Genomic DNA, 47,874 nt, shown 5'->3' with positions numbered 1-47,874 from the left:
TCATAGGCAATACCATCTTCTCGCTGCCCTATGTGGTGATCACTGTGATGGCGGTGCTGCGCAACTACGACGAGCGGCTCGACCAAGCCGCCTGGACGCTAGGGGCGACCCGCGGTGTTGCCTTCCGGCGCATCACGCTGCCCATTCTCAAGGCGGGGATGGTGACGGCTTTCCTTTTCGCCTTCGTCAAGGCGATGGATGAGCTGGCGATTGCACTCTTCGTCGCCGATGCGGGAACGCCGCTACTGCCGAAGCAGCTCTGGCAGGAAATGAGCTACAAGATCGATCCATCGCTCGCAGCGGTCTCGACTCTCATCCTGGTGATCGTCGGTCTGTCCATCGCCGTCGTTCAGATCCTGAACAGCTTTGGCGCCAAAAGGGGCTAAGCCAAGCGATGTCAACTCAAACAAGATAGTCGAGCGGCAGACAGAGCCTTTGGGAGTCCCGGGGGACGGGCCGATCGGCACTGAGTTCGGGATTGATCCCATCGGGCCAGCAAGGCTTTCGGGCCAAATCCGTGGATACGGACCGTTTGTCGTCAACTTTCGTTCGGTCACCTTCGACCCCGTTCGGCCGGACATTCATGAAGAAGGGGGCATCGGTCCCGGAGCGTTTGCCGGTCCAGTATTTGGAAAACGCTGGCGGTTACAGTCGGGAGCTGACGGTCGCGGTTTGGCGGGGGCCCGTACGTAGAGGCGGAAAGAATTGGCGTTGTACGCGAAGGCTCAAATTCAATTCAGATATGAATGCAGGACGGAGTTGTCGATGGCTGACAAGACACGGTTGATGCTCGAGGGCGGTGACCCCGCCGTGGATACCAGGGCATTTCGACGTGCACTTGGAAATTTTCCAACGGGGGTAACTATAGTAACCACAGCTGGGGTGGGCGCCCCCGCCGGAGTTACAGTTAATTCCTTCGCTTCTGTATCCCTCAATCCGCCTCTGGTACTTTGGTCGATCGCGCATACCTCGCGCAGCCATGCGGCGTTCTGGCAGTGCGAGAATTTCGCGATACACATTCTCGCCGAGGATCAGGTGGGCTTCTCGGACATTTTCGCCAGCGCCAGTGACGACAAGTTTAGCCTGGTGGATTGGCATATTGGCCGTACGGGATCGCCCTTGATCGACGATGCGCTGACCTATTTGGATTGCGTCTGCGAGGCTCGGTACGAGGGCGGCGACCACACCATCATGATCGGCCGCGTCGTCGACTTCGGGCGCTCGGAGGGAAGCCCGCTGGCTTTTTCGCAAGGGCGATACGGGATTACCTTGGACCATCCGGAAGTGGCGGGGAATGCGCGAGACCAAAGGCGTGAAGAGCGTGGTCTCGACGAATTGCCGTTCCTGAGCTTGATTGCGAAGCCCCACTATAAGGAGGACGCCGATTTGGAGCAGCGGCGCTCGGCGGCGGGCTACACCGCGCTAGGAAGCAAGGTGCTCGCCGGCCTCTATCAGTCGGCCCCTCTGACGGCGGACCAACTCGCCAGGGGCATGTATCTCGACCGCCGCGAAGTCGAAGACTCCTTGAACGTGTTCTTGGCTGACGGCCACGTTGCACTGTTTGATGGTAACCGTTTCGCGCTGACGGAATCCGGAAAACGGCGGCGCCGTTAGATGATTGAATACCTGTCGCGCTACCAGGGTGAACTGGCGGATATCGATCCCGCCGATCTCACCGTTGCCACGCGCGTTCTGAAAGGGTTTCTCGCCGGCCCTGATCAGCAATGCGGTGGGTTGCGTATCGCGCATCATGCACTGGCGTGGGCACTACTTTCATTTCATGACACGGACTTTACACATGACCGATGAGCGGACAGCTCGAGAGACTATGTTCTATGACGTTGTCATCGTTGGTGGCGGGCCCGGCGGGCTCGCCACCGCGATCAGGCTCAAGCAGAAATCACCCGACCAGTCGGTGGCACTCGTCGAAAAGGGTGGCGAGATCGGCGCCCATATCCTGTCAGGTGCCGTGATCGATCCGGCTGGGCTCGACCAGCTGCTGCCGGACTGGCGGAGCGACGGCAGTCCACTGGTCACCCCGGTGACCAAGGACATCTTTCGCCTGCTAACTGGCAAGGGCAGCCTTGGCCTGCCGACGCCGATTATGCCTCGCCTGATGTCCAACCACGGCAACTATGTAGGATCGCTTGGCGCTCTTTGTCGCTGGCTGGCGGGCAAGGCGGAAGCGCTGGGTGTCGAAATCTATCCGGGCTTTGCGGCGACAGAGGCGCTTTACGACGTGAACGGTCAGGTCATCGGCGTAGCGACGGGCGATGTCGGCATTGAAAAGAACGGCCTGCCGGGCTCCGGCTTTCAGCCAGGTGTGGAACTGCACGCCCGCTACACGGTGCTGGCCGAGGGTGTGCGGGGCTCGATCTCCAAGCAGGTGATTCGCCGCTTCGACCTGGCAGCCGGTCGCGATCCGCAAAAATACGGTATTGGGCTCAAGGAGCTTTGGGAAATCGATCCGGCCAAGCACGAGCCGGGGCGCATCGAGCACTCTTTCGGCTGGCCGCTGGACTGGAGGACCGGCGGCGGTTCGTTTCTCTATCATTTCGAGAACAATCAAGTGGCCGTGGGCTTCGTGGTCCACCTGAACTACAAAAATCCGTACTTGTCGCCGTTCCAAGAGTTCCAGCGTTTCAAGACCCATCCCTCGGTTAGGGCCACCCTGAAAGGTGGGCGGCGCATTTCGTATGGCGCGCGCGCCATTTCCGAGGGTGGTTGGCAATCGGTCCCCAAACTCAGCTTTCCCGGCGGTATCTTGGTGGGTGATGCGGCCGGCTTCGTCAATGTGCCGCGCATCAAGGGCAGCCACAACGCGGTGCAGTCCGGCATCCTGGCCGCCGACGCGCTCGTGAAGGCCTTGGCCAGTGACAACGCCCCGGCCAGCCTCGATAGCTACGACTCAGCGTGGCGGGGCAGCGCCATCGGCCGCGACCTGAAACCGGTGCGCAATGTCAAACCGCTGTGGTCGCGCTTCGGGCTGGTCGGCATCGCCATGGGCGGCTTTGACATGTGGTGCCAGCAGTTGTTTGGCGTTTCTCCGTTCGGGACCCTAGCGCATGGCAAGGCCGATCATGAATCGATGGAGCCGGCAGCACAGCACCAGCCCATCTCTTATCCAAAGCCCGACGGAAAGCTGACGTTTGACCGTCTGTCATCCATATTTGTGTCGAACACCAACCACGAGGAGAATCAGCCACCACATCTGCATGTCAACGACCCCGCACTGCAGCGGCAGAGCGAGTATGGCGTTTATGCTGGGCCGTCGCAGCACTATTGCCCGGCTGGCGTCTATGAATGGGTCGCCGACGGCTCCGATGTTCGGCTGCAGATCAACGCGCAGAACTGCGTGCACTGCAAGACATGCGACATCAAGGATCCCAACCAGAACATTGATTGGGTTCCGCCCGAAGGCGGCGGCGGCCCCAACTATGCCGCGATGTAGCCGCTAGCCGTTCACGAGGACCGGTGGTCGCTTTCGCGGGCGGCCGCCTGCGCTCTCCGGGCAACCTCGCGCATTCAGGTACGGACCTAGTGCGCTGCTTCCAGGCCAGACATTGCTTGAATGTCATCTCCTGCGCCAGATTGAGTTCCGTTTCATGTACTCAGCGCCAGCGGTGGGCGGGGCAGCAGGCGGTTGCTCTCCTCGATGAAGTCGTATCGGGATGCTACCTAGCTATCCCATATCTTTTGATGTTAATCAGAACTCGGCGACCTTGCCCCAGGCCGCGGTTTTCAACCGCGCGGGCCGGAAATGCGCCGGGTCGACGATCGGTGGCTTTCCTGTGATGATGTCGGCGATTAGGTGCCCTGCGCCAGGTCCGATCGCAAAGCCATGGCCGCTGAACCCGGCCGCAAGGATGAAACCGGGAATGCTTTCTATCTCGCCAATGACGGGGATGCCGTCCGGTGTGCTGTCGATATACCCAGCCCAGGCGTCTGAAATCGGCAGGTTTCGAACCTCTGGAATCAGCTCACACGCGCGCTGATATGTGAGGCGAATCTGCGCCATGTCGGGCCGCGGATCGAGAATGCGATTACGCTCCATTGGAGTGATGGCGTCTAGCGACCACTTTTCCAGGCTTTCATGACCTTGCCGCCACCCGTCCACCCCCCCTGGAGAGAGGCTGCGCCAGCGGCGAGCGAACATGGGCAGGAACTCCCGCCCGAACCGAACTTGCTGTGGCGTGGGGTCGACACGCGCCCGGCCGCTGATTGCCAGCGTATAATGGCCATTGCCGCGCCGTGTAATTGAAACATCAGGCGCGGCAAGGGCGACAGGCAGTTCTGATGTGCCCGGAGCGACCGTCAGGATAGACGAGCGTATGGAGGCCTGGGGGAACCGGATGCCGAGCTGATGGCAAAAGGAGGAAGCCCATGCGCCGCCTGCCATGACCACAGTCCTGGTGGCGATCATACCTTTTTCGGTAACCACCCCGCTGACCCGTCCAGCGCTCAGCTCAATGCCGCGAGCAGCGCAGAACTGATGCACAGAGCCGCCCGCCGCCATGATGCCACGAGCGGCAACCGGCACCGCACGTGAGGGATCCGCCGTTCCGTCACTTGGCGAGAAGACTCCACCCTTCCATTTGCGGCCGGTCGGCTTGCCCCGTTCGCTGGCCTCCTGACCGCTCAGCATGTGTGTCGTGACCCCGGCGGTTCGCGCGAAGTCACGCCACTTTGCCCATCCGGCCAATTGGGTCTCGTCCTGAGAAAGGTAAAGCAACCCACAGCGTCGGAAGCCTGTGTCTTCACCGGTTTCCTTTGCGACGTTTTCCCACAGCTCGAGGCTCTTGGTGGCCATCGGCAGTTCGCGTTCGTCGCGGTTCTGCTGACGGCACCAACCCCAGTTCCTGCTCGACTGTTCGGCGGCGACGCGTCCCTTTTCGAGTAGGGCAACCCGAATGCCCCGGCGGGCCAGGTAATAGGCGGTGAATACGCCCACCACGCCGCCGCCGATGACGACGACGTCCGCCTCTCGAGGCAGATCGGCGCTGGACTCGATATGTAGCAGGGGCGCGGGCATGGGAACTCCTTTGTTCTACTTATTCTAGCGCAGCCACTCGACAACGTGCTGCGGCCGATTGCTGTCGAGCGGAATATCCTGCTGTTAGTTTGTGTCGGAGCGGCAGAATTCGCGGGTTCTGGATGCCTTACATTCCGTAGGCTTCGCTGCGGGCGGACCCCGCTACCGTCGGCCGTGCCGCGGACGAAATCGCTGTCTAATCCTCCGGACTTGGCACTTCATGCAGCCCAGCGGCACACTTTGGCGACGCCACGGCGGCGCTGGCGGGGGTGGCACTGCTCATATTCGAGGCGTCTACCTGCGGAGGAAAGGTGCCATGGCGACGATGATCGGTTCGCGCTTTCGAGAGGGCCTAGACGGCCAAATGCCGTGAGGTCCGCGCGGGCGCATGCAGTGCTAGACGCCGACGGCGCTGCCGGTCAAATACGCCAAGAAAATCCACGAGGCCGTCGGCGAGGGCTACCGCGCCGTCGGTTAGAGGGCCTCGATCAACTGGTAGGGGTGCCTGCAAGGCCCCGCTGGCGGCTGGCGGCGGAACCGCTGCCGGGGCTGCCTGAGCCCGGTCGGCTCCGCTAGCCTTTGGCGCGGATCAGCGCGTCGGCCATGAACAGGTCCTGCAGCGAAATCCCTGAACTGTCGAACACGGTGATTTCGGACTCGCTGCGACGCCCCGGTGCGCGTCCCTCAATGACGTCGCCTATGGGCGTTACCGTGAGAGTGCCTGCGTCGATCGCTGTGCGCGCATGCTGGAAATCACCGATCTGGATGGACTGGGAGAGCAGGTCGCAGAACAGGCTCGCCCTGGGATAGAGGTCCGTGGGGAGTTCATGCTTGCCGGGCGCATCGGACCCCATGCTCACGACATGCGTGCCCGCTCCAACCCAGGCGGGCTCGAAAAGCGGTTCGCGCGATGGCGTTGCCGTCACCACGATATCGGCGGCCCGCACGGCCTCTTCAGCGGAAGCAATCCGTGCGTCGAGACCGCTCTGGCGGATCTGCGCAACAAAGGCATCGCGCCGCTCTGAGGGGCGGGAGACGACCAGCACCTCCTCGATTGGACGGACCCTCGCCAAGGCCGCAACTTCATAGCTGGCCTGATTGCCCGCTCCGAAGATGGCCAGCACCCTCGCGTCCCTTCGCGCGAGCAGGTCGGTCGCGACGGCATCGGCCGCCGCGGTCCTGAAGGCATTGACCTTGCCCGCTTCGATGACGGCGCGGAGGCGCCCCGTACGCTGGTCGAGCAGCATGATGGTGGAATTGTGCCGCGGCAGACCGATCGCCGGGTTGCCGGACCAGAACGAGCCGACTTTGACGCCGGTCAGTTCGGCCGACCAGCCCGACTTCACGGAAAACGTATTGGTTGGCTCCTTGGAGCGTCCGAGAACGGCGGGAAAGACGCCGCTCAGGTCGGATGCTGCGGCCACGAGAGCCTGCCGCACCGCCTCGAACGCCAGCTCATGCGTCACCAATGCGGCAGATTCGTCTTCGCTGACATAGATCATCGGTTTCTCCGGTTGTGCCTGAAACGCCACCAGCAACGATTTGGGGCCTGGGAATATCTCTAACGGGACCTTCACCGCGCATTGTGCTGACTGAGGGACAAAAACGAATGATCCGGCCTACTTGGCGAGTGGAAACGGCAGGGTTGTTTGCTTTGGGGTGGCACCTCAGTTCGACTTCAACGGAAACCGGAAGTCACGCCATCCGTCTTTGACGCCGGCGCTGTTGGGGCACAGACCTTTTGGGCGACACGACATCGCTTCCAGGCCCCGGGTTCCGCTGGGGTAGGGGCAGGTAGCTGCGTTGCGCCCCAGGAAGTGGGGTGAGAGGGGCTCATCCCACTCCGGGTATTTCGGCAGGTTGGGGGCCGAGGCCGTGTGAGAACTCGCGGCAGCGTCTGTCCTGAGCGTGATCCCATGGCATCAGGGGGACCGTTTCATCCCCTTAACGCTTGAAGGATTGGAACGACGCCGGCAACGGCGATGGCGCGCTTGATGTTGTAGGCCAGGATTGCCAGGCTGGCTTCGGTGGCGACGTTCCTGAGCCCCCGCGTTCGGAAGTGGGTGGCACCCATCCAGCCCTTGATGGTGCCGAAGACGTGCTCGACAGTACAGCGGCGGACCGCCATCGCCTCGGGCATCGCTTCGAACCGATGCTCCATCTTATCAAGAACCGCCTCATGCTCCCATCGCCGGATGCGCTTTTCCTTGCCGGCCGTGCATAGAGGACGCGATGCGCAGGCATCGCATGCCTTCTGGCTATAATAGACGTTGATGAGCTTGCCGCCCTCGACCGTGGCATGGCGCTTCTAGAGATGCTGGCCGGCGGGGCACCGATAGGTGTCGGTCGCGGGCTCATGCACGAACATGGCCTTGCCCCAAAAGCCGCGCGCCTGCGCCGGTGAGGTATTGGGCTTGGGCACCATCGGGATGATGCCAGCTTCGGTGCAGGAGCGGATCTGCTCGCCCTCATAGTATCCTCGATCGGCAAGGGCGATCATCCCGGCCGCGCCGGTCTCGGCCTGTGCAGCCTTGGCCATCTCCAGCAGGTGCGAGCGGTCATGGCCCCGGTTCGTCACCGCATTGGCGACAACGATGTGGTGCTTGGTATCGACCGCCGCCTGCACGTTGTAGCCGACCACGCCGCGATGGTCGCTGCCGGTTGCCATGGCGCGGGCATCCGGGTCGGTGAGCGAGATCTGCTCGTCGGGAGCCGCTTGCAGCTGCCGACCAATCTCCTCGAGCTCGCCGAGACGCCCGCGCAGCGATGCCAGTCGCTCGGTCAGGTGCGCGATCCAGGGCGTAGCCGGGCCGGCTTCGGCGCCGTCGGCCTCATCGAGCTCGGCGAGGTAGCGCGCGATGCTCTCTTCGACATGGGCTTTGCGCCGTGCCAGCTTGCCCTTGGTGTAGTTCTTCTCGTGCGTGTTCACCGCGCGCAAGCGTGACCCGTCGATCGCAACCATGCCGCCACCGACCAGGCCAAGGGCACGACAGACGCCAACGAAGCGCTGGCACGCGATCTGGATCGCGCCGGCATTGTCACGGCGGAAGTCGGCGATGGTCTTGAAGTCTGGCACCAGCTTGCCGGTCAACCACATCAGCTCGATATTGCGGCCAGCCTCCCGCTCCAGCTTCCGGCTTGAGGTCAGCTGGTGCAGGTATCCATAGATGTAGAGCTTGAGCATCGTGCCCGGCGCGTAGCCGGGTCTGCCGGTCGACGCCGGCTGGACACGCCCGAAGCCGAGCACGGCCAGATCGAGTTCGTCGACAAAGGCGTCGATGATGCGAACCGGGTTGTCAGCATCCACATAATCTTCGAGATACGCCGGCAGAAAGCTCACCTGGTGACGGTCAGAACCTTCAACGAAACCACCCATATAGCACCTCCGAAGCAGTGCCAGATCATAGCATGATCAGGGGTTTTCACACAGACTCGGGCCGATAGCGGTCCGGCGGCTTTTGGCGGCCCGAAGCCGCATGCGGACGTGGCTGCGCGGCATCCAAGACGCGGTGGCTATGTCGCGAGAAGTCTTCTGGCCCTGTGAGACGTTCACGGCAGCGGAGATCCGACAGTCTCTTTGCCCGCGGCGCCCCCAGGTTCGATCACCTGTAAGTCGAGATCCAAGCGATCAACTCTGCAGCGCTGGGCACGCCGACCAGGCGCATCATGCGCAGGCGGTGGCCCTCCGGTGCGTTTGCTGAGGCCAATTTCGGCGTCAATGACGGCATTGGTCTTGCTTCGCGCGACCAGCGTCTAGATTTGCCGTCGCCGCCCGGTCACCCTCCACCGCGTGCCGCAGCTAGGAGCGAAGGAACCGGCTGCGGCGGAACGCAAGACTCCACCAATGGACCTGAAACTTCAGCTTTGAAAAAATGGTCGATAACGGTATCAGATCACCTAAATTAGCGGCAGTCGGCGTCGCAAAAGATCCGGCTGCCCGGGCCATCGACTTAATGGTCTGGCGGGTTAGTCGGTAGGAGAAGAGCATGGACGACAACGCGCTCGATCTCGAGCCGCTGCACAAGAACCACGGCGTCTATTTCGTGCCGGGCTTGCATCGCGGACTGCTCACTCTGGAGATGATTGCCGCCGCTCAGAAGCCCATGAATGTGACCGAGATTGCGGCAGAGCTTGGCGTGACCCGGTCTTCTGCTTTCCGGCTGGTCTATACGCTTCACCACATGGGATTTCTGGATGAGGTCCCCCAGACCAAGCAGTATGCCCTTGGTCCGCGCGTGCTCAACATAGGGTTTGCGTTCCTCGCGTCGCAGGACATCATCGAAGTTGCCAGGCCGGAACTCGAGGCCTTGCGCGATGCGACATCCGTCACGGCTCACCTGGCTATTCGCGACGACAAGAGCGTTCTTTACCTCAGCTGTATCCAGACGCGCTCAGGTTTCCTCAGCAACATGAATGTTGGGTCGCGGGTGCCCGCCTACGCGGCGCCAATGGGGTGGTACTTGCTTTCTGACTTAGGGGGCCGGGAACTGAACAGGCTGTTTGGGCCCGGTCCATTCAAGCAGTTCACCGAAAAAACGCCTACCACCCCGGCTCAGCTTGCGAGCAAGGTTGCGGAGGTTTCTGGCCTGCCATGCGTCGTGAGCCGAGGCATACTGGAGGCTGGGGGATCGTCCATTGCTGCGCCAGTTTTTGACAATACGGGTGCAGTTGTCGCGGCAATCGACATCTCCGGGCCTGACTCGGCGTTTGACATGAATGAACTCGAAACGCGGTACGCCCAGGAAGTAGTGAGGGCTGCCGGCCGGATTTCGGCGCGTCTGGGCTTTGTCGGTGCTGAGGCCACCAGCGCCGATTAGATGTCGGCAAGCCGGACGAGACCAGTCGAATAGCGCTTCCAGTTCAGCACGTAACGTGTCGCTGCACCGCGTAGAGCCACTGCTCGCTCTGCCAAAACCTGCCCCACGACCTTGCCCGGCACGCCCATCACGATCGAATTGTCGGGGATAATCTTGCCTTCGGGCACCAGTGCCTGCGCACCGATGATGCAGCTTTTCCCGATAACGGCATCGTTGAGGACGATTGCGCCCATTCCGACCAGGGTTCCGGCGCCGATGGAACAACCATGAAGTATTGCACGGTGTCCGACCGTGACGTCCTCGCCGATCTGGAGGGGGGAGCCGATGTCGGTATGGAGGATGCAACCGTCCTGAATGTTACTCCTCGCGCCGACGGAAATCCGCTCGTTGTCTCCGCGCAGGACGGCATTGAACCAGATACTTACATCGACGCCCAATAGTACATCACCGAGAACGACAGCGCTTGGGGCGATCCATGAGGTCTGTGCGCCGGCCGTTGTCGGCTGCCGGTCTTCGATTGAGAATAACACCTGCGCTCTCCCTAAAATCGACCGCAGTCGACTTTCAATTTCTCTCCGGTGGTGGCGGAAGACAGGTTGGTAGCGAAGAACAGGGCCGCCCTGCCCACCTCGAAGGGATCGACCCAACGCTTGAGGGCCGAAGGCTCCGTGTAGTTCTCCCGAACGATGTCATCGACCGAACGGTTTTCCCTTTCGGCACGCCGCGCCAGGATTTGGTCCATATTCTCCCCCGACACGGCACCCGGTAGCAGCGCGTTTACCCGCACTCCATAGGGCCCGAGCTCGCGTGCCGCGGCTTCGGTCATGCCGATAATTGCGAATTTGGTCGCGGAGTATGCCGTCCTCATCGGGTAGCCTTGGATGCCCATCAGCGACGACATGTTGACGATCGAGCCGCTTCTCTGCTCCCGCATGATGCGCGCCGCGGCCTGCAGGCAATGGAGCGCCCCAAACAGGTTGATCTCGACGCAATCGCGCCAAGCCGCAAGGTCGACTTCAGCAACCGGAGCTATAGGGCCGGGCACCCCTGCATTGTTAATCAACACATCGACGGTCCCGACGATCGACCGCGCCCGCGCGAATAGGTTCGCCACCTGATCGGGGTCACGCACGTCGCAGACAACAGCAGTCCCTCCGATGCGCTCGGCGACTGATGCAAGCTTGTCCATGCCGCGTCCGGCGACCACGACATGGGCACCGGCTTCCGCGAGAACCACGGCGCAGGCCTCACCGATGCCGCTGCCGCCGCCCGTTACGATTGCAGTCTTTCCTGCCAGGGATCCGATGTGTTCATTGGCCAAGGCCACTTACTCCAGGTTGAAAATGCGCCCGGGATCAAACAAGGGCAGCTCGAGCGTGCGCCCCAGGATGAAATCCCCCATGAGTTTTGAAATGTAGGGCCCGATCGTATAGCCGCCGCGGACGCAGCCCAGGATGAACACACCATCCAGGCCTGGCGCTTTGCCCGCCAGAGGATAGAAATCAGGGACATTGGCTTCAAAGCCAGTCCACGACCGAACGATGCGCCAGTTGCGCAGCGCCGGTACCGCGAAGCTTGCCAATTGAAGATTGGTAAGAAGTGTTTCCGGGGAAACCACTCCGCGACCGTCCTCGGGAGCTCCTGTCCCCTGCCACCCACCCCCGATCAGCATCGTGCCATTGGCCTTCTGCTTGAGGGTAAGGAGGCCAGTGGCGTGTCCGATGACCGACGGCGTCAAACGAGGACCGGGCTCCGTCACCGAAACGGTGTTGACGCGTGCCCGCACCGGCAGGTCAAGGCCGAGCATTGCTGCCGCCTGTCGCAACCAACCGCCCGCCGCCAGCAGGACGCGCGGCGCGGTAACTTTCCTACCGCCGCAATGAATGGCATAGCCCGGCCCGAGGGCTTCGATCCGGTCCACCGGCGATTTTTCCTGGTATTCGATACCCGCATCCGCCAGGCGCCGGCGGTAATACTGGCCGGTCAAAGAGGAGTTGGCATATCCGTCCTGGGCGCAATAACTTGCCGCCACCACGTTCGTGGACAGTTCAGGTTCCCGCCTGGCCAGTTCGTCCCGGCTCACGAAGGTGATCGGCGCCCCGGCCTGCCGCTTCAGCTCCATGCGGTCATGGAGCAGTTCTGCCTCGCGGGCATTGAAGGCAAGGGTATATCCACCCGTTTTATGGAAGCCGACCGCCGCACCCATCGCCTCCCATTCATGATGGCCGCGCAAAGCGTATTGCATGAGTTTCACGCGCTTAATCTGCAGCGACAGCGTGCCGGCGTTGACCCCCGAAGCGCCCTGGCCGAGATCATCCTTCTCGATAACGAGAGGTTTCATACCCCCCTCAGCCAGGCGCAAGGCAGCGCCGCATCCCATTATGCCGCCACCGACGATCACGATATCGTAGTCGAACGGGCTCATAGCGGCGCCAATCCAGGAATGGGAAGCGCCTCGTAGTCAATCGGCGAGGCCAGGTCACAGATGGCCACGGGCCTCAGGGGTGAGCGGGCCGTTGGTAGCCCCACCTCTTCCATGGTCTGGCCGGTATTCAGGCTGATCAACCGAGCTACCGTGTCGCGGCAGAAGCGTCCGCCGCATGGGCCCATCCCGGCCCGCGTCCCGGATTTGATTGCGTTGGGTGAGGTGGCCCCGCTGCGGATTTCCTGCTCGAGGTCGCCGCGCGAGATGGCCTCACAGCGACAAACGATCGTTTCACTGGTCACGTTGTCGACGAGACCGGGGCGCATGTCCATGAGGCGTGCCGCCGCCGCGCCGAACTTTCGCGCCTTTATCAGGGTTGCCGTCACGGCTTGTTGCTCTGGCGTATTCGACCGACCGGTCATTTGGGCGGCGACCGACAATCCTGTTAGTTTACCTTGCTGCTCGGCAGCCGCAGCGCCGAAGATGCCCGTCGCGTCGCCACAAATCCACAGGTTGGCAACTGACGTCTTTCCCGCATGGTCCGTCTCGGGCACCCAACCGCCAAGCTCCGGAGCAAATCGATGGCTGGCCCCCGCCAGGCGGCTGGCTTCGACGGCAGGCATGAGACCATGCCCTATGGCGACGCTATCGGCCGATACGACCGAGCTCGGGGCTTCCTTGCGGAGACGCCATTGGCTGTCCACCGGTCGCACGACGGCGCTCGTCACATGGTCTTGGCCATCAATCGAATCGACGCCGTGCTGCCAGAAGATCGGCACACCGGCGCTTTGCAGCTTCATTATCCAGGAGACACCCTGCGCCAGCAGATCGGTACGGCTCACCAGGTTTGGCAGCTGCCTCACCCAATCCTGCCGCGAGTTGAGCGTCACCACGGCAGCAGGACGGCCGCCTAGCCGCATAATCTCGGCCGCCACAAAAAACACCAGTGGGCCACAGCCGGCGACGATCGTCCTGTCGCCGGGTAACATGACTTCCTGCTTGATCAATGCCGTAGCGGCCGCAAGCCCGATGACACCAGGCAATGTCCAGCCGTGGACGGGAACGACGCGTTCCTGTGCGCCAGTCGCGAGGACTAAGCTTGGTGCGAACACAACCCTCGGACCCTGCGGCGTAACAACATCCAGGCGCCATGCGCCTTCCCGGCTTGCAGTAAGCTGCCAGCCACGAGACGCGTACCATGCCGCCACGCTGGAGTTCCCCAACAACCCCCGCAAAGCATCTCCAGCCTTGCCTTCAGGCGTCGGCGGCGCCTTGACTATGGCGCTCGATTTCGCCCGCCACACCTGTCCACCGGCCTTATGCTGTTCTTCGACAACGAGCGTCTTGAGACCAGCGTGCCCAGTCTCGAGCGCAGCATTTGCCCCGGCTGGGCCTGCTCCAAGAACGACGACGTCGAAAGTCTCAGACATTGCTGGCTCGATTTCTCAGAGAATGGACATGCATGCCATCAACTGCTGGCGTCCGACACGCTTCCACCCGTCGGCCGTCGATCTCGACAACGCATTCCTGGCAAATGCCCATGAAGCAGAATGCTCCCCTGGCAGTGCCGTCGAAAGCGTTGTGCCGCAGTACACTCGTGCCTTGGGCACCAAGGGCCGCGGCTATGCTCTCGCCACGGTGGCAGGTGACACTTGCATCGTCGAAAGTGAAGGCAACTGTCTCCGTCCGCGAGACGGCCAATGGGCGAACGAGGGAGCTCACTGAATCCGCCGGATCCCGAGGGCGTCGAAGGTCGCCCTTATCTTGTCCACCTCGGCGGGCGAACAGGCGGCAACCGGCTCGCGCGGAACGCCTGCCGGCAGGCCGATGAGATTGAGACCGGCCTTGAACGCGGCGGGCCAGGTGGATGTACCCATCAACAGTTCATAGAGGACCGTAATCCTGTGGTGCAGGGCCGCCGTTTCGGGCGATGGCGCCTGTTTCCCAAGCGACATTATCCGGGCGGTGTCCTCGCCAAGAAACTCCGGCCCGGTAGCGATGAAACCGCTGGCCCCCAGTGCGACACCGGGCAGAATGTAGTGTCCCGGGCCAACCATGATGGATATCCGGTCACGGAAGCGGTGAAGCAGGTGGGTGTGATGAAAGAAGTCGCGTTCTGACTCCTTGATCCCGATGATCGGGGCGACGTCGAGAATTGCGCCGATGTCATCCACGCTCATGCCCAGCCCCGCCCGGCGCGGCGAGTTGTAGGCGACGATCGGCACGTCCGTGCCTTTTCCCAATGCCTCAAAGCGTGCCAGCAATTCGTCGCGGGTTGCCTTGAGCACATAAGTCTGTGGCATGGCCAATAGCGCGGAAGCGCCGTTTTCCTGGGCGGCACTGGCGTAGGCAAGGCTGGCTTTCAACGTCGGAGCCGAGCACCCCGTGATGACATGCGCCCGGCCAGCGAGACGGTCGACCGCAAGGCGGGTCAACCGTCCGCGCTCCTGGGGTGACAGCGTCCAGCTCTCGCCGTTGTCGCCGGCGACGCAAATGGCTCTCGCTCCCAGATTCAGCAGAAAGTCGACGATGGCGACGAAGCCGTCCTCCATGATTTCGCCGTTCTGGCTGAATGGCGTGACAATGGCCGGCACGAACCCCGTCAAGTCTGTCTTTTGCATCGCTAGCTTTCCTGGAAGGATGAGATGTCGGCGCGGTAGATCGAGGCGGTTTGAGCCTCGACAATGTAAAGAGTGCCCGCGTCTCCGCCCCGCCCGAACACCACACTGGTGGTCCAGCGCCCCTCGGGGAGCCTGATCTGGGCGACGAGGTCACCAACGGCGGAGGCAAGATAGGCCCGGCCGGCTTGGGCCTGCGCTATGGCCAGCAGCCCGGTAGTGGAAACGGCAAGCCCGTCTGGTCCGAGGCCACCAGAAAGCTGGATAAAGGTGCCGCTCATCGGGCGACCAGAGGGCGGCAGTGTCGCAGACAGTCGCAGTATCTGATTGGATCGCGTCGCCGCCACATAGATGAAGGCCCCGTCCGCCGACGCGGCGATCCCGTTTGGGTATGGCACTGTGTCGAGAACGAGCCTGATCTGCCCCGCGGCGCTGCGGTGGAAAACACGCCCGCTTGGATCCGAGAGGCTCGTCCTGCCGGAATCGGTAAACCACAGATCGCCTGACGGCAGCACGGTCAGATCGGAAAGGCCAAGGAAGGCAACGTCATCGCAGTTGTCAGCAACGACCTCGACGCGGGGACCGTCTGAAGCAAAACTCAACAGCCCGAGCTTATAGTCGACCAGCATGTACCCGCGCGGACCTAGGCTCTTTATGGAGTGCGGCTCACCCTCATACTGGTGTGCCAGAGTCCAATCGCCGCTCTTGTCGACTTTGAAAATCCGTCCATACGGCACATCGACCAACCAGAGGGCGCCATCGTCGTCGAGACAGGGGCCCTCGAGAAATGAGTGCAGCCTCATTCCGGGGCGGGTCATCCTAACCCAGTCATTAGGTTCCCCCCGCCAGTGCAGCGCCTCCGGCAAACGGCCATAGAGTTCTGCTTCGATGACAGGCAGTCCCGGCATCATTGCACGATCTCCCGGCGTCTGAGGTCGGCGATCGTTCTCGCGTCCATCCCGAGCTCGCCCAGTACCGCGTCTGTATGTTCGCCAACGCGCGGTGCGGCCGTCACGATGGAGGGGCCATCTTCGGAGAACCGAAACGCGCCGACCGGCAAGGGGTAGCGGTGTTGCCCCGGATGTCGAGAGGGTTCCGGCGCAAAGAAGCCGCGGGCCTCCAGTTGGGGATCTGCGACGGCTTCGCGCAGCGTGCGTACACGTTCTGCCGGAAGGCCGGCGTCACGCAAAAGGCCCTCCCAATGGGACGCTGTTTCGCGCTCGAAAATTGCGGTCAGTGCTTCCTTGGCGCGAGACGCCTTGCGCCAGAGTGCCGGCCAGTCAGCCGTCTGAGCGAAATCCTGGGCGTCGTAACCCAACTGGGCCAGCAGGTTCCAAAGCCGTTGGTTTTGCGAAGGCGTAAAAGCGCCCAACATCAGGGTCCCATCTGCGGTGGCGTAAGCCGAAATGCCCGGCTCCTTTGTCCGTGTGAATTGCCTTGGCCGTTTTTCGGCGGCGACTTCTGGCGCCATCAGCATCAGGGCCGTCTCGTACATCGAGCAGGTGATATGCGTACCATGCCCCTCGCGTTCACGCCGAAAAAGGGCCGCGCTGACGGCGAAGGCCGCGCTGTATCCGGCAGAGTAGTCGATGAACGAAAGTCCGGGCTTGTGCCCACCCGACTGCGCAATGACGCCCGATGCGGCCTGGATGGTGTTGTCGTAGGCATTTACTTCGGCGCGGATGCCGACGTCACCGAAGCCGGTGATGGAGCAGTAGACCAGGCCGGGGTTCGCCACCTTGAGGTCATCATAGCCGAGGCCAAGGGCAGCGAGCGCGCCGGTCCGGTAGTTTTCGACCAGCACGTCCGCCGTCGCGACCAGCGCCGAGAAAATTTCGCGACCCGCTTGTGATTTCAGATTGATCGCCACCGCCCGCTTGTTGGTGCCCTGCACCTGATAGTTCAAGCCAAGGCCCGACGCGTTGTCATCCTTGTCCGGGCCGCGGCCGCGAGCGCAGTCGGGCTGAGCCGGGTCCTCAACCTTTATGACGTCCGCACCAAGTAGAGCGAACTGCCACGAGCAGAATGGACCGGCGAGGACATGGGTCAGGTCCAGCACTCTGACACCGGAAAAAGGCTGGCTCATTTCCGCTCCCCAGAAGATGCCGTCTTGTTTAGCAGGTAACCTTTGTGTTTATATATCAAACATCGAAGATAGCGCAATCCCGATTTGGAGCAGCGAAAATGAGTGCGGTACTGCATAGAAACCTCAAAAAAACCCTGCCTACGGCGGTCGAGGGATCGGCAGGGTACATTGTGGACGACTCGGGGCGCAAATATCTGGACGCCTGCGGCGGCGCTGCAGTGTCGACTTTGGGGCATAGCAACGGTCGTGTCATCGCTGCCATCAAAGACCAGCTCGACAAGATTTCCTATGCGCATACCGGCACGTTCACCAACGAACCGTCGGAGCGCCTGGCCGCGGAGTTGGTCGCGCGGGCGCCTCGTGGTTTTGGTGACGGCCGGGCGATGTTTCTGGGCTCCGGCTCGGAGGCCATGGAAGCGGCGCTGAAACTGGCGCGGCAGTACCATGTTGAAAATGGCCAGCCCGAGCGCAGTCGCATCATTGCTAGGGACATGGCCTATCATGGCAATACCCTGGCCGCCCTGTCCGTGGGTGGTCATCGCCAGCGTCGGGAACCCTACACGCCCCTTCTGCTTGACGTCGGCCGGGTACCGGCATGCTACGAATATCGACTGCGCAAGGACGGGGAGTCGCAGGAGGAATTTGGATTGCGATCGGCCAATGCACTTGAGGCGGAGATTCTGCGCCTCGGCGCCGATACGGTCGCGGCCTTCGTGGTGGAGCCCGTCTCAGGCGCAACGCTGGGAACGGTGCCCCCCGTGCCCGGCTATTTCTCCCGCATAAGGGAAATCTGCGACCGTTATGGCGTATTGCTCATCGCGGACGAAGTGATGTGCGGGTCGGGGCGAACTGGGACTTTCTTCTACCTTGAGCAGGAAGGCATCAGCCCGGACATCATCACCATCGCAAAAGGCCTGGGCGCGGGCTTCCAGCCCATAGCCGCGACACTAGCTAGCGAAAAAGTGGTGAACGTCATGCTGGCCGGGAGCGGAACGCTTTGGAACGGTCACACCTATATGAGCCACGCCGTGGCATGCGCAGGCGCGCTCGCGGTGCTGCGGGAGTTGGATGAGCGCGATCTGCTTGCCAACGTCACCCGGCAGGGTGCCAAGCTTGGCGCCAAGCTGCGCGAACGGTTCGGTCAACACGCCAACGTTGGGGACATCAGGGGCGTCGGGCTGTTCTGGTCGATTGAGCTTGTCGCCGATCGCGACACCAAAGCCCCCTTTTCGACCTCCGCGGGCCTCGCAGGGCGCATAAAGAGCAGTGCCCAGGAGCTGGGCCTGCTGCTCTATCCGGCAGCTGGCTGCGTGGACGGGGAGCAGGGCGATCACGTCCTGATCGCGCCCACCTTTGACGTCAGCGACAGTGAACTGGACTTCATCGTTGATCGGCTGGACGCCGCCCTGCGGTCCTGTCTGCCACAAGCTCTTGCGGCATAGGTGGCACCGTGGTGAAAAAGACCATCATCACCTGCGCCGTGACCGGCAACCTGACCAGTCGGGAGCAGCATCCGGGCCTGCCAATAACGCCCCAGCAGATTGCCGAGGCCGCACTTGCCGCGGCACAGGCCGGCGCCGCCGTCGTCCACCTTCACGTCCGTGACCCAGAAACGGGTCGTGGTTCGATGGATTTTGCGCTCTACCAGGAACTGGTCGACCGCATCCGCAATGAAAATACCGACGTCATCCTGAACCTGACCACGGGGGAGGGCGGCCGGTTTGTGCCTTCCGACGACACTCCGAGGATCGCCGCCGCTGGTTCCACCTTATGCGCCCCAGAACTGCGGGTTGCGCATGTGGAGTCGCTGCGGCCCGAAGTCTGCACGCTCGACTTCAATACCATGTGGTCGGGGCAAGCCGCGGTGATCAACTCGCCGCGCAATGTGCGCATCATGGCCGAACGCATCTATGCCGCCGGCGTGCGTCCTGAGGTCGAGATCTTCGACTCGGGCGACCTCCATATGGCCACGCACTTCTTGGAGCAGGGTATCCTCAGGGCCCCCCTCATGGCACAAATCGTACTGGGCGTGCGTTACGGTGCCGTAGCCAATCCCGCGACGCTGGCATACCTGGTGTCGCAACTGCCACCGGGTACGGAATGGGCGGCGTTCGGCATCGGCCGGCACGAATTTCCCATGCTCGCGCAGTCGTTTCTACTCGGTGGGCACGTTAGGGTCGGCATGGAAGACAACCTATACATCCGCAAGGGCGAGTTGTGCCGCGACAATGCCCAGCTGGTGGAAAAGGCGATTGCGATCATCGACCATCTGGGCGGGCAGATTGCAACGCCGGGCGAGGCACGTGCGATACTCGGGCTTGGCACAGCCGATGCGCAGGCAACCATCGGAGAGGGATCATGAATAGCATCACGCCGAATAAACGGCCGGCCACAAACGAGGACACCTGCGGCCCGTACTTTCCGGATCCGTTCTGCGACGCCGATCGCATGGACCTCGTTGAAGTCCATCCAGGCCTTGTCGCGACGGCCCGTGGAACGCCCATAGTGATCGAGGGGCGACTGATCGACATCGATGGCAACCTCGGGAACGGCGCGGTACTCGAGTTCTGGCAACCAAACGATCGAGGCATCTATCGCACGCCCGCGCATGCCGACCATCCCGATATCGATCCCTGGTTCGATGGTTATGCCCGATGCCGCAGTAAGGACGGCAAATTTTCGCTGCGGACTATCAAGCCAGGCGCTTTGGCAGATCGCGCTCCCAACGTGACGCTGACCATTTTTTCCGACGGCATTTCCCGCCTTGTCACCCAGATTTTTCTGGAGGGTGAGGCCGCCAACGCCAGCGATCCCCTGTTGACCTCATTGCCAGAACCATTGCGGTCTCGGCTCATAGCGAAAAGCACTGGCGCCAATGACCGGGGCGAGCAGGTGTTCTCGATTGATGTTGTCATGGCTGGCAACAACGAGACCCCATTCTTCGACGACCTTGAAAGCTGAGGGCATTGTAATGACTGGTTTAGGACGACTGCTGTCAATCGGACCAACCGACAATACCTCCCGTGAGCGCACACCGCGGCAACCGCTGCAGCTCATCCCGGAAGGTGCTCGCGAATCCTTCGTGCCGTATTCCCGGGTCCAGCCGGCCCTGCTGTCTGCAGAAGCTGATATGACCCGATTGGCGGCAGATCTGCCACGCGCCGCTGGCGAGGCCATAGAAGTTTCCGGGCAATTGACCGACGAGTTCGGCCGACCCCTGCGTGGCGTGCTGCTGGAAATCTGGAACGCCAACACCTTTGGCCGCTATACCCACAAAGAGGACGCATCGGGTCTGCCGCTCGATCCCAATTTTCTTGGCCTGGGGCGGGTGCTGACCGATCAGGACGGCAAATACCGCTTCCTGACAATCCGCCCTGGCGCATATCTGGCCCGGCCGGATATCGGCCGCTGGAGACCCAAGCATATCCACATGTCGGTGCGCGGCGGCAGCTCACGACTGGTCACGCAGATGTATTTTGCAAACGACCCCCATAATGACGGTGACCCGATGCGGATCCTCATGGGCGATGCATTCAAGCATAACGTAGCGGGCGAATATGACGCTGGTCAGCCCGATCTCGCGGCCGGGTATCGCTTCGACATCGTCGTCGGTGGCCGAAACGCGACCTTCTTCGAGAACGACCTCTGATTGCTGGGTGTGGCGGTCGCATAATTCCTGAACCTCGGCCTGATCGGGCCTGAAGGAGGCTGTCGGTGCCCATCCTCGATGCCATGACCAGCAGGGTTTCGCACGTGGTCGTTGTCGGCTCCGGTGGGGCGGCCCTGATGACGGCGCTTGTCGCCGCCAGCAGCGGGCTTCGCGTTCATGTTCTGGAGAGAACCCAGCTCTTGGGCGGCACAACCGCGATTTCCGGCGGTGGAATGTGGATTCCCGCGCATCCGCTGATGGACAAGGACTGCATGTCAGATGCCATGGATTACCTGCGCAGGCTTACGCTCGGCAGGGTCGATGAGCAGCTGCTGGCGAGTTTCGTCGATACCGGGCCCGAAATGGTGCAGTTCCTGCTTGATTGCACCCGATTAGAGCTGTTTCGGGTCGAACGGCCCGACTACCACCCATCGTGGCAAGGCGCGCGGGAGGGTCGCTCTATCGAGCCGCTTCCCTTCGAAACCTCTGCGCTCGGCGAGCATCTGAGACAACTTCGCTACTCGACTACGCGCGGCCCGGTGACCTCCAAGGAAAGTCGAACCGGCGTCGATGTGCTGGAGGTGGAAGCGCGTCTCCAGCGCGGCGTTCGCACTCAGGGTGCCGCATTGGTCGCCGGCCTGGTGGAGGCCTGCCTCGACCACAAAGTCCACTTCGCTTTAGGCGTGCGCATCACCGAACTCACCCTGTCAAACGGGCGCTGCACGGGTGTGGCGTCAGATGACGGTCGTCAGTTCGGCGCTACCAAGGCCGTGGTCATCGCCAGTGGCGGTTTCGAGTGGAACGCGGCTCTGGTCCAGGCTCATCTGCCCGCTGCCGAGATCTTTCCCACCACGCCGCCGGGTAACGAAGGCGATGGGCTCCTTATGGGCATCAGGGCCGGGGCTGCCGTAGACAATATGTCGGAAGCCTGGTGGACCGCTGCCGTGCAGATACCCGGCCAGGAATACGATGGCATGGTATTCACCCGGAACATCGTGCGCGAACTGGCGCTTCCCGGGTCAATTCTGGTCAATGCGGAGGCCCGGCGCTTCGTGAACGAAGCCAGCTCCTACAATGATCTCGGCAAGGCAATGCTGAACTTCGACGTAGCGAGCTGGTCGTATCCAAATCTGGCGCCGTGGCTGATCGTCGATGAGCGTTTCCGGCGACGCTATCCCATTTCGGGTTCGCCAATCACTGAAAATCCGCCGCCATGGATGGCATCGTCCGACACCATTTCTGGCCTCGCAGAAGCCATCGGGCTCGAGGGGGCTCAACTTGCGGCCACAGTCGACAACTTCAACCGCATGGCCAGCGTGGGTCGCGATGACGATTTCGGCCGCGGCGGTGACGTACATGGACTGTACTATGGTGACCCCGCCGCGCAGACGCTGAATCCCTGCCTGGGTGCGTTGCTTATGCCGCCGTTCCACGCCATTCGCATCGTTGCTGGTAGCAACGGCACCAAGGGCGGCCTTGTCACCGATCGCGACGGGCGCGTGATGAGCGGCGCCGAGCAATCTATCGCCGGTCTTTATGCATGCGGCAACGTCGCTGCGAGCATTATGGGCCCTGGCTACCCTGGGCATGGGGGATCGCTTGGCCCGATTTTGACCGCCGCCTACAGATGCGGACGAGCCATCGCTTCCTCCGCGGAGGACTAGAGCCGTTCAGGCGGTCAGCGCCCCATCGACGGTGAGCTGCGCGCCATTGACGTAGCTGGCGTCGTCGCTGGCCAGAAATGCGAGACACTTTGCCACTTCATCATAGCGTCCAAGGCGCCCCATGGGCACGAGTGCGGCGGCTTTTGCGGAACGTTTGGCGACATCGTCAGCACTCATTCGCGTCCGGCGATCGGCCATAACAGTTTCGAGGACACCCGGGCAAAGCGCGTTGCAGCGGATCCCCTGGCCGGCAAAATCCCGCGCCGTTGTTCGGCTGAGCATGATTATGGCAGCCTTGGAGACAGCGTAAGCGGCTTCCGCGGTGGAGGCTCGTTGGCCAGCGATCGAGGCCGTGTTGACGATTACGCCGCCACCTTGCTTGACCATGAGAGGAATGACCGAGTGGCTGAACAGGTAGGCGGATTTCAGGTTGACGTCGATGGTAGACGCCCACTGCGCTGCGTCGGTATCGACGACAGTGCCGGTCGGGTTGATGCCCGCATTGTTGATAAGGATATCAATTCGACCCGTCGGCCTCATGGCGGCGGCCACGGCGGCGTCCACGGTGTCCTGATGCGATGCATCACCAACGATACCCTGGGCTTGGCATCCACTGGCCGACAGTGACGCGACAAGGCTTTGCAGCGCCTCTGCCGCTCGATCGACAAGAAAAAGACGTGCGCCTTCGGACGCCAAAAGTTCGCTGGTGGCGCGCCCCAGACCCGTGGCGGCGCCGGTCAGCAATACGATCTTGTCGTGAAATCTCATTCATCGCCCCTGTGGGATAGATGGCCGGACGCCCTCAGAACGCACTCCGCCCTTGCACAAACAGATCGCATATGATTTCATATATTACAAGCCAATGCGTTTTGGCGGTGTTGATGAGGTCCCTCATGGGCGCACTGGATTTTACCCTCGTCTTCGCGGCATGGCCCAAGCTGCTGGCCGGCCTCGGCTATGACTTCTACTTCGCCACGTTTGGATTCATCTGCGGCTGCGCCATCGGGTTCGTTTGCTATCTGGCATCTGCAAGCCCCTGGCGTGCCGTACGCTGGCTTGCCTATGTCTACGTCCAGATCGTGCGCGGGATGCCGATGTACCTGTTGCTGCTCTGGCTGTATTTTGGGCTTGCGTCCAAGTTCGGCCTGGCGCTGTCAGGGCAACAGGCGATCATCACCGCGATTGCCATCATGAGCTCGGCATTCTGCGCCGAAGTGTTCAGAAGTGGCTATGGTGCCCTGGACTTAGGCCAAGCTGAAGCCGGCAAGGCGCTGGGCATGACGGGCTTTGCGATCAACCGGCACATCCTACTTCCGCAGGTCATCCGTACGACCATTCCGCCCCTGCTGAACATTTTTGTCATCTGCTTCAAGGCCGCAACCTATGCCGCCGTCGTCGCGGTTCCGGAACTGGTTTTCCAGGCGCAGGACCTGAGCCTCAACCACTATCGACCGTTCGAGGCATACATCACCGTAGGGGTCATGCTGATCGCCACTGTCGTTACCTTGTCACTGCTGACCGCGGCCGTCGAACGCCGCCTGGCGATACCATGAGGCTGGATCGATGAATTCCTGGGAATCCGTACTGCCCTTCATCCCGGCAATGCTGGCCGGCCTGCGATACACGTTTCTCATTTCGGTCGTGTCGCTGCTGGGCGCGATGATCATCGGGCTTGGTGTCGTGCAGCTATGGCGCAGCGAATCCGCCTTACTGCGGGCAGTCGGTTTCGCGTACGTGCAGGTCTTCCGTTCGCTCTCACCCTATGTCTACATCTTGCTGGTGTTCTTTGCGATTTCCGGGCTGACCGGCTGGAATATGGACGCCGTCACCGCGGCAATCATTTCGCTGACCCTCCTGAACAGCGCCTATGTCGCGGAAATCTATCGGGGGGCGCTGCTTTCAGTCGACAAGGGCCAGTGGGAAGCAGCGGCATCCATCGGCATGGGCAGCTTCAAGACCAATTATGTGATCATCTGGCCGCAGGCATTGCGTGTGGCGATGCCGTCACTGCTCAACCAGTTCATCGTCATACTCAAGGACTCTTCGATCGTTGGTATCATTGGCGTCAAGGATATCCTCTATGTAGCCAATGCCCAGGCGGCCATCACCTACAAGCAGTTCGAGTATCTGACTGTGGTCGCCTTGATTTTCATCACCATCGTTTTCGTCCTTTCGAGATTGTCTCTGCTCCTGGAGCGCAGGCTCAACCGGGGACAGTAGGTGTCGAGACGCGAATGTTGCGATGTGACACACATTTGCGTATCCCGCCGCATATCCCGCTCATAGAAATGCCATGACAGTGACCCAGCCAGTCAGTACCGCTCCCAGTCCAAGCAAACAGCAACGGGCATACGAGTACATCAAGTTACGGATCGACCAGGGACTGTTTGCGCCCCGACAGCGACTGGTTCTGGATTCCCTGGCACGCGATCTAGAGATGAGCCAGGTCCCTGTGCGCGAGGCTGTTCGGCGTCTTGAGGCCGAGGGCCTCGTGACTTTCAGTACTAACTCCGGCGCCGAAGTGGCCGCGGCGGATCCCGCCTTATGGTCCCATTTGATGGAGCTGCTGGCACTGTTGGAGGGGTATGTTACCGGCGCCGCCGCCGTGAATATCCAGGCCGAAGATATCGCTAGGCTTCGTCAGATCAACCACGAGATGGAAGATGCCTTAGTGAAGCTCGACTTTGCCCGTTGGACTTCCGGCAACGACGCGTTCCACAGCACGATCAATGCCCGGTGCGGTAACCAGATCCTAGCCGATCAGATCGTCGAGATCCGCAAACGGCTGGCGACCATCAGCCGCTTTGTATTCCCCAGGACCGCTGCCGCCATCCTGCATACACTTGGGCCCGAAAGCGGTCGTGCGGCGCTTGAAAGCCATCAGTGGATCATCGAGGCGTTCGAGCAGGGGCGCTCGGCCAACGAGATAGAACTCCATTCGCGCCACCACATCGTGAAGCTGGCTCGTGACACCTTGAAATCGATCTCCGGGAACTAGAAAACCGGCTGTCGGCCTCCGACAAGCTCAGTTGACTTTCGTTAATATACGGAACATAGTTTGATATGCAAACGCACGCGGCGTAGCTTTCGGGTCAGGGGTGGGCTTGTGAACCAAGCGAAATCCGGAAGCAGGCCGACGTGGATCGCATATGATTTAGTATATGACTTCGGAATTCCTGATGGGAGAAAGTGAATGACGGACAATCACGCAGATAAACAGGCCACTACGCGTCGCAACGTTTTGACTGGAGGGCTGCTTGCTGGAGGAGCAGCGGCGCTCTTGATGGGCGCAGCCACCACGCCATCGGTCGCGCAGGCCGCCGAGGGTGAATCGATCCTGGACAAGGCCGTCCGCACCAAGAAGCTGATGGTGGGCGCCAGCCTCAAGTACCCGCCCAACATGTTCCTGAACGCCGACGGCAAGCCCGACGGTTACGAGATCGAGGTCATGCGTCGCATGCTCGGCGACATCACCCCGGATCTTGAAGTCGAATTCGTCGACATGGACTTCGGCCAGATGTTTCCCGCAGTGGAGACGGGTCGCGTCGATCTCATGACCATGGGAACCATCCTCCCGTCGCGGGCGCTGCGGGGCTGGTTTGCCGGATGCGCCGGCGCGTTCCAGCCGGTCTATGTCGTGTCCAAGGGCGGCACGGCAGCAGTGACCCAGGAACAGATGAATACCCCTGAGTTCAAGTTCGCCACGCTGCAGGGCAGTTCCCAGGAAGCCAAGATCAAGTCGCTCTATCCGAATGCGCAACTGGCCGTGTTTCCGGACCAGGCGGCGGCCCTCGGAGAAGTCATGACTGGCCGCGCGAACGCGACGCTTCAGTCACTGTTCACGATCGTCAACTCCAAGAAGCAGGGGGTCGACATCGCCTTGCTTAACGATGCACCGGCCTACGTCGATCACAACACCTATTTCCTGCCTGCTGGTGACATCAAACTGTACCACTATGTAACCACCTGGCTGCTGCACAACGCTGCGGGTGGAGAGTTGAACTCGCTCTTCCGCAAGCATATCGGTGCGGACGCAATTGCGGCGGGCCTTCCCTACATGGCTGTTGGCCCCGGCGGCGCGCCGATCACCTACACGGCCTAATCTCTTGAGGCCCGGTTCCGCACGGTCCCGGGCCTCGCACAAACGCCGATCGAAAGGTTTGCATCGTGGACACACCCGGCCCCATCGTCTCGCTCAAGTCAGTGAGCAAAGTTTTCCCCTCCCGCGGTGTGGCTGTCCATAAGGGATTGGACAACGTTTCGCTCAAGGTTGAGAAGGGTGAAGTCGTCGTTCTGCTTGGTCCCAGCGGATCGGGCAAGAGTACGCTGCTGCGCTGCGTGAATCTCCTCAACATTCCGAACGAAGGCACCGTTCAGGTCGGCAATGTCACCTGGCAGGCCAGTGCCGGCAGAAATGGGGATCGTCCCCAGGCGCGTACGCTACTGTCCCTGCGGCGGCAGGTCGGGATGGTCTTCCAGCACTTCAATCTTTTCCCCCATCTAACCGCGCGCGAAAACGTCATGTGCGGGTTGGTCCATAGCCAGGGCATGGCTAAGGACCAGGCGGGCGCGATAGCGGAAGCAGAGCTCGCCCGAGTGGGTCTCGCAGACAAAGTTGACAACTATCCCAGCCAATTGTCGGGCGGGCAGAAACAACGCGTCGCCATTGCTCGAGCCATCGCGACAAAGCCGATTGCAATGCTGTTCGATGAGCCGACTTCGGCTCTCGACCCCGAGTTGCGCGGCAGCGTGCTTTCGGTGATGCAGGATCTTGCCGCCGAAGGTATGACGATGATCGTCGTGACTCATGAACTGGGCTTCGCCCGCTCGGTGGGTAATCGCATCATCTTCATGGACCAGGGGCGGGCCATCGAGGATGGCGACGCCCGGGAATTCCTCGACAATCCCAAGACTGATCGCGCCCGCAAATTTCTCTCGGAAATTAACTAGCATCACGAAGACCAACGCGGTGTCGCGTTACCGGACCCGTGTGCCAGTTGCCGGTTCCCGCCACTGCTGTCGAATGCGAGCCGCGCGAGTGTTCCCACCCGTAGTCATCACCATTATGACGACCTAATTCGCACGGCAGCTTTCGGGAGCGTGCGAACGCGGCGTCAACGGCCGAAATGGGGCGCGAAGCGGACCATTGGCTCCCCTCAGATGCCTCTCGTCACGCTGCTTCCCAAACCCGATTGAGGATTCTCGCCGCGATTGCAGCTTTATCCTGAGGCAAGAAGCGCCCGTAGTGCTTGGCGACCATGTCCGGCGTGTCTTGGATTGCGTAGCTGGCCTGTTCATATGAACCGGTCTGCTTTAGGATGTGGGTCGCCAGTACATCGCGAACATTGTGCGGGCCATGCGGCAGCAAGCCCCGAATAGCGCCGCGCCGAGTGTAGGGATTGAAGATGCCATAGCGCTGGATAGTCAAGCGCCAGGCTTCGTAGAACGTGTTCTGGTTATAGGCCGCATCGGCGCTCGTCCGCTTGACCGACTTCACGAAGAACGTGCCGGGATCAACGGCCTCGCCGAGCAGGCGGGCCCGGTGCCGGTCGAGGTACGCCTCTATCATGTCGTAGAGCCCGGCCAGGTCAGGCAGCACCAGCCGGAAAGGCTTCGACCCGAAGAAGGAGGAGGTCGAGTTCTTGAAGGCGACAGCCGGAATCAAGACTTCCCAACCTTGCTCGCGATCGCTCCACCGCAGCTCGCCGCGCTTTTTCTCCTCGAGGTGACGCTCCGACGTCGGCATCCGTCCACGCGGACATACCAGGAGTTCCCGCAGGTTACGCTGACGCAGCCCGAGATGCATGCCGAGGCGAAGCAGCAGAAACGACCTGACGGCCTCTGCGGCCGCACGCGGAAAGCGACGCTCGTCCGGCATCAGGCGCACGATCTCCTCGGTGATCTTTCGGTATTCTCCCACCGGGCTATCGGACTCAAGCACCGGCAGAATTGGCTCGAAGGGGTCGCGGTGGATGCGCGCTACGCGCTGGATTTCCTTGATCCGGTGCCGGGCATGCTTGTGGAAATTCTCGCAGGCAGCGTCCCAGTCCTGTCGGACAACCTCGATGTCATGGTCGGATATCAAGCCCGGGATAGGTTTGAGGCGATCGGCCAGAGCCGGCGTCTGCCGTATCCATCCCGTGTCAGCTCGGGTCATGCCCAGGACCACGCTGAGCATGTCCACTTCCCATTTGGTGTAGAATCCCCGCCGGCGCTCGCGCCTTGCAGGTACCAGTCCCATACGGCTGGGAACACTAACATGGCAAAGCACAAGCTATCCAACGGTACGCCGCAGCCCTTGACCGTGCTTCGGGGATCGGAGGCTAACGAACCGAACATAAGGCTGAGGTGCTCGACCTTCTGCGACGCCGTCTCCTCGTTCCAGACGCCGTTACGCTGGAAACCAAACGCGGTCAGGGTCGCCGTCTTGAAGCGCAGGAGCTCGTGCATTTCCTGATCGAGCGCCGCCGGCGCATCTACTACCGCAGACACTAGTTCGGCATCGAGGTCGTTATGGTTGATATCCAGATTGTCGTTGGCGATGACCGCCTTGCGCTTACGCCCGAGAAAGGCGGAAAATCGCACGGCATATTTCTGCTTCATGGCCTCGGCCTGGTAGCGGCGGTAATCCGTCGATCCGGTGATGATGACGCGGCGCACCCAGGTCAGGATTTCTTCTTGCTCCCCTTTCGATCGGCTGAGGAAGTCGTCGGGTAGGTGCCACGCCAAGCGCCGCCGCTCATGTGCGGAAATTCCCTCGAGACCATGGCCGTATGTCGCCCGGCCTCGGTTCGGCATCTTTGATTTGAAGTAGCCCACGGGGAGTCTATAGCGGCGTTCGATCTTTGCCAGGACGGCTAGGCTCTGAACCGTGCGCGGCATCAACTGGCCAGTGCACCACTTCATCAGGGTTCGCTGGTCGCTAGCGTTGCCGTTGCTGTGCAAAGCCAGGAACAGATGCCGGACCGTGTCGCCGTGGCGCTGCATGTGCAGGATCAGGGCCTCGGACAGGGTCTCCGGCTCCTCCCATTCGGTCCACAGCGGCTCCGGGAATTCAACAATGACCTTCGGCTTCGGGCCTCGCTTCCTTGGCGCCGGCTTAGCTCCGGCGGCTAAGGGCAGGGCGCGCCGTCCCGATCGCGCTTTGGAGGTCTCTGCCCTCAGGATATCTTCCGGTGGTGTCCGAAGAGGCGGAGCGACGTCCTGCATAGCGATGGCACGCGATAAGGCATCAAAGACCGGCTGGAGCTGATGACGGGCAGCCTGGAGCCTTTCTTTCCCAACTCCGGCAGCGATGGCCACCTGCGCCCAGTCGATCCATCGGCCGCGATAGGGCGGGAAGGCGAGTAGCTCTAGGAGATCGGTGAGGTACCGGCACACCGCTACCCGTTCGCTTTCCTCGAGGACTTTCGCCAGGCGAAGGCGGCAGAAATCGGAGATCATCCTCGGGGTCAGGGCGGCTTTAGGCATTGGCATACGGCGTCCAAGATTTCGGGCGCGCACGCAATTGGCCGAGTCGACTTAAAAGAAACTTAAGCGACCGGGTACAGGCGTTCTGTAGCTACTGGTGACCTTCCTACGTTTCACTGGAAGTGCAGTCGGGGAGGCCGACGGTTGAAAAGGAGCGGCAAATCAGTCGGCAGGGAGGGGGCTGTGTCCATGGTTTCAGCAATGCGCCCATATCGGTTAGGCAGCCTGCTTGAACGTCTTCCGTGTGAGCAGCCTTCTAAGATATGCGTCCCATTTTTTCATGGCTGCCCTTTTCTCAGGCATATAGTTCCAGCGGTCATAGCTCTTCGAGCTGACGTCCTGCAGGGCATGGTTCTGCAGGCGATCGCGGATTTCCTTGGAGAGGCCGGCTTTGCCGGCCAAGGTTTTGAACGTCCTGCGGAGGTCGCGGTTGGTTGCGTAGGGAATGACGCCCCGGTCCCGCTGTCGCCAGACGAAGCTGTAAAGCGAGCCGTGGCCGACCGGCCTTGATGGATCGTGCGCCGATGGGAAATACCAGCCGTATTCGTTCGGCGTGATGGACCCGATGAGTTCGGCTGCCAATGATGGCACCGGCACAGCGTGCGGCTGATCGTTCTTGGTTCTCGACCAATCGATTATCTTTTCTGCCGCATCCCATTGATCGACATGGAGACGCGCGATCTCGTCAACACGCTGGCCGGTCAGCATGATGAGCTGGATCGCACGAGGGTAGGAGGGGTGTACCGGAACGTCGGGGCAGCCGAGCCACCAATAGAGACGGGAGAATTCGGTCTCGTCCAGCCATCGCGTGCCCCGCACCTTCGGCTCGGTCGGGATGGCCGATGCTGGATTGAACGGTATGCGGAACCGGCGCGGCGATGAGTTCCGATAGTCGTGTTCCGATTTCATGCCCCAGCTATAGGCGGCGTGGACATAACTTCTAACGTGGTCTGCCATGGAGCGGGCACCGCGCTCATAGATCGGACGGATCAACTCAACAATCTCTTCTGGGTCGATTTCACGGGCAAGGCGATGGCGGCCGAGGGTGTTGGCGATCTTGTTCAGACCCTTTTCTGTCTCCTTCCAGGAAGGTTTGCCCGCGGTCTTTAGGGCAGCCACATAGCCCCCGAATAGGTCCTCGACAGTTCCGGCGCGGGCGTCGGTCGCGATCTTGATGCTTCGGCCCTTCTGGATGACCTTGGCGAAGTCGCGCACGAATATCTCGCGCGCGGCGGCCAGAGACATTGATGGGTAGGAACCGATCTTCTTTTTGACGCGCTTCCCATCACGCCACTGTTGCGCCATCCAATCGGCGGTCACGCGCGTGGGCATAGGTTTCAGGACCAGGATGAGCCGGCCGGTGCCGTGCCCGTCGCCATCAACCAGCGTTTCCTGTTTGCCGCTTTGCTCGATTCGCTTGATCGCGGCGCGTATCTCTCCATCGGAGATTATCGGCATGGTGTTCTCCCCTGAGTTGAGAGTGGGCTTTGCCGACGGATGAGAAGTGGGGTTCAAACCCACCAAGAAAACAGGGTCGGCAGTTGGGGTCTGTTGGGGTTTTGATCCCCCGAAAGACACCCAGAATCTGCCACACCATCCGGGACTACGACAAGTCAAAAAATACAGCCGAATCAGTGTGATACAGCGTGATCCTGCGTGATAGAAATAGGCGTTTTGGGATGGTTGTGCACCAAAATCAAGGCCGTAGCTGACAGTTCCAGCGAGCGCTTGATCACTTCGCGCGGATAGACCGGCGTGTGGTCCACCGTGCCGGTCTGCTGCACCTCGTCGGCGATGAGCCGGTTCTTCTTGTCGAGGAACAGGATGCGGAATTGCTCGATCGACTGGAATGCCATCTGGCTGCGGCAATAGTCGATCAGTTGCGACCAGGATGACAATATCGGCTGCTCGGCGTCGATCCGATCGCGTCCGAAACGGGCCGCCACGGCCTGGATCACCTTGATATGCGCAATGCTGGTGTCGCCCAGTCCCTTGATCTTGGCGAGGCGCGCCTCGCTGGCGTTGAACACGCCTGAAAACGAGCCGAACTCGCGCAGCAGCGTCTTGGCGAGGCCCTTGGTATCCTTGCGCGGAATGACCAGCTGCAAAGCCAGTTCGAGCAGTTCGTAATCCTCCAGCGCGTCGCCGCCGACCTTGAGAAAGCGCTCGCGTACGCGCTGGCGGTGGCCGGCATGGTCGTCAATATCGGCCTCGGGAGCCGGGAAGGGGGCCTCGGCGAGTTCGTCGGGCCGCTCGCTCATCATGCCGCCCGCGCGGCCATGGGGTTGAACAGGCCCGCCGGCGACAGGGTGAAGATCTCGCAGCCGGTTTCGGTGATGCCGATCGAGTGCTCGCATTGCGCCGAGAGCGTGCGGTCGCGGGTCACGGCCGTCCAGCCGTCGGAGAGGATTTTCACATGCGGCCGGCCCAGATTGATCATCGGCTCGATGGTGAAGATCATGCCCGGCTTGAGCGGTACGCCCGTGCCCGGGGTGCCGAAATGCATGATGTTGGGTTCGTCGTGGAAGAGCTTGCCCAGCCCGTGGCCGACGAAATCGCGCACCACGCTCATGCGCTCGGCTTCGGCCACCGCCTGGATGGCGGCGCCGATATCGCCGGTGGTGTTGCCCGGCTTGGCCGCCGCAATGCCGGCGTCGAGGCCGGCATAGGTGATCTCGATCAGCCGCTCGGCCTTGCGCGAAATTTCGCCCACCGGGTACATGCGGCTCGAATCGCCATGCCAGCCATCCACCACCAGCGTCAGGTCGATATTGACGATATCGCCCTCGCGCAAAGGCCGTTCGTCGGGAATGCCGTGGCAGACCACGTGGTTGATCGAGGTGCAGAGCGAGTGGCGATAGCCCTTGTAGAAAATCGTCGCCGGCACGGCGCCGTTGTCGCGGGCGAATTCATAGGCGATCTGGTCGATCTTGGCGGTGGGCACGCCCGGCTCGACGAACTCGGTCAGAATATCGAGCGCCTGCGCCGTCAGCGCCCCGGCCTTGCGCATGCCCTCGAAGCCCTCGCTGCCATGCAGCGGAATGACGCCGGGGGTGCGGCGGGCTTTGGCGGGGGCGTCGACGAAGGTGATCATAAGGGACTCCGGGGAAGTTCCCTCAAATTAGTCGCTCGGCCCGCATATTGGAAGGGCAGTGCCCTTGCTTGACGGCGATATCGCCCGGGTTCATTGCTGACGGACGCAAGCCACGGAATCCATTCATGTCTGCAGATACTGTCACTGCCGGTCTTCTGGTGATCGGCGACGAAATCCTCTCGGGCCGCACCAAGGACGTCAATATCGGCGCCACCGCCGATTTCTGCACCGATCTGGGCATCGAGCTCAGGGAAGTGCGCGTGGTCAGCGACGTAACCGACGATATCGTCGAAGCCGTCAACGCCCTGCGCGCCCGCTACACCTATGTCTTCACCACCGGCGGCATCGGCCCGACCCATGATGACATCACCGCCGATGCCATCGCCAAGGCGTTCGGCGTGGCCCTGCCGATCAATCCGGAAGCCCGGGCCATGCTGGAAACGCGCTGGAAGCAGACCGGCACCGAGGTCAACGAGGCGCGCCTGCGCATGGCGCGCATCCCCGAGGGCGCCTCGCTCATCGTTAATTCGGTCAGCGCCGCCCCCGGCTTCCGCATCGGCAATGTGCATGTGATGGCCGGCGTGCCCGTCATCATGCGCTCCATGCTCGAAGCTATCCTGCCCACGCTCAAGGGCGGAAAGAAGGTGCTGTCGGTGGCCATCAAGGCGGCGGTGGGCGAGGGGACCATTGGCGGCCCGCTCGGCGCCCTGCAGGAGCTATATCCCGATGTGAAGATGGGCTCCTATCCGCAAATGGGCCACGACCGGGTGATGACCGAGCTGGTGCTGCGCTCGTCCGACGCCGCGCGCCTCGAGGAAGCCGCCGGCAAGGTGCGCGAAATGGTCAAGGAAGCCCACCGCAAGGCCAATCTCGAAATGCCGGACGAGGAAGCCTATTAGATAAGGCCTTGGTCGCCAGCCACCGGCCGTCACCCTCGGGTCAAGCCCGAGGGTGACGATCGCGAGTAAACGTCAAACGGCGGCAGCTGGGCATAATTGCACGCAGACATTGGCGCGGACCCTTGGGTTTGCTAAGCACGGGCCTTTCCGAATTCACCGCGGCGCGGGGCAGCGCCGGCGAAGGAGCCCATCTTGAGCAATCCCAACCAGAAGTCCTTCCCCGTTACCTGGGACCAGTTTCACCGCGATAGCCGGGCCCTCGCCTGGCGCCTGGCCGGCATGGGCACCTTCGACGCCGTGGTCGCGATCGCCCGCGGCGGCCTCGTCCCCGCCGCCATCGTGGCGCGCGAGCTCAATATCCGCACCGTCGAGACCGTGGCCGTCAAAAGCTATGACCACCAGAACCAGGGCGGCATCCAGGTGCTCAAGCCCATCAGCCAGCCCATCCTCGACATCGCCAAAAATGGCGGCAAGGTGCTGATTGTCGACGACCTCGTCGATACCGGCTCCACCGCCCGCGTCGTCCGCGAAATGCTCCCCGGCGCGCATTTTGCCACTGTCTATGCCAAGCCCAAGGGCCGCGAGCTGGTCGATACCTTCATCACCGAAGTCAGCCAGGACACGTGGATTTTCTTCCCGTGGGATCTGGATGTCGCCTATGTGGCGCCGATCAGTGGCGGGACGGACTGAGGCAAGGCTGCGGCGGACTCCGTTCGTCACCCTGGGGCCTGCAAGCGCGGCTTTGGGGTGGATAACTGCCATGCCGATAACCAACTGCCAACGGCAGCTAAGCGCCAGAACCAGCCGTTCGCAACGATCTGCCTCGCCAATCGCCAACATTCGGAGGATGATCGTGCTCATCACCGAATTTACACAAGCCGCTCGGATCGAGCGAGCGCGCGGCTCGGTGCGATACGTCAGAGCCATCCAAAGGGAGGTGCTAAGTACAGCAGGCCTTCACGGGACAATGCCGCGGCAAGCCCATGCCACACTGGCGAAGGAACGCGGACCATCTGGTCTGCCACACTCGTACGCATCGCGAACCGCGGCGGTCACTCGATTGAGTTCCCCTGCTTCTAGTTGGCCAACAAACCTGCCAAGTGGCCCTTCACCAGCAGCGATGGGTGCCCACAGGTCGTCGAAGTCTCGGTAGTCCATGCGTATCATCAGCTGGTCTTCGGCGACGTCCCTCAGCCCCTGCTCGACGAACGCTTGCTTCATTTCGCCGGGTTGCATCATCGGCTGAAAGACGTAGCGGTTGCGAAGCTGTCGGCCACCCTCCGATAGCATTGCGACAGTGTCCACGATCATGCGCATCCCGGGCATGCCACCAAGATGGTCCCACACGACCGCCGCAACGACGCCGCCTGGCCTGGCGACCCGACGCATTTCTCTGATGGCCAACGGCGCGTCCGGCACAAAGTGCAAGACCAGCATCGCCATCACTCGATCGAATGTCCGATCCCCAAATGGTAATGCAGTGGCGTCTGCCTGTTCGATCGTCACACGGGGATCGGTATTGCGCTGCCTCGCCGCCTCTACAAACGCTGGAGCGTAGTCGATGGCGCGGATCTCGATCGGCTCGCCTCGCGCTGCGAGCTCAAATGTCAGGCTGCCCGTACCACAACCGACATCGAGCAGTTTCTCACCGGCTGCGAGCCCCGCAAATTCGACGAATGCCGGCGCCAACTTACGACTCCAGCGCCCCATGAGTTGCTCGTAGCCAGAGGCCTCGTGCACGGTGAATGTGGATGCCATCGTAACCTCCTCGGATTATCTCGAACGGGCTCAAGCAAGTTAGAACACGACACGCATCGCGCCAAGACGCGACGGCCGCCATCCCGTGTTGGCTGGATCGACGGTAGTTGAGAACCAGTACACCGCGTTGGCATCTCGCTTGGACGTCCTGGCCGAGCGCCTTTGGCGGCGCTGGGAGGCTCTATGCGGACCGGCGGGCTAGTTTGGCGAGCTACTGCGCCAAGTTGTGGGATCGGCCCGTGTTCTGCCCCGCTGGCCTTTGAGGTCCGCTTGGGACCAGAAGCGGTCATCCCGAGAGCGAAGCGCCAATGGCCGGAATGGGGTCGAAAGCGGAAGTTTCTGCTTCTAGGCTGGATACTTGTCCCCTGCCTTCGCCTTGGCCGCATTCTGTGGCCAAAGGAGAACAGCATGGTCGACATCATTTCCTACACCAAGGTCATCGAACACGAACGCCTGCTGGAGCGGCTGGGCGATCTGCGCGACGTGGCGGCGACGGCATGCCGCGAGGCGCCCGACCTGCCGGCCAGCCCGACGCTGGTCTTCACCGCAGCCGCCCTGCTCGGCGACATCTACCGGCTGGTGTCGCGCGAGCCGGGCGCCCGTGCGCTTGCTCGCCTCGACCGGCGGCAACAACTCAGCCATCGCGAACTGGTCGCCCTGCTGCGCGATGCGCGCCTCGTGCTCGACGGCTTTGCCTGGAACCATCGCGACCACGACGCCCACTATGGCGACGGGTGGCTGACCTATGAAGGCATCGAGGAGTTCCGGCAGTCCCGTTGAAAAGTTATCCCCGTAGTCTCATCCTGCTTTAGACTCGCTCCCATTCCCGCCGCTCACGCGGTGCCGACGAAGCATCGGGCGGGAGGACTGGCAGCCGGGGTCGCCCGGCGCCTGCGTGGACGCTGACCACCGGCCGGCTTGGCTTGTGGGGGACTGCGGGTTTCGTGCGCCGCAAGGCGTGCGAAATGTCCAGGATGGCTTCGGCCTCGCTGGCAACCGCCCCGTCAGCTGTGCCCAACCCCAGAATGATGGGTGGCCGCTCGATGCGTGCGCAGGAAAAACCAGCTCGTGTGAAGCGGCTTTCGCCTCTTCTAACTACCAAACAGGCGGCGCAAGCCGTCGGGGCGAAAGCCGCTTCGCATCGTGAACCCGCGACGCCTCAGGGCGGGGCGGCGCCTTCTGCTGTCCAGATGCTAAAATGTCGTGATCACAGTCGCTCCGACCGACTGGAACTTGTCCATGGCCATCAATGCCTCGGGGGCCTGGGCCAGGCTGATGCGGCGGCCGACCAGGCGCGAGGGAGACAGCTTGCCCGAGCCGATCATGTCCAGCATGGCGCCATAGCGATGCGCCTGCATGCCGTGGGAGCCGAGGATTTCCAGTTCCTTGCCGATGATCCTGGCCATGGGCACCTCGGGCGTCGTGTGATCGCCCAGCATCAGGCCGACCTGCACATGCTTGCCGCGCGGGCGCAGGTTGAGGATCGAGTTGAAACAGGTGACGGGATGGCCGAGCGCATCGAGCGACACATGCGCGCCGCCCCGGGTCAGCTCGATCACCGCTTCGGGCACGTTGGTGCCAGCGGCGCCGTTGATCGTGTGCACCGCGCCCAGTTCCCGCGCCAGCGCGAGCTTAGCCTCGTCGATATCGATGGCGATGACATTGGCGCCAACGGCGCTGGCAATCATCACCGCCGAAAGGCCCACGCCGCCGCAGCCATGGACTGCAACCCACTGTCCCGCCGACACCTTGCCCTGATCGACGATGGCGCGGAAGGCGGTGGCAAACCGGCAACCCAGGCTTGCCGCGGTGGCAAAATCGATATGCTCGGGCAGAGCCACCAGGTTGAGATCGGCCCGGTGGATGCCGACATATTCGGCAAACGACCCCCAATGGGTGAAGCCGGGCTGCTCCTGGTGCAGGCAGACCTGCTGGTGCCCGGCATGGCATTCCGGGCACGCCCCGCAACCACAGATGAAGGGCACAGTGACCCGGTCGCCGACCTGCCAGTTGCGCACATCCTTGCCCACCGCCTGGACCACGCCGGCCAGTTCGTGGCCGGGGACATGGGGCAGGACGATATCGGTATCGTGGCCCATCCAGCCATGCCAGTCACTGCGGCAGACGCCCGTCGCCTCGACCTTGAGCACCACGCCATGCGGCTCCGGCGTCGGGTCATCGAGCGTCGTGATCCGGGGGCGCTCCTGGAATTTCTCGAACAGGACGGCTTTCATGGCGCTGATCTCCTCGCACGGCTATCTAGCCCGTCCACCGACCCAGCACCAGACTTGCCAATCGCCTCCCGCGGGGCCAATCTCCGCCCGTCAGGTAACGGGAGGTTGACGCATGGACCATGGGATCACCACGAAGGGCGCGTCGCGCTCTGGCCTTATCGGCCGCCGTTCATTCCTCGCCGGCTCGCTCGGCCTCGGCGCGCTGGCGCTGGCCGGCTGCGCCTCATTGGGGCCCGGCATGAGCATGGCCGAGGCGGAGCGGGTCTATGGGCCGCTGCCCGACGAGCGCTTCCCGGTTCCCGCCGTCAATGTCAACAAGCTCAATCCCAAATATATGCGCCGCACCGTGCGCTATGACAGCAAGGAAGCGGCGGGCACGATCATCGTCGATCCGCGCAATTACTATGTCTATCGAATCGAGGGCGATGGCATGGCCACCCGCTATGGCGCCAATGTCGGCCGGGCCGGGTTCTTGTGGAACGGCGACGCCTATATCGGCCGCAAGGCCGAATGGCCGGTCTGGACCCCACCCCGCGAGATGATCCAGCGCCAGCCCGAAGTGGCCCAATATGCCGGTGGCATGCCCCCCGGCCTGGGCAATCCCCTCGGCGCCCGCACGCTCTACCTCTACCAGGACGGCAAATACACGCTCTACACCCTCTACAGCACCATCATGCCCGAGACGATCGGCAAGGGCGTCACCAGCGGCTGCGTGGGCCTGCTCACCCAGGACATGATGGACCTCTATGACAAGACGCCGGTGGGTACGAAGGTCGTGGTGCTGAAGGCGTAGGGCAGCAGGGGCCTGGCAGCTCTTGCGGCCGCAGAGCCTCGGTTGCTGTCGGGCGATTTGCTGACGATCTGCAATGGCCGCGTGGCTGGATCGGAGCTTCCCCCGGGAAACGATTGGCAAACCGAGGTGCCTGTCCAACAGCGTTGGCAGGCGTCAGGGGGCGTGCTACCTGCGGACCGACGCGGGCGTGATGGAATGGTAGACATACCGGACTTAAAATCCGGAGGGGGTATCCCCGTGCGGGTTCGAGTCCCGCCGCCCGTACCAGATTTGGGGAGCTCCATGATCGAGAAGATCGAAACCGGCATCGCGCCATCGTCGGCGCCTATCAGTGACGCGGTGCGGGCAGGCAAGCAGGTCTGGCTGGTCGCCATTGCCGAAGACCCTGATACCGGCGAGATCGTCGGTGGCGGCATCGAGGCGCAGGCGCGGCGCTGCATGCAAAATCTCGAAATCGCCATCAAGGCTGCCGGTGGGACGCTGGCCAACCTGGTGATGGTCAACATCTACCTGATCGATCGCGCCGATGCGGCCGGGATGAACGCGGTCTATCGCGAGTTCTTCACGGCGCAGCCCTATCCGGTGCGAGCGACAGTGGTGGTCAAGGAATTGCTGGCCGATGGCCTCCTCATCGAGATGACGGCGCAGGCGGTGCTGGACTGATGCTGCTCAAGCTCGAACTTCTCGAAGCGATCGAGGCAGGCAAGGTGGACCTGGTGTTCCGGCGCTGGAGCCGGCCCAGCGTCAAGCCGGGCGGCACGCTCAAGACCAGGCTGGGCGTGCTGTCGATCGGGGCGATCACCGACATGGACCCCGATGCGGTGACCGAGGCCGATGCCAAGCGCGCCGGCTTTCTGGACGTCGCCGATTTCCGCAAATGGCTGGATACGATGAAGCCGGGCCATCTGTTCCAGCGCATCGAGGTTCGATTTGCCGACGAAACCTAGAACGGCGTCGGCGCCACGAAAGTCATGAACTCGCCCTTCGTGGGATGGGTCAGGCCCAGTTCGGCGGCGTGGAGCTGTAGCCGGTCGGCGGCGGCAAAGGCTTCCGGATCGGCATAAAACGCATCGCCCAGAATCACATGGCCGATGGCCTTCATGTGGACCCTGAGCTGGTGAGTGCGGCCGGTCAGCGGGTGGAGGCGGACGCGGGTGGCATTTGCCTCGCGCTCGATCACCGTCCATTCGGTCTGGGCAGGGCGGCCGTTTTCGTGGTCGACGCGCTGGCGCGGCTTGTTTTCCCAGTCGGTGGCGAGGGGCAGGTCGACCAGGCCCGTATCGGCCTCGATGATGCCGGCGACGCGGGCGATATAGGCCTTGGTGGTCTTGCGATGCTCGAACTGGCTGCCGATGCGCCCATGGGCGCGCTTGTTCAGCGCGAGGACCAGGACGCCCGAGGTGTCCTTGTCGAGCCGATGGCACATGCCGGCCGTGGGCCAGGTCTGGCGCGCCCGATATTCGACGCAGTCCCACAGCGAAGGGTCCTTGCCCGGCACGCTCAGCAGCCCGCTCTGCTTGTCCACCACCAGCATGTCATCGTCCACGTAGAGGACGTTGAGATAGGGGTCGAGCGGCGGGAAATAGTTGACGAGGGTGGGCATGGGACCGGGCATGGGCGCCGTTTAGCAGAAGGCGGGCGGTTTGACCAACGCTGCGCGGAGGCGGGTTTGGGCCGTAGCCGTTTTCTTCGGCAGGACGGATATTTTGCGGAACGCCCCCGGCACTGGACCATTGTGTCTGCAACACCAACACAAGAGGAGGCTTTCATGCACAAGGATGAAGTCAAAGGCGTCGGCAAGCAGGTCAAGGGCGCGCTCAAGGACGCCGCCGGTGGTCTCACCGGCGATGAGCGCCTGCAGGCCGAAGGCAAGCTCGACAAGGCTGTTGGCAAGGTCCAGCAGAAGGTCGGCGAAGCCAAGGACAATGCACGCGACGCGCTCAAGCACTGAGCCGCACGCCAGACATGAAGGAAGGGCCGTCCCGCGGGACGGCCCTTCTGCATGTCAGCCGAAGCGGTAATGCAGGCGGGCACAGACCGGATGCAGCATCTTGGCCGAGATCAGCCTGGGCGAAGCGCGCAGGCCCGTCGGCGGAAACAGCGGAATGCCGCCGCCGATGATCTCGGACATGACGTAGATCTCGATTTCGTCGAGCGCGCCGCGTTCCATGAAGGCCATCTGCAGCTTGCCGCCACCGAGCATCCAGACATCGCCATCGTCCAGGGCACGCAGTTCGGCGATAAGGCTATCGATGTCGGACCGCGTTTCGAGCGGCCCCTTGGGGTTGTCGATGGGGTGGGAGGTGACGACGATGACGCGCTTGCCGTCATACTCCCAGGCGCCGGGATAGCGGGCAATCCACTCATAGGTGGTGCGGCCCATGACGACGGTGCGGATGGTCTTTATGAAGGCGCGGTAGTCATGCTCGCCCAGGTTGAGATCGGGCTGCTGGGTGAGCCAGTCGAGATTTTCGTCCGCGGTGGCAATGAAGCCGTCGAGGCTGGTGGCGATGTAACCGACGATCCTGGCCATGGGGATACTCCTGCAGCTTGAGACTGGACGGATATGTCCCGCACTGAGCTGACAGCATCTGTCAGCAGTCGCCGTGCTGGCTCTGGAATGTGACAGGATCGGGCCGTAAGGTTGGCGCATGGAAACCATGGTGTTCGATACGGCGCTGGGGGCGTTTGGCATTGGCTGGACCGATGCCGGCGTGGCGCGCCTGCAATTGCCGGGCACCGACCGAGCGGCACTGCTGGAGCGGATCAATCGCGATGGTGCGCAGGCGGGCGAGCCGACGCGGGCCATCGAGGCCGTCATCAACCAGATCGAGGACTATGCGGCGGGTGAGGCTGTCGACTTTTCGGCCGTGCCGCTCGATCTCGAAAAGGTGCCTGAGTTCAACCGCCGGGCCTATACGCTGTTGCTTCGAGTCGGCTGGGGCGAGACGACGACCTATGGTGCCCTGGCGCGACAGCTTGGCGATGTGGCGCTGTCGCGGGCGGTGGGCGCCGCGATGGGCGCCAACCCCATTCCGTTGATCATTCCCTGCCACCGGGTGCTGGCCAGCGATGGCAAGGCGGGCGGGTTTTCGGCGCCGGGTGGGGCCGAGTCCAAGCTGCGCATGCTGGCGCTCGAAGGCGTGTCGGTGGGTGCGCCGGCCGGCCAGATGGCATTCGGTTTCTAGGGCGGCACATGGGATTTGAGTTCACCCATCGAGGCGGCATCGAGAGACAGGTGCGCAGCATTGCCCGCGAGCAGATCGACAAGGCATTGCTGGAATGCGGCCAGGACGGCGCAGAGTTCGGCAAGCTCGTGCATGGGTTGCGCCGCCGCTGCAAGAAGCTGCGTGGCCTTGTGCGGCTGATCGAGCCGCACTTCAAGCAGTGGAAGCAGGAGAACCGGGCATTCGGGGATGCCGCCGACGTGCTCTCGGGCACGCGCGACGCGGCAGTGCAGGTCGAGACATTTGCCCATGTGCTGGCATTCGATGCCAGACGTGACAGCGGTGCGCGCATCGATGCCGAGCATGGTGCGGCGCTGATGCAGTGGCTGGAAAGCGGACTTGGCCAGGCGCCGGCGGCAGCGGAGCGGGCCCGTTTGCCGGCCGATTTTGCTACGCTGCTCAAGGCTGCCAGGAAACGCACCAAGGACTGGTCGCTCTCGGGGCGGGGCTTCGATCAGATCGGGGATGGCCTCGAGCGCACCTATCGGCGCATGCGCGATGGGCTGGCGAGCGTCGAGGCCGCGCAAACGGCTGAGGCGCTGCACGCATGGCGCAAGGACTGCAAGTATCACTGGCACCATGTGAGTCTGCTGCTGCCTACGGCGCCCGACCTGTTGCGGTCACGCAAGGCCGCCATCGACCGCTTGGGCGAAATGCTCGGCGATCACCATAACCTCGCCGTGCTCGACGAAACCCTGGCCACGCACGACGCCGTCGCCACGGCTCGGGAGGTGATTGCGGAGCGGCAGGCGGTGCTGGCATTCGATGCCCTGGAGCTGGGACGGCAACTGACCGCGGAGAAGCCGACCAAGCTGCTCGACCGGTTCGAACAATACTGGTCACTGCTGCCGGGGAGGAGCTGAACCATGGCCGAGGAGATCGAACGCAAGTTCCTGGTGGTTTCGGACAGCTGGAAGCAGGGCGTCACATCAAACAAGCTGTTGCGACAGGGCTACCTCTCATCCAATGCCAAGGCGACCGTGCGGGTGCGGACACGCGACGACAGCGAGGCGATGGTGACCATCAAGGGTGCAGCGCGCGGCCTGTCGCGGGCGGAATACGAGTATGACGTGCCGATAGAAGACGCGCGGGAAATGCTCGCCATGGCGGAGCCGCATGTGCTGCAGAAGCGGCGGCATATCGTGCCCTTCGCGGGCCTCACCTGGGAGGTCGATGTGTTCGAAGGGCGCCATGCGGGGCTGGTGATCGCCGAGGTCGAACTGGAGCATGAGGCCCAGCATGTGGAACTCCCCGACTGGGTCGGGGCCGAGGTGACGCATGACGATCGCTACTTCAATGCAAGCCTGTCGCGCGCCAGCGCACCTCCAGGTGTTGACCCTGACGCGACGTGAGGGACTATCGCTCTGTCTTGCGGAGGCGTGGACAGATGAAGACCTATACCGTCAATCAATTAGCGCAGCTTGCCGGCATCTCGGTGCGGGCGCTGCATCATTATGACGAAATCGGCCTGCTGAAGCCCGCGTTTACTGGTGACAATCGCTATCGCTATTACGGCGAAGAGGAATTGCTGCGCCTGCAGCAGATCCTCATCCATCGGGAGCTCGATATTCCGCTCGCGGAGATCGGAGCCATTCTCGATGCGCCCGGCTTCGACAAGCTGGCGACGCTGCAAAAGCAGCGCGAGCGGCTGGAGGAGCAGGCGAAGCGATACGCCAGGATGGTCAAGACGATCGACCGCACGATCGCCAGACTGAAAGGAGATCGCGCCATGAAGGACGCGGATTTGTATTCGGGCGTGGTATCGCCCGAGAAGCAGGCGGAGTACGAGGCCTGGCTGGTCGAGCACTATGGCTCCGATATGGAAGTGCAGATCGAGCATAGCCGCAAGGCCATGTCCGAGATGAGCCAGGACGAAATAGCGGCCGCGATGGCCGAGCTGGAGGCCGTGGAGCAGGGGCTGGCCGAGGGCCTGCGGCGCGGGATACCGCCGCAGGCGACTAGTCTTGACCTCATGATCGAGCGGCACCGCGCCTGGGTCGGGCGGTCCTGGGGCAGGGATTGCGCGCCCGAGGCCTATGCCGGGTTGGCTGACATCTACGAGCACCCGGACTTCCGCGCCCGTTACGAGGCGATCGAGCCCGGCTTCGCCGACTATCTCACCTCCGCGATGCGGTCCTGGGCGAAGCGGCAGGCGGATTGAGGGCAATGAACGGAGCGCCGGCGTGACAGGCCGGCGCTCCAACGCTATGGGTGGCGCATGACCTGGCCAGGAGCGGTGTTCTGCCGTGCCGATAGTCGCTGTCCCAACGGAGAATGCCCATGCTGATCAACGCAGACGATTTTGAGGCGATCAGGTCAGGGCGGGTGGACACGGCGTTTCGCCGCTGGATTCGGCCGACGGTCAAGACCGGGGGTACGCTCACCACGGCTGCCGGGGTGCTGGCGATCGATGCGGTGGATGTCATCGCGCTGAACGCGGTGACGCAGGAGGATCTCAAACGCGCCGGCTTTGACGGGCGGGACGATCTCGACGCCATGCTGGGTGACCGCAAGGGAACGCTCTACCGCATTCGCCTGCACTATGAGGGCGAGGACCCGCGCGTGGCGCTACGGGAAAGCGCGGCGCTTTCGGATGCGGATGCCCAAGCCATCGGCCAGACGCTGAGCCGGATGGACGGCGGCACGCCCTGGGTCCGCCGGACGCTGGAATTGATCGCTCAGAACCCCGGCCATTCGGCACAGGAACTGGCGGCGACGCTGGGTGTCGAAAAGCTCAAGTTCAAGAGCAATGTGCGCCGGCTCAAGGCGCTGGGGCTGACCGAGAGTCTCGATGTCGGCTATCGCCTGTCGGCGCGCGGTCAGGCCTGGCTTGATCGGCCTATTGCCAGCGCTTGAAGGTCTTGAGGTGATCGAGTGACTTGATTGCCGTCTGGGTGATCTTGTCGACGCTGTCGATCACCGGCACGACGAGAACATTCTCGAGCGCCGGGTCAGGCACTTCCAGTGTGGCGAACTGACTTTCGAGAAGGCTGGTGGGCATGTATTCGTGCTTCCGCTTCGCCATGCGCTCGCCGATAACTTCCCGCGAGCCTTCCAGGTAGACGAAGAGGATCGGTTCGCCCGCTTTCTCGGTGAGGAAATCGCGGTAGACGCGGCGCAGGGCGGAACAGGCCCCGACTGCGGCGCCCTTTTTGTCGGCAGCCTCGTGGAGGGCCAGCGCAAGCCGCTCCAGCCATGGCCAGCGGTCCTCATCGGTCAGGGGAATGCCGGCGCGCATCTTTTCGACATTGGCATCGGGATGGTAGCCGTCACCGTCGAGAAACGGCACATGCAGCCGCCGGGCGATGGATTGACCGACCGTGGATTTGCCGGACGAGCTGACGCCCATGACGATGATGATGCGGGCGGGGATCAGCGACGACATGAAAGATGGCTCCCATTCATTTGCAGGGACTGGCGGCTGTGGCGGTGAATACCGGCTGAATGGCGGGGCCAGCGCCGGTGCAGGTTAGCCGAGGCAGGATGGTCTTGTTCGGGGGCGGCATGGTGCCGGCGTCCCGAGCAGGATCGGAGAACTGCCATGAAAACCCTCGCTATCATTGCTGCCCTTGGGCTGTCTGTCGGGCCGGCGTTTGCAGTCGACAATTTCTACGATACGTCCACCAAGCTCAATATTGGCCAGTTTGCCGGCAATTGCGCCAGCATGGGCGGCGACTTTACGTCCCATGGCAACAATGCGGGCACCTGCAAGACCGATTCCGGGCTGGACGTAACCTGCGCGCGCGACCAGGGCATTACCACCTGCTCGGGTGTTGTTCCCAAGTCGCCCAAGACGCCGGCCTGAAATCACACCGTGGCGGTGAAGGCGCCATCGACATAGAGGATGTGGCCGTTGACGAACCGCGCTGCTTCGGAGGCCAGAAACACCACGGCGCCGCCGAGTTCTTCGGGCTGGCCCCAGCGGCCCATGGGCGTCCGGGTTTCGATCCAGGCGTTGAACTTGTCGTCCTTGAGCAAGGCTTCGTTGAGTTCGGTGGCGAAATAGCCCGGCGCGATGCCATTGACGTTGAGCCCATGGCGGGCCCAGTCGACCGCCATGCCGCGCGTAAGATTGGCGACAGCGGCCTTGCTGGCCGCGTAGGGCGCGATCGAAGGACGCGCCAGCTCGGACATCAGCGAGCACGTGTTGATGATCTTGCCGGCGCCACGGGCGATCATGTGGCGGGCAACGGGCTGGCTGACATTGAACACCGAGGTCACGTTGGTGGCGATAACCTGGTCGAATTTCTCGGGCGGGAAGGCCTCGAGGCTGGAGCGGAACTGCATGCCGGCGTTGTTGACCAGGATGTCGATCGGGCCGAGCTGGTCCTCGATATAGGTCACCGCTTCGTTGATGCTGTCGCGGCTGGTGACATCGAAGGCGACGGCGTTGACGGAAGCGCCGGTGGCCGACAGATCGGCGGCTGCGGCGCCCAGGGCGACATTGTCCCGCGCATTGAGCACGACCGATGCACCGGCTTCGGCGAGGGCTTTTGCCATGGCATAGCCCAGCCCGCGACTCGATCCCGTCACCAATGCTTGCTTGCCGCTGAGGTCGAATGGCGATGGCATGAGCGTCCTCCCGAAACGTTGCCGGACCCTAGGGGAGGCGCCACTACGCTGGCAATAGTTTCTTCCATACAAGGCTGGCCAATCGGCCAATTTTTCCGCTAATACGACTTCCGTCTGCGGCTGGATTGTGGTCAGGTCGCCGCCGCGCGTAGCGCATGTATTCAAGACGAAGACCTCGGAAGGACTGTCGTATGTCGACTGCGGATATCGGCCTGATCGGCCTGGCGGTGATGGGAAGCAACCTCGCCCTCAACATTGCCGAAAAAGGCTACACCATCGCCGTTCACAACCGCACGGCGTCCAAGATCGACGAGTTCGTCACGACCGCCAAGGGGCAGGGCCTGGACGGCAAGGTCATTCCCAAGGCCGACCTCAGCGAATTCATCCAGGCCATCAAGGCGCCGCGCTCGATCATCATCATGGTCAAGGCCGGCAAGCCGGTCGACGAGATGATCGAACAGCTGCTGCCGCACCTCTCGCAGGGAGACGCCATCATCGAATGCGGCAACTCCCTGTTCACCGACACCCAGCGCCGCTTCGACTATCTCAAGCCCAAGGGCATCGGCTATCTCGGCGTCGGCGTATCGGGTGGCGAAGAGGGCGCGCGCCATGGTCCCTCGATCATGGTTGGTGGCTCCAAGGCGCAATGGCACAATGCCGAGCCAGTATTGACCGCCATTGCCGCCAAGTTCAACGGCGAGCCGTGCGTGGCCTATCTGGGCGAGGGTGGTGCCGGTCACTTCGTCAAGACCATTCATAACGGCATTGAATATGGCGACATGCAGATGATCGCCGAGGTCTATGGCGTGATGCGCGACGGATTGGGCATGAGCCCAGCCCAATGTGCCGACGTCTTCAAGGATTGGAACAAGGGTCCGCTTAACTCCTATCTGATCGAAATCACCGGCCACGTGCTGGCCGCGGTCGATGACCAGACCGGCAAGCCGCTGGTAGAGCTGATCCTCGACAAGGCCGGCCAGAAGGGCACCGGTGTCTGGTCCGCTATCGTGGCCCAGCAGATGGGTGTGCCGGCAACGGCCATCGAGGGCGCCGTCGCGGCCCGCTCGATCTCCTCGCGCAAGGATGAGCGCGTGGCGGCTGAAGCTATCTATGGCAAGCCCAACCGCGCCAAGACGGATGTGACGCTGGCCGATCTCGAAAAGGCGCTGCTGGCCGGCAAGATCGTCAGCTATGCCCAGGGTTTCGCGGTCATCGCCAAGGCCTCCGAGGAGAATGGCTGGAGCCTGCCGCTCGCCACCATCGCCAAGATCTGGCGCGCTGGCTGCATCATCCGCTCGCGCTTCCTCGACCAGATGTCGGCGGCCTATGCCAAGGGTGGCAATGCCAACCTGCTGGTGGTGCCTGATTTCGTGGCGCTGATGAAGGACAGCCATCCGTCGCTGCGCAAAGTGGTTGCCGCTGCGGCCCAAGGCGAATTCCCGATGATCTGCCTCTCGGCCGCGCTGAGCTATTTCGACAGTTACCGCCAGGCGCAGGGTACGGCCAACCTGACCCAGGGCCAGCGCGACTTCTTCG

At 62.4% G+C, this 47,874-nt stretch carries 49 protein-coding genes, 1 tRNA gene and 2 pseudogenes (1 of these 52 running past the window's edge); 30 read left to right on the top strand and 22 right to left on the bottom strand.

Features of this window, described 5'->3' with window-relative positions; genetic code table 11:
* The 4 genes from IH615_RS10665 to IH615_RS10650 form a co-directional block, all read left to right on the top strand.
* A partial coding sequence (locus IH615_RS10665) for an ABC transporter permease subunit (RefSeq protein ID WP_291361846.1) occupies positions 1-386 on the top strand: 386 nt, incomplete at its 5' end.
* 379 nt (positions 387-765) lie between these two features.
* Positions 766-1,614, top strand: a complete 849-nt coding sequence (locus tag IH615_RS10660; RefSeq protein ID WP_291361845.1) for a flavin reductase family protein — start codon at positions 766-768, stop codon at positions 1,612-1,614.
* Positions 1,615-1,809 carry a hypothetical protein gene (locus IH615_RS10655; RefSeq protein WP_291361844.1) on the top strand — a complete coding sequence of 65 codons (195 nt, stop codon included), beginning with the start codon at positions 1,615-1,617 and terminating at the stop codon, positions 1,807-1,809.
* Positions 1,799-3,451, top strand: a complete 1,653-nt coding sequence (locus IH615_RS10650) for an electron transfer flavoprotein-ubiquinone oxidoreductase (protein ID WP_291361843.1) — start codon at positions 1,799-1,801, stop codon at positions 3,449-3,451. Before IH615_RS10655 ends, IH615_RS10650 begins: the two co-directional genes overlap by 11 nt.
* Positions 3,452-3,706: 255 nt before the next feature.
* Here IH615_RS10650 and IH615_RS10645 read toward each other — a convergent pair whose 3' ends face one another.
* The 3 genes and pseudogenes from IH615_RS10645 to IH615_RS10635 all read right to left on the bottom strand — a co-directional run bounded on the left by IH615_RS10645 (position 3,707) and on the right by IH615_RS10635 (position 8,408).
* Positions 3,707-5,032 carry an FAD-binding oxidoreductase gene (locus IH615_RS10645; RefSeq protein WP_291361842.1) on the bottom strand — a complete coding sequence of 442 codons (1,326 nt, stop codon included), beginning with the start codon at positions 5,030-5,032 and terminating at the stop codon, positions 3,707-3,709.
* 572 nt (positions 5,033-5,604) lie between these two features.
* Positions 5,605-6,534: an ornithine cyclodeaminase family protein gene (locus tag IH615_RS10640; protein ID WP_291361841.1), complete on the bottom strand. Its 930-nt coding sequence runs from the start codon at positions 6,532-6,534 to the stop codon at positions 5,605-5,607.
* A gap of 434 nt (positions 6,535-6,968) precedes the next feature.
* Positions 6,969-8,408 (bottom strand): annotated as a pseudogene (locus IH615_RS10635) (IS1182 family transposase).
* A gap of 610 nt (positions 8,409-9,018) precedes the next feature.
* Between IH615_RS10635 and IH615_RS10630 the strand changes: the two are divergent.
* On the top strand, positions 9,019-9,849 hold the full coding sequence (locus IH615_RS10630) for an IclR family transcriptional regulator (RefSeq protein WP_291361840.1): 831 nt from the start codon (positions 9,019-9,021) through the stop codon (positions 9,847-9,849).
* Here IH615_RS10630 and IH615_RS10625 read toward each other — a convergent pair.
* From IH615_RS10625 to IH615_RS10590, 8 genes are read right to left on the bottom strand one after another with little or no spacing between them, the layout of a single operon-like run.
* The gene (locus IH615_RS10625; RefSeq protein WP_291361839.1) at positions 9,846-10,379 is read right to left on the bottom strand and encodes a gamma carbonic anhydrase family protein; all 534 of its coding nucleotides are present in this window, start codon (positions 10,377-10,379) and stop codon (positions 9,846-9,848) included. The two genes, IH615_RS10630 and IH615_RS10625, sit on opposite strands and share 4 nt — an antisense overlap.
* A gap of 11 nt (positions 10,380-10,390) precedes the next feature.
* Complete coding sequence (locus IH615_RS10620) at positions 10,391-11,170, bottom strand: SDR family oxidoreductase (RefSeq protein WP_291361838.1); 780 nt, start codon at positions 11,168-11,170, stop codon at positions 10,391-10,393.
* Positions 11,171-11,176: 6 nt separating this feature from the next.
* A complete protein-coding gene (locus IH615_RS10615) occupies positions 11,177-12,274 on the bottom strand; it encodes an FAD-dependent oxidoreductase (protein WP_291361837.1) in 1,098 nt (365 codons plus the stop codon).
* Positions 12,271-13,704, bottom strand: coding sequence for an NAD(P)/FAD-dependent oxidoreductase (locus IH615_RS10610; protein WP_291361836.1), 1,434 nt, complete (start codon positions 13,702-13,704; stop codon positions 12,271-12,273). The genes IH615_RS10615 and IH615_RS10610 overlap by 4 nt, the downstream gene beginning before the upstream one ends.
* On the bottom strand, positions 13,697-13,996 hold the full coding sequence (locus IH615_RS10605; protein WP_291361835.1) for a (2Fe-2S)-binding protein: 300 nt from the start codon (positions 13,994-13,996) through the stop codon (positions 13,697-13,699). The genes IH615_RS10610 and IH615_RS10605 overlap by 8 nt, the downstream gene beginning before the upstream one ends.
* A complete protein-coding gene (locus tag IH615_RS10600) occupies positions 13,993-14,868 on the bottom strand; it encodes a dihydrodipicolinate synthase family protein (protein WP_291361834.1) in 876 nt (291 codons plus the stop codon). The genes IH615_RS10605 and IH615_RS10600 overlap by 4 nt, the downstream gene beginning before the upstream one ends.
* Positions 14,869-14,897: 29 nt before the next feature.
* Complete coding sequence (locus tag IH615_RS10595; protein WP_291361833.1) at positions 14,898-15,803, bottom strand: SMP-30/gluconolactonase/LRE family protein; 906 nt, start codon at positions 15,801-15,803, stop codon at positions 14,898-14,900.
* Positions 15,800-16,978 (bottom strand): CaiB/BaiF CoA-transferase family protein, encoded by a 1,179-nt coding sequence (locus tag IH615_RS10590; RefSeq protein WP_291361832.1) that lies wholly within the window; start codon positions 16,976-16,978, stop codon positions 15,800-15,802. The genes IH615_RS10595 and IH615_RS10590 overlap by 4 nt, the downstream gene beginning before the upstream one ends.
* A gap of 98 nt (positions 16,979-17,076) precedes the next feature.
* Between IH615_RS10590 and IH615_RS10585 the strand changes: the two genes are divergently transcribed.
* The 5 genes from IH615_RS10585 (at position 17,077) to IH615_RS10565 (ending at position 22,291) form a co-directional block, all read left to right on the top strand.
* Entirely contained in the window at positions 17,077-18,420 is a 1,344-nt protein-coding gene (locus tag IH615_RS10585) for an aspartate aminotransferase family protein (RefSeq protein ID WP_291361831.1), read from the top strand.
* A gap of 8 nt (positions 18,421-18,428) precedes the next feature.
* Positions 18,429-19,340 (top strand): 3-keto-5-aminohexanoate cleavage protein, encoded by a 912-nt coding sequence (locus IH615_RS10580; protein ID WP_291361830.1) that lies wholly within the window; start codon positions 18,429-18,431, stop codon positions 19,338-19,340.
* On the top strand, positions 19,337-19,939 hold the full coding sequence (locus IH615_RS10575; RefSeq protein WP_291361829.1) for a hypothetical protein: 603 nt from the start codon (positions 19,337-19,339) through the stop codon (positions 19,937-19,939). The genes IH615_RS10580 and IH615_RS10575 overlap by 4 nt, the downstream gene beginning before the upstream one ends.
* A 10-nt stretch (positions 19,940-19,949) precedes the next feature.
* The gene (locus tag IH615_RS10570) at positions 19,950-20,627 is read left to right on the top strand and encodes a protocatechuate 3,4-dioxygenase subunit beta (RefSeq protein ID WP_291361828.1); all 678 of its coding nucleotides are present in this window, start codon (positions 19,950-19,952) and stop codon (positions 20,625-20,627) included.
* 65 nt (positions 20,628-20,692) lie between these two features.
* On the top strand, positions 20,693-22,291 hold the full coding sequence (locus tag IH615_RS10565; protein ID WP_291361827.1) for an FAD-dependent oxidoreductase: 1,599 nt from the start codon (positions 20,693-20,695) through the stop codon (positions 22,289-22,291).
* A gap of 6 nt (positions 22,292-22,297) precedes the next feature.
* Here the strand turns inward: IH615_RS10565 and IH615_RS10560 are convergent, their stop codons facing one another.
* The gene (locus IH615_RS10560) at positions 22,298-23,059 is read right to left on the bottom strand and encodes an SDR family NAD(P)-dependent oxidoreductase (RefSeq protein ID WP_291361826.1); all 762 of its coding nucleotides are present in this window, start codon (positions 23,057-23,059) and stop codon (positions 22,298-22,300) included.
* A 125-nt stretch (positions 23,060-23,184) separates the two neighbouring features.
* Here IH615_RS10560 and IH615_RS10555 point away from each other — a divergent pair, with 125 nt between their 5' ends.
* From IH615_RS10555 to IH615_RS10535, 5 genes are all read left to right on the top strand, one after another.
* On the top strand, positions 23,185-23,844 hold the full coding sequence (locus IH615_RS10555) for an amino acid ABC transporter permease (protein ID WP_291361825.1): 660 nt from the start codon (positions 23,185-23,187) through the stop codon (positions 23,842-23,844).
* A 10-nt stretch (positions 23,845-23,854) separates the two neighbouring features.
* Positions 23,855-24,511, top strand: a complete 657-nt coding sequence (locus tag IH615_RS10550; RefSeq protein WP_291361824.1) for an amino acid ABC transporter permease — start codon at positions 23,855-23,857, stop codon at positions 24,509-24,511.
* Positions 24,512-24,584: 73 nt separating this feature from the next.
* Positions 24,585-25,289, top strand: a complete 705-nt coding sequence (locus IH615_RS10545) for a GntR family transcriptional regulator (RefSeq protein WP_291361823.1) — start codon at positions 24,585-24,587, stop codon at positions 25,287-25,289.
* A gap of 195 nt (positions 25,290-25,484) precedes the next feature.
* Complete coding sequence (locus IH615_RS10540) at positions 25,485-26,393, top strand: transporter substrate-binding domain-containing protein (RefSeq protein WP_291361822.1); 909 nt, start codon at positions 25,485-25,487, stop codon at positions 26,391-26,393.
* Positions 26,394-26,458: 65 nt separating this feature from the next.
* Positions 26,459-27,241 (top strand): amino acid ABC transporter ATP-binding protein, encoded by a 783-nt coding sequence (locus IH615_RS10535; RefSeq protein ID WP_291361821.1) that lies wholly within the window; start codon positions 26,459-26,461, stop codon positions 27,239-27,241.
* Between the two features lie 220 nt (positions 27,242-27,461).
* On the opposite strand, the pseudogene IH615_RS10530 reads toward IH615_RS10535, so the two are convergent.
* The 4 genes and pseudogenes from IH615_RS10530 to map form a co-directional block, all read right to left on the bottom strand.
* A pseudogene (locus IH615_RS10530) lies at positions 27,462-29,767 on the bottom strand (hypothetical protein).
* Positions 29,768-29,977: 210 nt separating this feature from the next.
* Entirely contained in the window at positions 29,978-31,219 is a 1,242-nt protein-coding gene (locus IH615_RS10525) for a site-specific integrase (RefSeq protein ID WP_291361820.1), read from the bottom strand.
* A gap of 173 nt (positions 31,220-31,392) precedes the next feature.
* Positions 31,393-32,022, bottom strand: coding sequence for a DNA repair protein RadC (radC, locus tag IH615_RS10520; RefSeq protein ID WP_291361819.1), 630 nt, complete (start codon positions 32,020-32,022; stop codon positions 31,393-31,395).
* Positions 32,022-32,852 (bottom strand): type I methionyl aminopeptidase, encoded by an 831-nt coding sequence (gene map / locus IH615_RS10515; RefSeq protein ID WP_291361851.1) that lies wholly within the window; start codon positions 32,850-32,852, stop codon positions 32,022-32,024. The genes radC and map overlap by 1 nt, the downstream gene beginning before the upstream one ends.
* 128 nt (positions 32,853-32,980) lie before the next feature.
* Between map and IH615_RS10510 the strand changes: the two genes are divergently transcribed.
* Entirely contained in the window at positions 32,981-33,754 is a 774-nt protein-coding gene (locus IH615_RS10510; protein ID WP_291361818.1) for a molybdopterin-binding protein, read from the top strand.
* Positions 33,755-33,946: 192 nt separating this feature from the next.
* Entirely contained in the window at positions 33,947-34,444 is a 498-nt protein-coding gene (gpt, locus tag IH615_RS10505; RefSeq protein WP_291361817.1) for a xanthine phosphoribosyltransferase, read from the top strand.
* A 267-nt stretch (positions 34,445-34,711) separates the two neighbouring features.
* Here the strand turns inward: gpt and IH615_RS10500 are convergent, their stop codons facing one another.
* Positions 34,712-35,512: a class I SAM-dependent methyltransferase gene (locus tag IH615_RS10500; protein ID WP_291361816.1), complete on the bottom strand. Its 801-nt coding sequence runs from the start codon at positions 35,510-35,512 to the stop codon at positions 34,712-34,714.
* A 408-nt stretch (positions 35,513-35,920) separates the two neighbouring features.
* On the opposite strand from IH615_RS10500, the gene IH615_RS10495 reads away from it, so the two are divergent.
* Positions 35,921-36,292 carry a hypothetical protein gene (locus IH615_RS10495; protein ID WP_291361815.1) on the top strand — a complete coding sequence of 124 codons (372 nt, stop codon included), beginning with the start codon at positions 35,921-35,923 and terminating at the stop codon, positions 36,290-36,292.
* A 413-nt stretch (positions 36,293-36,705) separates the two neighbouring features.
* Here IH615_RS10495 and IH615_RS10490 read toward each other — a convergent pair whose 3' ends face one another.
* Entirely contained in the window at positions 36,706-37,746 is a 1,041-nt protein-coding gene (locus IH615_RS10490; protein ID WP_291361814.1) for a zinc-dependent alcohol dehydrogenase family protein, read from the bottom strand.
* Between the two features lie 112 nt (positions 37,747-37,858).
* Between IH615_RS10490 and IH615_RS10485 the strand changes: the two genes are divergently transcribed.
* The 4 genes from IH615_RS10485 to IH615_RS10470 all read left to right on the top strand — a co-directional run bounded on the left by IH615_RS10485 (position 37,859) and on the right by IH615_RS10470 (position 39,486).
* Positions 37,859-38,539 (top strand): L,D-transpeptidase, encoded by a 681-nt coding sequence (locus IH615_RS10485; protein ID WP_291361813.1) that lies wholly within the window; start codon positions 37,859-37,861, stop codon positions 38,537-38,539.
* Between the two features lie 181 nt (positions 38,540-38,720).
* Positions 38,721-38,806: transfer RNA gene (locus tag IH615_RS10480), tRNA-Leu, on the top strand.
* Between the two features lie 15 nt (positions 38,807-38,821).
* The gene (locus IH615_RS10475; RefSeq protein ID WP_291361812.1) at positions 38,822-39,202 is read left to right on the top strand and encodes a RidA family protein; all 381 of its coding nucleotides are present in this window, start codon (positions 38,822-38,824) and stop codon (positions 39,200-39,202) included.
* Positions 39,202-39,486, top strand: coding sequence for a hypothetical protein (locus IH615_RS10470; RefSeq protein WP_291361811.1), 285 nt, complete (start codon positions 39,202-39,204; stop codon positions 39,484-39,486). Before IH615_RS10475 ends, IH615_RS10470 begins: the two co-directional genes overlap by 1 nt.
* Here IH615_RS10470 and IH615_RS10465 read toward each other — a convergent pair.
* Complete coding sequence (locus IH615_RS10465) at positions 39,483-40,142, bottom strand: RluA family pseudouridine synthase (RefSeq protein WP_291361810.1); 660 nt, start codon at positions 40,140-40,142, stop codon at positions 39,483-39,485. The genes IH615_RS10470 and IH615_RS10465 overlap by 4 nt on opposite strands.
* 165 nt (positions 40,143-40,307) lie before the next feature.
* On the opposite strand from IH615_RS10465, the gene IH615_RS10460 reads away from it, so the two are divergent.
* Positions 40,308-40,490, top strand: coding sequence for a CsbD family protein (locus tag IH615_RS10460; protein ID WP_291361809.1), 183 nt, complete (start codon positions 40,308-40,310; stop codon positions 40,488-40,490).
* A 54-nt stretch (positions 40,491-40,544) separates the two neighbouring features.
* On the opposite strand, the gene IH615_RS10455 is transcribed toward IH615_RS10460, so the two are convergent.
* Positions 40,545-41,072 carry a dihydrofolate reductase family protein gene (locus IH615_RS10455; RefSeq protein WP_291361808.1) on the bottom strand — a complete coding sequence of 176 codons (528 nt, stop codon included), beginning with the start codon at positions 41,070-41,072 and terminating at the stop codon, positions 40,545-40,547.
* 118 nt (positions 41,073-41,190) lie between these two features.
* Between IH615_RS10455 and IH615_RS10450 the strand changes: the two genes are divergently transcribed.
* From IH615_RS10450 to IH615_RS10430, 5 genes are all read left to right on the top strand, one after another.
* Positions 41,191-41,727: a methylated-DNA--[protein]-cysteine S-methyltransferase gene (locus IH615_RS10450; protein ID WP_291361807.1), complete on the top strand. Its 537-nt coding sequence runs from the start codon at positions 41,191-41,193 to the stop codon at positions 41,725-41,727.
* A gap of 8 nt (positions 41,728-41,735) precedes the next feature.
* On the top strand, positions 41,736-42,629 hold the full coding sequence (locus tag IH615_RS10445; RefSeq protein ID WP_291361806.1) for a CHAD domain-containing protein: 894 nt from the start codon (positions 41,736-41,738) through the stop codon (positions 42,627-42,629).
* Positions 42,630-42,632: 3 nt separating this feature from the next.
* Positions 42,633-43,118: a CYTH domain-containing protein gene (locus tag IH615_RS10440; protein ID WP_291361805.1), complete on the top strand. Its 486-nt coding sequence runs from the start codon at positions 42,633-42,635 to the stop codon at positions 43,116-43,118.
* A 35-nt stretch (positions 43,119-43,153) separates the two neighbouring features.
* Complete coding sequence (locus IH615_RS10435) at positions 43,154-43,927, top strand: MerR family transcriptional regulator (RefSeq protein ID WP_291361804.1); 774 nt, start codon at positions 43,154-43,156, stop codon at positions 43,925-43,927.
* 119 nt (positions 43,928-44,046) lie between these two features.
* A complete protein-coding gene (locus tag IH615_RS10430) occupies positions 44,047-44,622 on the top strand; it encodes a hypothetical protein (protein WP_291361803.1) in 576 nt (191 codons plus the stop codon).
* On the opposite strand, the gene IH615_RS10425 is transcribed toward IH615_RS10430, so the two are convergent.
* Complete coding sequence (locus tag IH615_RS10425) at positions 44,606-45,151, bottom strand: gluconokinase (protein ID WP_291361802.1); 546 nt, start codon at positions 45,149-45,151, stop codon at positions 44,606-44,608. The two genes, IH615_RS10430 and IH615_RS10425, sit on opposite strands and share 17 nt — an antisense overlap.
* 156 nt (positions 45,152-45,307) lie before the next feature.
* On the opposite strand from IH615_RS10425, the gene IH615_RS10420 reads away from it, so the two are divergent.
* A complete protein-coding gene (locus IH615_RS10420) occupies positions 45,308-45,571 on the top strand; it encodes a hypothetical protein (protein WP_291361801.1) in 264 nt (87 codons plus the stop codon).
* Positions 45,572-45,573: 2 nt separating this feature from the next.
* On the opposite strand, the gene IH615_RS10415 is transcribed toward IH615_RS10420, so the two are convergent.
* Positions 45,574-46,338: a glucose 1-dehydrogenase gene (locus IH615_RS10415; protein WP_291361800.1), complete on the bottom strand. Its 765-nt coding sequence runs from the start codon at positions 46,336-46,338 to the stop codon at positions 45,574-45,576.
* A gap of 191 nt (positions 46,339-46,529) precedes the next feature.
* On the opposite strand from IH615_RS10415, the gene gndA reads away from it, so the two are divergent.
* Positions 46,530-47,874 carry the 5' portion of an NADP-dependent phosphogluconate dehydrogenase gene (gene gndA / locus IH615_RS10410; RefSeq protein WP_291361799.1) on the top strand. 74 nt of this gene lie beyond the right edge of the window, so only the first 1,345 of its 1,419 coding nucleotides appear in the window; it begins with the start codon at positions 46,530-46,532; its stop codon lies beyond the right edge, outside the window.

This window comes from Devosia sp., from assembly GCF_014860165.1.
Taxonomy (GTDB): domain Bacteria; phylum Pseudomonadota; class Alphaproteobacteria; order Rhizobiales; family Devosiaceae; genus Devosia.
Note: the sequence above shows the minus strand (reverse complement) of the source record. Positions and strands in the feature narration are given on the sequence as shown.

Bases quoted from the DNA above. Each gene is read 5' to 3' on its own strand.
- IH615_RS10660 (WP_291361845.1), top strand. From the start codon at position 766: ATGGCTGACAAGACACGGTTGATGCTCGAGGGCGGTGACCCCGCCGTG.
- IH615_RS10655 (WP_291361844.1), top strand. From the start codon at position 1,615: ATGATTGAATACCTGTCGCGCTACCAGGGTGAACTGGCGGATATCGAT.
- IH615_RS10650 (WP_291361843.1), top strand. From the start codon at position 1,799: ATGACCGATGAGCGGACAGCTCGAGAGACTATGTTCTATGACGTTGTC.
- IH615_RS10645 (WP_291361842.1), bottom strand. From the start codon at position 5,032: ATGCCCGCGCCCCTGCTACATATCGAGTCCAGCGCCGATCTGCCTCGA.
- IH615_RS10640 (WP_291361841.1), bottom strand. From the start codon at position 6,534: ATGATCTATGTCAGCGAAGACGAATCTGCCGCATTGGTGACGCATGAG.
- IH615_RS10630 (WP_291361840.1), top strand. From the start codon at position 9,019: ATGGACGACAACGCGCTCGATCTCGAGCCGCTGCACAAGAACCACGGC.
- IH615_RS10615 (WP_291361837.1), bottom strand. From the start codon at position 12,274: ATGAGCCCGTTCGACTACGATATCGTGATCGTCGGTGGCGGCATAATG.
- IH615_RS10610 (WP_291361836.1), bottom strand. From the start codon at position 13,704: ATGTCTGAGACTTTCGACGTCGTCGTTCTTGGAGCAGGCCCAGCCGGG.
- IH615_RS10595 (WP_291361833.1), bottom strand. From the start codon at position 15,803: ATGATGCCGGGACTGCCTGTCATCGAAGCAGAACTCTATGGCCGTTTG.
- IH615_RS10590 (WP_291361832.1), bottom strand. From the start codon at position 16,978: ATGAGCCAGCCTTTTTCCGGTGTCAGAGTGCTGGACCTGACCCATGTC.
- IH615_RS10585 (WP_291361831.1), top strand. From the start codon at position 17,077: ATGAGTGCGGTACTGCATAGAAACCTCAAAAAAACCCTGCCTACGGCG.
- IH615_RS10575 (WP_291361829.1), top strand. From the start codon at position 19,337: ATGAATAGCATCACGCCGAATAAACGGCCGGCCACAAACGAGGACACC.
- IH615_RS10570 (WP_291361828.1), top strand. From the start codon at position 19,950: ATGACTGGTTTAGGACGACTGCTGTCAATCGGACCAACCGACAATACC.
- IH615_RS10560 (WP_291361826.1), bottom strand. From the start codon at position 23,059: ATGAGATTTCACGACAAGATCGTATTGCTGACCGGCGCCGCCACGGGT.
- IH615_RS10555 (WP_291361825.1), top strand. From the start codon at position 23,185: ATGGGCGCACTGGATTTTACCCTCGTCTTCGCGGCATGGCCCAAGCTG.
- IH615_RS10550 (WP_291361824.1), top strand. From the start codon at position 23,855: ATGAATTCCTGGGAATCCGTACTGCCCTTCATCCCGGCAATGCTGGCC.
- IH615_RS10545 (WP_291361823.1), top strand. From the start codon at position 24,585: ATGACAGTGACCCAGCCAGTCAGTACCGCTCCCAGTCCAAGCAAACAG.
- IH615_RS10540 (WP_291361822.1), top strand. From the start codon at position 25,485: ATGACGGACAATCACGCAGATAAACAGGCCACTACGCGTCGCAACGTT.
- IH615_RS10525 (WP_291361820.1), bottom strand. From the start codon at position 31,219: ATGCCGATAATCTCCGATGGAGAGATACGCGCCGCGATCAAGCGAATC.
- radC (WP_291361819.1), bottom strand. From the start codon at position 32,022: ATGAGCGAGCGGCCCGACGAACTCGCCGAGGCCCCCTTCCCGGCTCCC.
- IH615_RS10510 (WP_291361818.1), top strand. From the start codon at position 32,981: ATGTCTGCAGATACTGTCACTGCCGGTCTTCTGGTGATCGGCGACGAA.
- IH615_RS10500 (WP_291361816.1), bottom strand. From the start codon at position 35,512: ATGGCATCCACATTCACCGTGCACGAGGCCTCTGGCTACGAGCAACTC.
- IH615_RS10495 (WP_291361815.1), top strand. From the start codon at position 35,921: ATGGTCGACATCATTTCCTACACCAAGGTCATCGAACACGAACGCCTG.
- IH615_RS10490 (WP_291361814.1), bottom strand. From the start codon at position 37,746: ATGAAAGCCGTCCTGTTCGAGAAATTCCAGGAGCGCCCCCGGATCACG.
- IH615_RS10485 (WP_291361813.1), top strand. From the start codon at position 37,859: ATGGACCATGGGATCACCACGAAGGGCGCGTCGCGCTCTGGCCTTATC.
- IH615_RS10475 (WP_291361812.1), top strand. From the start codon at position 38,822: ATGATCGAGAAGATCGAAACCGGCATCGCGCCATCGTCGGCGCCTATC.
- IH615_RS10470 (WP_291361811.1), top strand. From the start codon at position 39,202: ATGCTGCTCAAGCTCGAACTTCTCGAAGCGATCGAGGCAGGCAAGGTG.
- IH615_RS10465 (WP_291361810.1), bottom strand. From the start codon at position 40,142: ATGCCCACCCTCGTCAACTATTTCCCGCCGCTCGACCCCTATCTCAAC.
- IH615_RS10460 (WP_291361809.1), top strand. From the start codon at position 40,308: ATGCACAAGGATGAAGTCAAAGGCGTCGGCAAGCAGGTCAAGGGCGCG.
- IH615_RS10455 (WP_291361808.1), bottom strand. From the start codon at position 41,072: ATGGCCAGGATCGTCGGTTACATCGCCACCAGCCTCGACGGCTTCATT.
- IH615_RS10450 (WP_291361807.1), top strand. From the start codon at position 41,191: ATGGAAACCATGGTGTTCGATACGGCGCTGGGGGCGTTTGGCATTGGC.
- IH615_RS10445 (WP_291361806.1), top strand. From the start codon at position 41,736: ATGGGATTTGAGTTCACCCATCGAGGCGGCATCGAGAGACAGGTGCGC.
- IH615_RS10440 (WP_291361805.1), top strand. From the start codon at position 42,633: ATGGCCGAGGAGATCGAACGCAAGTTCCTGGTGGTTTCGGACAGCTGG.
- IH615_RS10435 (WP_291361804.1), top strand. From the start codon at position 43,154: ATGAAGACCTATACCGTCAATCAATTAGCGCAGCTTGCCGGCATCTCG.
- IH615_RS10430 (WP_291361803.1), top strand. From the start codon at position 44,047: ATGCTGATCAACGCAGACGATTTTGAGGCGATCAGGTCAGGGCGGGTG.
- IH615_RS10425 (WP_291361802.1), bottom strand. From the start codon at position 45,151: ATGTCGTCGCTGATCCCCGCCCGCATCATCATCGTCATGGGCGTCAGC.
- IH615_RS10420 (WP_291361801.1), top strand. From the start codon at position 45,308: ATGAAAACCCTCGCTATCATTGCTGCCCTTGGGCTGTCTGTCGGGCCG.
- IH615_RS10415 (WP_291361800.1), bottom strand. From the start codon at position 46,338: ATGCCATCGCCATTCGACCTCAGCGGCAAGCAAGCATTGGTGACGGGA.